This is a genomic window from Streptomyces guryensis, assembly GCF_021261325.1.
GTDB lineage: Bacteria > Actinomycetota > Actinomycetes > Streptomycetales > Streptomycetaceae > Streptomyces > Streptomyces guryensis.
Map to the genome: position 1 here is coordinate 112021 of NZ_JAJSBI010000010.1, position 57671 is coordinate 169691.

Annotated in this window: 51 protein-coding genes, 1 pseudogene and 1 riboswitch (2 of these 53 only partly in view); of the genes and pseudogenes, 33 read left to right on the forward strand and 19 right to left on the reverse strand. The window is 70.2% G+C overall.

All coding sequences use genetic code 11. The features are described from left to right. Window positions 1-1012, reverse strand: the 5' portion of a protein-coding gene (locus LJ657_RS21145) for a sigma-70 family RNA polymerase sigma factor (RefSeq protein ID WP_232650332.1). 788 nt of this gene lie to the left of the window's left edge; 1012 of the gene's 1800 nt are visible here — the first part of the coding sequence; its start codon is at window positions 1010-1012; its stop codon lies off the left edge, out of view. A gap of 195 nt (window positions 1013-1207) precedes the next feature. Here LJ657_RS21145 and LJ657_RS21150 point away from each other — a divergent pair, with 195 nt between their 5' ends. From LJ657_RS21150 to LJ657_RS21170, 5 genes are all read left to right on the forward strand, one after another. Next, window positions 1208-1663 (forward strand): SsgA family sporulation/cell division regulator, encoded by a 456-nt coding sequence (locus LJ657_RS21150; protein WP_232650333.1) that lies wholly within the window; start codon window positions 1208-1210, stop codon window positions 1661-1663. A 32-nt stretch (window positions 1664-1695) separates the two neighbouring features. Continuing rightward, complete coding sequence (locus tag LJ657_RS21155) at window positions 1696-2472, forward strand: prepilin peptidase (RefSeq protein WP_232650334.1); 777 nt, start codon at window positions 1696-1698, stop codon at window positions 2470-2472. A 49-nt stretch (window positions 2473-2521) separates the two neighbouring features. Then, window positions 2522-3736: a cyclic dehypoxanthinyl futalosine synthase gene (gene mqnC / locus LJ657_RS21160; protein WP_232650335.1), complete on the forward strand. Its 1215-nt coding sequence runs from the start codon at window positions 2522-2524 to the stop codon at window positions 3734-3736. Window positions 3737-3743: 7 nt separating this feature from the next. Next, the gene (locus tag LJ657_RS21165) at window positions 3744-4190 is read left to right on the forward strand and encodes an imidazolonepropionase-like domain-containing protein (RefSeq protein ID WP_232650336.1); all 447 of its coding nucleotides are present in this window, start codon (window positions 3744-3746) and stop codon (window positions 4188-4190) included. 286 nt (window positions 4191-4476) lie between these two features. Further along, entirely contained in the window at window positions 4477-5169 is a 693-nt protein-coding gene (locus LJ657_RS21170) for a demethylmenaquinone methyltransferase (protein WP_232650337.1), read from the forward strand. 3 nt (window positions 5170-5172) lie between these two features. Here the strand turns inward: LJ657_RS21170 and LJ657_RS21175 are convergent, their stop codons facing one another. Both LJ657_RS21175 and LJ657_RS21180 read right to left on the reverse strand, forming a co-directional pair. Further along, complete coding sequence (locus LJ657_RS21175; RefSeq protein WP_232650338.1) at window positions 5173-5454, reverse strand: PASTA domain-containing protein; 282 nt, start codon at window positions 5452-5454, stop codon at window positions 5173-5175. Window positions 5455-5591: 137 nt separating this feature from the next. After that, complete coding sequence (locus LJ657_RS21180) at window positions 5592-6116, reverse strand: GNAT family N-acetyltransferase (protein ID WP_232650339.1); 525 nt, start codon at window positions 6114-6116, stop codon at window positions 5592-5594. Window positions 6117-6216: 100 nt separating this feature from the next. On the opposite strand from LJ657_RS21180, the gene LJ657_RS21185 reads away from it, so the two are divergent. Further along, entirely contained in the window at window positions 6217-7533 is a 1317-nt protein-coding gene (locus LJ657_RS21185; RefSeq protein WP_232650340.1) for a geranylgeranyl reductase family protein, read from the forward strand. Between the two features lie 53 nt (window positions 7534-7586). Here LJ657_RS21185 and def read toward each other — a convergent pair whose 3' ends face one another. Further along, a complete protein-coding gene (def, locus tag LJ657_RS21190; protein WP_232650341.1) occupies window positions 7587-8213 on the reverse strand; it encodes a peptide deformylase in 627 nt (208 codons plus the stop codon). An 89-nt stretch (window positions 8214-8302) separates the two neighbouring features. Here def and LJ657_RS21195 point away from each other — a divergent pair, with 89 nt between their 5' ends. After that, window positions 8303-10117 carry a hydroxysqualene dehydroxylase gene (locus LJ657_RS21195; protein WP_232650342.1) on the forward strand — a complete coding sequence of 605 codons (1815 nt, stop codon included), beginning with the start codon at window positions 8303-8305 and terminating at the stop codon, window positions 10115-10117. A 105-nt stretch (window positions 10118-10222) separates the two neighbouring features. On the opposite strand, the gene LJ657_RS21200 is transcribed toward LJ657_RS21195, so the two are convergent. Next, window positions 10223-11020, reverse strand: a complete 798-nt coding sequence (locus LJ657_RS21200; RefSeq protein ID WP_232650343.1) for a C40 family peptidase — start codon at window positions 11018-11020, stop codon at window positions 10223-10225. Between the two features lie 769 nt (window positions 11021-11789). Here LJ657_RS21200 and LJ657_RS21205 point away from each other — a divergent pair. The 15 genes from LJ657_RS21205 to recQ all read left to right on the forward strand — a co-directional run bounded on the left by LJ657_RS21205 (window position 11790) and on the right by recQ (window position 30063). After that, a complete protein-coding gene (locus LJ657_RS21205) occupies window positions 11790-12149 on the forward strand; it encodes an NADH-quinone oxidoreductase subunit A (protein ID WP_003992243.1) in 360 nt (119 codons plus the stop codon). Between the two features lie 14 nt (window positions 12150-12163). Beyond that, a complete protein-coding gene (locus LJ657_RS21210) occupies window positions 12164-12718 on the forward strand; it encodes a NuoB/complex I 20 kDa subunit family protein (protein ID WP_007383964.1) in 555 nt (184 codons plus the stop codon). Next, window positions 12715-13470, forward strand: a complete 756-nt coding sequence (locus LJ657_RS21215) for an NADH-quinone oxidoreductase subunit C (protein ID WP_030945324.1) — start codon at window positions 12715-12717, stop codon at window positions 13468-13470. The genes LJ657_RS21210 and LJ657_RS21215 overlap by 4 nt, the downstream gene beginning before the upstream one ends. Then, entirely contained in the window at window positions 13467-14789 is a 1323-nt protein-coding gene (locus tag LJ657_RS21220) for an NADH-quinone oxidoreductase subunit D (RefSeq protein ID WP_099930701.1), read from the forward strand. Before LJ657_RS21215 ends, LJ657_RS21220 begins: the two co-directional genes overlap by 4 nt. After that, a complete protein-coding gene (gene nuoE, locus LJ657_RS21225; RefSeq protein WP_232650344.1) occupies window positions 14786-15661 on the forward strand; it encodes an NADH-quinone oxidoreductase subunit NuoE in 876 nt (291 codons plus the stop codon). The genes LJ657_RS21220 and nuoE overlap by 4 nt, the downstream gene beginning before the upstream one ends. Continuing rightward, window positions 15658-17007, forward strand: coding sequence for an NADH-quinone oxidoreductase subunit NuoF (nuoF, locus tag LJ657_RS21230; RefSeq protein ID WP_232650345.1), 1350 nt, complete (start codon window positions 15658-15660; stop codon window positions 17005-17007). The genes nuoE and nuoF overlap by 4 nt, the downstream gene beginning before the upstream one ends. Further along, on the forward strand, window positions 17004-19508 hold the full coding sequence (locus tag LJ657_RS21235; RefSeq protein ID WP_232650346.1) for an NADH-quinone oxidoreductase subunit G: 2505 nt from the start codon (window positions 17004-17006) through the stop codon (window positions 19506-19508). The genes nuoF and LJ657_RS21235 overlap by 4 nt, the downstream gene beginning before the upstream one ends. Continuing rightward, window positions 19505-20869: an NADH-quinone oxidoreductase subunit NuoH gene (gene nuoH / locus LJ657_RS21240; RefSeq protein ID WP_232650347.1), complete on the forward strand. Its 1365-nt coding sequence runs from the start codon at window positions 19505-19507 to the stop codon at window positions 20867-20869. Before LJ657_RS21235 ends, nuoH begins: the two co-directional genes overlap by 4 nt. After that, window positions 20862-21503 (forward strand): NADH-quinone oxidoreductase subunit NuoI, encoded by a 642-nt coding sequence (nuoI, locus tag LJ657_RS21245; protein WP_099930706.1) that lies wholly within the window; start codon window positions 20862-20864, stop codon window positions 21501-21503. The genes nuoH and nuoI overlap by 8 nt, the downstream gene beginning before the upstream one ends. After that, window positions 21500-22342: an NADH-quinone oxidoreductase subunit J gene (locus tag LJ657_RS21250; RefSeq protein WP_232650348.1), complete on the forward strand. Its 843-nt coding sequence runs from the start codon at window positions 21500-21502 to the stop codon at window positions 22340-22342. Before nuoI ends, LJ657_RS21250 begins: the two co-directional genes overlap by 4 nt. Beyond that, window positions 22339-22638, forward strand: coding sequence for an NADH-quinone oxidoreductase subunit NuoK (gene nuoK / locus LJ657_RS21255; protein WP_020130147.1), 300 nt, complete (start codon window positions 22339-22341; stop codon window positions 22636-22638). Before LJ657_RS21250 ends, nuoK begins: the two co-directional genes overlap by 4 nt. 14 nt (window positions 22639-22652) lie before the next feature. Then, on the forward strand, window positions 22653-24599 hold the full coding sequence (gene nuoL, locus LJ657_RS21260) for an NADH-quinone oxidoreductase subunit L (protein ID WP_232650349.1): 1947 nt from the start codon (window positions 22653-22655) through the stop codon (window positions 24597-24599). 5 nt (window positions 24600-24604) lie between these two features. Then, complete coding sequence (locus tag LJ657_RS21265) at window positions 24605-26179, forward strand: NADH-quinone oxidoreductase subunit M (protein WP_232650350.1); 1575 nt, start codon at window positions 24605-24607, stop codon at window positions 26177-26179. Further along, on the forward strand, window positions 26176-27834 hold the full coding sequence (gene nuoN / locus LJ657_RS21270) for an NADH-quinone oxidoreductase subunit NuoN (protein WP_232650351.1): 1659 nt from the start codon (window positions 26176-26178) through the stop codon (window positions 27832-27834). The genes LJ657_RS21265 and nuoN overlap by 4 nt, the downstream gene beginning before the upstream one ends. A 216-nt stretch (window positions 27835-28050) precedes the next feature. Next, window positions 28051-30063: a DNA helicase RecQ gene (gene recQ, locus LJ657_RS21275; protein WP_232650482.1), complete on the forward strand. Its 2013-nt coding sequence runs from the start codon at window positions 28051-28053 to the stop codon at window positions 30061-30063. 72 nt (window positions 30064-30135) lie between these two features. Here recQ and LJ657_RS21280 read toward each other — a convergent pair whose 3' ends face one another. The 8 genes from LJ657_RS21280 to fahA form a co-directional block, all read right to left on the reverse strand. Continuing rightward, a complete protein-coding gene (locus LJ657_RS21280; protein WP_232650352.1) occupies window positions 30136-33000 on the reverse strand; it encodes a fumarate reductase/succinate dehydrogenase flavoprotein subunit in 2865 nt (954 codons plus the stop codon). A gap of 12 nt (window positions 33001-33012) precedes the next feature. Next, complete coding sequence (locus tag LJ657_RS21285) at window positions 33013-33780, reverse strand: ABC transporter ATP-binding protein (protein ID WP_232650353.1); 768 nt, start codon at window positions 33778-33780, stop codon at window positions 33013-33015. After that, entirely contained in the window at window positions 33764-34675 is a 912-nt protein-coding gene (locus LJ657_RS21290; protein WP_232650354.1) for an ABC transporter permease, read from the reverse strand. Before LJ657_RS21290 ends, LJ657_RS21285 begins: the two co-directional genes overlap by 17 nt. Further along, window positions 34672-36015 (reverse strand): ABC transporter substrate-binding protein, encoded by a 1344-nt coding sequence (locus LJ657_RS21295; protein WP_232650355.1) that lies wholly within the window; start codon window positions 36013-36015, stop codon window positions 34672-34674. The genes LJ657_RS21290 and LJ657_RS21295 overlap by 4 nt, the downstream gene beginning before the upstream one ends. Window positions 36016-36031: 16 nt before the next feature. After that, complete coding sequence (locus tag LJ657_RS21300) at window positions 36032-36259, reverse strand: 4Fe-4S dicluster domain-containing protein (protein ID WP_010986276.1); 228 nt, start codon at window positions 36257-36259, stop codon at window positions 36032-36034. Window positions 36260-36290: 31 nt separating this feature from the next. Then, on the reverse strand, window positions 36291-37079 hold the full coding sequence (locus tag LJ657_RS21305; RefSeq protein ID WP_232650356.1) for a GntR family transcriptional regulator: 789 nt from the start codon (window positions 37077-37079) through the stop codon (window positions 36291-36293). Window positions 37080-37449: 370 nt separating this feature from the next. Beyond that, window positions 37450-38391, reverse strand: a complete 942-nt coding sequence (locus tag LJ657_RS21310) for a M56 family metallopeptidase (RefSeq protein ID WP_232650357.1) — start codon at window positions 38389-38391, stop codon at window positions 37450-37452. Window positions 38392-38610: 219 nt separating this feature from the next. Further along, a complete protein-coding gene (gene fahA / locus LJ657_RS21315; RefSeq protein ID WP_232650358.1) occupies window positions 38611-39831 on the reverse strand; it encodes a fumarylacetoacetase in 1221 nt (406 codons plus the stop codon). Between the two features lie 242 nt (window positions 39832-40073). Here fahA and LJ657_RS21320 point away from each other — a divergent pair, with 242 nt between their 5' ends. From LJ657_RS21320 to LJ657_RS21330, 3 genes and pseudogenes are all read left to right on the forward strand, one after another. Beyond that, window positions 40074-41342 (forward strand): carboxylate--amine ligase, encoded by a 1269-nt coding sequence (locus LJ657_RS21320; RefSeq protein WP_232650359.1) that lies wholly within the window; start codon window positions 40074-40076, stop codon window positions 41340-41342. 67 nt (window positions 41343-41409) lie between these two features. Then, on the forward strand, window positions 41410-42654 hold the full coding sequence (locus LJ657_RS21325; RefSeq protein WP_232650360.1) for an FAD-dependent oxidoreductase: 1245 nt from the start codon (window positions 41410-41412) through the stop codon (window positions 42652-42654). A 92-nt stretch (window positions 42655-42746) separates the two neighbouring features. Beyond that, window positions 42747-43547, forward strand: a pseudogene (locus tag LJ657_RS21330) (HAD family hydrolase); the annotation flags it as partial. 170 nt (window positions 43548-43717) lie between these two features. Here LJ657_RS21330 and LJ657_RS21335 read toward each other — a convergent pair. Continuing rightward, window positions 43718-44200, reverse strand: coding sequence for a transglycosylase SLT domain-containing protein (locus tag LJ657_RS21335; RefSeq protein WP_232650361.1), 483 nt, complete (start codon window positions 44198-44200; stop codon window positions 43718-43720). Between the two features lie 4 nt (window positions 44201-44204). Next, a riboswitch (cyclic di-AMP (ydaO/yuaA leader) is annotated at window positions 44205-44376 on the reverse strand. A 727-nt stretch (window positions 44377-45103) separates the two neighbouring features. Here LJ657_RS21335 and LJ657_RS21340 point away from each other — a divergent pair. From LJ657_RS21340 to LJ657_RS21360, 5 genes are all read left to right on the forward strand, one after another. Beyond that, a complete protein-coding gene (locus LJ657_RS21340; protein WP_232650362.1) occupies window positions 45104-46114 on the forward strand; it encodes a polyprenyl synthetase family protein in 1011 nt (336 codons plus the stop codon). A gap of 151 nt (window positions 46115-46265) precedes the next feature. Continuing rightward, entirely contained in the window at window positions 46266-47219 is a 954-nt protein-coding gene (locus LJ657_RS21345) for a CHRD domain-containing protein (RefSeq protein ID WP_232650363.1), read from the forward strand. A 282-nt stretch (window positions 47220-47501) separates the two neighbouring features. Beyond that, window positions 47502-48749, forward strand: a complete 1248-nt coding sequence (locus LJ657_RS21350) for a LolA family protein (protein WP_232650364.1) — start codon at window positions 47502-47504, stop codon at window positions 48747-48749. 236 nt (window positions 48750-48985) lie between these two features. Continuing rightward, window positions 48986-49960, forward strand: coding sequence for an ABC transporter ATP-binding protein (locus LJ657_RS21355; protein WP_232650483.1), 975 nt, complete (start codon window positions 48986-48988; stop codon window positions 49958-49960). Then, a complete protein-coding gene (locus LJ657_RS21360; protein WP_232650365.1) occupies window positions 49947-50831 on the forward strand; it encodes an ABC transporter permease in 885 nt (294 codons plus the stop codon). The genes LJ657_RS21355 and LJ657_RS21360 overlap by 14 nt, the downstream gene beginning before the upstream one ends. Here LJ657_RS21360 and LJ657_RS21365 read toward each other — a convergent pair. Next, window positions 50821-51318 carry a DUF6668 family protein gene (locus tag LJ657_RS21365; RefSeq protein ID WP_232650366.1) on the reverse strand — a complete coding sequence of 166 codons (498 nt, stop codon included), beginning with the start codon at window positions 51316-51318 and terminating at the stop codon, window positions 50821-50823. The genes LJ657_RS21360 and LJ657_RS21365 overlap by 11 nt on opposite strands. 262 nt (window positions 51319-51580) lie before the next feature. Between LJ657_RS21365 and LJ657_RS21370 the strand changes: the two genes are divergently transcribed. Then, a complete protein-coding gene (locus LJ657_RS21370; RefSeq protein WP_232650367.1) occupies window positions 51581-52852 on the forward strand; it encodes a tetratricopeptide repeat protein in 1272 nt (423 codons plus the stop codon). A 13-nt stretch (window positions 52853-52865) separates the two neighbouring features. Here LJ657_RS21370 and LJ657_RS21375 read toward each other — a convergent pair whose 3' ends face one another. From LJ657_RS21375 to LJ657_RS21390, 4 genes are all read right to left on the reverse strand, one after another. Beyond that, window positions 52866-53810 (reverse strand): M28 family metallopeptidase, encoded by a 945-nt coding sequence (locus tag LJ657_RS21375; RefSeq protein ID WP_232650368.1) that lies wholly within the window; start codon window positions 53808-53810, stop codon window positions 52866-52868. Between the two features lie 136 nt (window positions 53811-53946). Continuing rightward, complete coding sequence (locus LJ657_RS21380; RefSeq protein WP_232650369.1) at window positions 53947-54435, reverse strand: VOC family protein; 489 nt, start codon at window positions 54433-54435, stop codon at window positions 53947-53949. Between the two features lie 220 nt (window positions 54436-54655). Then, window positions 54656-55618 carry an EamA family transporter RarD gene (gene rarD / locus LJ657_RS21385; RefSeq protein ID WP_232650370.1) on the reverse strand — a complete coding sequence of 321 codons (963 nt, stop codon included), beginning with the start codon at window positions 55616-55618 and terminating at the stop codon, window positions 54656-54658. Window positions 55619-55791: 173 nt separating this feature from the next. Further along, the gene (locus LJ657_RS21390; protein ID WP_232650371.1) at window positions 55792-56646 is read right to left on the reverse strand and encodes an SDR family oxidoreductase; all 855 of its coding nucleotides are present in this window, start codon (window positions 56644-56646) and stop codon (window positions 55792-55794) included. Window positions 56647-56738: 92 nt separating this feature from the next. Between LJ657_RS21390 and LJ657_RS21395 the strand changes: the two genes are divergently transcribed. After that, window positions 56739-57158, forward strand: coding sequence for a winged helix-turn-helix transcriptional regulator (locus tag LJ657_RS21395; protein WP_372487943.1), 420 nt, complete (start codon window positions 56739-56741; stop codon window positions 57156-57158). Window positions 57159-57439: 281 nt separating this feature from the next. Beyond that, a protein-coding gene (locus tag LJ657_RS21400) for a DUF6082 family protein (protein ID WP_232650372.1) crosses the window boundary here: on the forward strand, window positions 57440-57671 show its 5' portion. The gene runs 332 nt beyond the window's last position; the window shows 232 of its 564 coding nt (coding positions 1-232); the start codon lies at window positions 57440-57442; its stop codon lies off the right edge, out of view.

A 57671-nucleotide genomic window follows, 5' to 3' on the forward strand; every position in this document is an offset into this window, starting at 1 on the left:
CCACCGGGACCTGAGCCGCGGGCGCGTCGGCCACCGGTGTGCGCTGCGCCGGAATCCGGCCGGCGTCGGCCGGGCCGAGGACGAGCAGGAGCGCGGCGGCGCCCGCCACGACCGCCCCGGCAGCAGCCGCCACCTGCGTCTTCGAACCGCCGACCGCCACCTGGCGCACTCCGTGCAGCAGCCCGCCGTGCCCGCCGGCCGCGGTCGCCGCACCGGCCGATCCGGCGGTGAAGGCGAGCAGGAACTTGCCCGCACCGCCCACCACGAACACCAGCAGCGCGGGACCGACGAGCGCGGGCAACCGGTCGTTGGCGCTCATCAGGGCGGCCAGCCGCGACCGGCAGTCGTCGCACGCCTCCACATGCCCGAGCAGCCGCTCGGACTGCTTCGCGGTCGCCGCACCCCGCACATACGCGGGCATACGCGCCCAGTACACCTGGCACGCGGGATCGTCGGGCGCACCGGTCTGCGTCCGCAGGAACGCCTGCCGCATACCCTCCCGGGCCCGGTGCAACAGCACAGCCGTGGCACCCTCCTTGGTCCCGAGCTGCGGACCGATCGCGGCCAGCGGCTGCCCCTCCGCCTCGGCCAGCCACAGCGCCTTCACCCACCGCTCGGGCAACTGCCCCAGCACCCTCACCACCAGGTCGACGGAGGACACCCGCTCGGCGGGGTCGTCCGCGTGCGGGTGAGTGTCCGTCTCGACCCGCTCCTCACCGTGCGGATCCCGTGGCGTCTCGCGCACCGCGCTTCCGGCGGCGATCGCGAGATGCCGCACCGTCGTCATCAGATACGCCGGCACGTTGTCGATCTCGTGCCCCGCGGCCAGCCGCCGCCACACCCGGAAGTGCGCCTCGGCGACGAGGTCTTCGGCGGTCCAGGCGTTCCGGGTGAGCGAGCGGGCGTAGGCGACGAGTCGCGGCTGCTGTTCCTCATAGATCCGGGCGTACGCGGCCGTGGCGGCATGGGACGCGGAAGCCGGTGCGGACACTGCAGTGGAACCGTCGGACATGGCGGAACGCTCCAGTTGCCTACTGAGGGCGGGGAAAGGTTTTGTAAGCCTAGATGGCAAAAGTTTCAATCAAAGTTGCGGCGTATCGCCGATGTGGCGCACGTCACGAAAGTTCTCTTCTGTTGCGGCGTAATACCCACGCCCCCAAGGCGCTCATGAGCTGCACAGGCCCAACTGGCCGCCGCGGAAACCGACATGCTCGAAATGCTCTACATGCCCGAAAAGGGAGCCCCCCTCGTGTACATAGCCCTGGAGCAGCCCACCGGCGCGCACCTGCTCGCCCCCGACCACGACGAACTGGCGGTGCCCGTCACCCTCCGCTACCTCTCCGAGGACCCCCTGGCGGTCCATTTCGTCTTCCCCGCCTGGGCCTCGCTCGACGAGGAGGAGGTGACCTGGACCTTCGCCCGCAGCCTTCTGGAGGAGGGACTGGGCGGCCCCGCGGGTCTCGGCACGGTACGGCTGCGCCCGCACGGCCCGTCCCACACCGTCGTGGAACTCCACGCCCCGCAGGGCATCGCGGCGGTCCGCTTCGGGACGGCCGCCCTCCACCGTTTCCTGCTCCGCTCCTACACGGTCACCGAGCCGGGCGGCGAGCCCCTGGAGCCGGCCCTCGACCGCGGGCTCGCCTCGCTGTTCGGCGCTGTGTGAGGCTGGGCCCGGAACCGAACGGTTGGGTGGGGATGACTACCGGGTTGCTGATCGCCGTCGCCCTCCTCTGGGGCGCCGTGGCAGGAGCGCTGCTGCCGAGGGCCGCCTACCGGTTCTCCGTGCCGTCCGACGAGCCCTGGCGGGAGCTGTGTCCCGACGGGCATCCGATCGGCGGCTGGATCGGGTCGGCCCGGTGCGGGGAGTGCGCCGACAACTCCCCGGCGGGGACTGCGCGAAGAGGCGATGACGGCGTGGGAAAGCGGTCGTACGGTCCTGGCACCCCTGCCCTCTCCCTGACCACCGCTCTCGTCTGCGCTGCCCTCGCCGCCGCGACCGGCACGCGCCCCGAGCTCGGGGTCTGGCTGCTGCTCGGGCCTGTCGGCGTGCTGCTCGCGGCCGTCGACCTCCGGGTGCGGCGGCTGCCCGACGTGCTGACGCTGCCGCTCGCGGGCGCCGTCCTCGTGCTGCTCGGCGTGGTGGCACTGCTGCCCGAGCACGCCGGTGACTGGACCACGGCACTGTACGGAGCCCTTGCGCTGGGCGCGTTCTTCCTGTTGCTGTTCCTCATCAACCCGGGCGGCATGGGCTTCGGGGACGTCAAGCTGGCGCTCGGACCGGGCGCCGCCCTGGGGTGGTACGGCTGGCCGACGCTCATGCTCGGCACCCTCGCCGCGTTCCTGCTCGGGGCGCTGTACGGGGGAGCGCTCGTCGTCGCGCGGCGGGCCGGACGCAGGACGGCCATCGCGTTCGGGCCGTTCCTGATCGGCGGGGCGTTTCTCGGGCTGCTGGTCGGGGCGTACACGGCCTGACGTAGGCTGGGCAGGTCTGTCCACAACCCTTGACGAAAGGGACGCCCCGGTGACCGAGAAGGCCGACCTCACATCTTTTGATGTCACAGCCGTCCTCGACCGCGCCGCGGCCGGTGGTCGGATCACCCCCGAAGAGGCGCTCGACCTCTACCGCGACGCTCCGCTGCACGCGCTGGGCGCTGCCGCTGACGCCGTACGCCGCCGTAAGTACGCCGGTACCGAGCACATCGCGACGTACATCATCGAGCGCAACATCAACTACACGAACGTGTGTGTCACGGCATGCAAGTTCTGTGCCTTCTACGCCGCTCCCAAGGACACGGCGAAGGGCTGGACGCGGGATCTGGACGACATCCTGCGGCGGTGCGCGGAGACCGTCGAACTCGGCGGCACCCAGATCATGTTCCAGGGCGGACACCACCCGGACTACGGCGTCGAGTACTACGAGACGCACTTCGCCGCCATCAAGAAGGAGTTCCCGCAGCTCGTCATCCACAGCCTGGGGGCGAGCGAGGTCGAGCACATGGCCCGGATCTCCAAGGTGAGCGTGGAGGAGGCGATCTCGCGGATCCACGCCGCCGGGCTCGACTCCTTCGCGGGCGCCGGCGCCGAACTGCTGCCGGAGCGGCCCCGCAAGGCCATCGCGCCCCTCAAGGAGAGCGGCGAGCGCTGGCTGGAGATCATGGAGACCGCGCACGGCCTGGGCGTCGAGTCGACGTCCACCATGCTCATGGGCACCGGCGAGACCAACGCCGAGCGCATCGAGCACCTGCGGATGATCCGTGACGTACAGGACCGGACGGGCGGCTTCCGCGCCTTCATCCCGTACACCTACCAGCCCGAGAACAACCACCTGAAGGGCCGCACCCAGGCCACGCTCTTCGAGTACCTGCGGATGATCTCCATCGCGCGGCTGTTCATGGACAACGTCCAGCACATCCAGGGGTCCTGGCTGACCACCGGCAAGGAGGTCGGGCAGCTGTCCCTGCACTACGGCGCCGACGACCTCGGCTCGATCATGCTGGAGGAGAACGTCGTCTCCTCGGCCGGCGCCAAGCACCGCTCCAACCGGCTCGAGATCATCGACCTGATCAGGAAGGCCGGGCGGGTGCCCGCCCAGCGGACCACGACGTACGAGCACATCGTCGTCCACGACGACCCGGCGAACGACCCGGTCGACGAGCGGGTGATGTCGCACATCTCGTCCACGGCGATCGCGGGCGGCACCGCGCATCCCGAGCTGAAGCTGCTGGCCTCCAACTGACGTACCGGTGCTGACGATTCACGCGGCGGACGAGGTCCGCACCGGCCGGGACGCCGAACCGATCGAGGGCGGCGCCGTGGCGGTCGAGGGGAACTCGATCGCCGCGGTGGGTCCGCTGGCTCAGGTGCGGGAGCGGTTTCCGCAGGCGCGGGTGCGGAGTTGGCCGGGCGTGCTGGAGCCCGGGCGCCTCCACGAGGGCCCGCTTCCCGACGCCCCGAGCCCGCGCGAACGCGTTCATGCCGTGCTGAAGTCGGGCGCCGTGGCGATCCTCGCGCAGTACGCCGACTCACCCGGACTGCGGGCGGCGGCCGACCGGAACGACGTCCTCGTCCTGTCCGGTGCGCGGCCTCCGGCTCTGGCCGAGTCCGGCCGGGCCGACCTCGCCGTGTTCGACGACACCGGCGCGTGCGTCGCGACGGTGTGCGCGGGGCGCCTCGTACACAGGCGTCGTTAGCCCGCAGAGGCCTTTGCGGACGCTCCCGGACTCCGAGACCCGGGCACCCCTTTCTCCTCGGCGAACGTCCGCACATGCCCGGCATCGGACGAGGAGCCCCCTTCACGTTGTTCGCCCCGATCGTCGAGGTCGACGTTCGGCGTCGGCTGGATTCCTGATCGCCGTGTTCGTCGTGCTGTGCGGCTGGGTGGAGGACGTGGAGGACGTGGAGGACGTGGCGGCGACGAAGAGACCCAGGCTCCTCCCCTGAGCGGGAGCCGCGGGCCGTGCTGCAACAATGGCCGACGTGACCCGCGCTTCCCTGAACAAGCAGCCGCACGAAGTCGCCTCGATGTTCGACGACGTGGCGGAACGGTACGACCTGACGAACGACGTGCTGTCGCTCGGCCAGGACCGGGTGTGGCGCAAGGAGGTGGCCCGGGCGGTCGACGCCCGGCCCGCGCAGAAGATCCTGGACCTGGCCGCGGGCACGGCCACGTCCTCGCTGCCCTTCGCCCGTACGGGCGCGTACGTCGTCCCCTGCGACTTCTCCCTCGGCATGCTCCAGGTCGGCAAGAAGAAGCACCCGTGGCTGCCGCTGACAGCGGGCGACGCGACGAGGCTGCCGTTCAGGGACGACGTCTTCGACGCGGTCACGATCTCCTTCGGGCTGCGCAACGTGCAGGACTTCGACGCCGCCCTGCGCGAGCTGTACCGGGTGACCAAGCCCGGCGGCCGGGTGGTGATCTGCGAGTTCTCGCACCCGACCTGGGCGCCCTTCCGCACGGCCTACACCGAGTACCTGATGCGCGCCCTGCCGCCGGTCGCCCGCGCGGTCTCCTCGAACCCCGAGGCCTACGTCTACCTCGCCGAGTCCATCCGCGCCTGGCCGGACCAGCCCGCGCTGGCCGAGCGCCTGCAGAAGGCCGGCTGGTCGAAGGTGGCGTGGCGGAACCTGACGGGCGGGGTCGTGGCCCTGCACCGCGGGTTCAAGGGCTGAGATTCAGGCGGAGCTGACGATGTACGGGTCGCCCGGCTCGTCCAGCTCGCGCTGCAGCCCGCCGGTCGGGGGCCTCGGAATGCGTGGCTCGCGGACGCCTCCGCCGCCTTCTCCCTCGCCGAACTCGAACCACACGTAGATCACGGAGTCCCGCGGCACCTCGGCATTGGGCTGCGGGTACTGCCGTACGACGTACTCGACCACGGTCTGGTGGAAGTCGGGCCGGTCCGGCGCGTTCAGGAAGAGGCCCGTCGCCTCCGCCGTCCTGCGCGCGTCCATGGCCATCAGTCCGACCAGCCTTGGTACGCGTACCTCGGGTGTTTTGGGTGTTATTCGCACAGATGTCACCCCCAGCGGTACTGGAAGGGTAACCGCACGGGGGTGCCGACCGGAAGCGCCAAGTGTCTTTCTGTAGCAGTCGGTTACTGTGCGTGACCGTTTTGGAGTTGGAGCCGGAAGCAGAGGGCGTCCTCCTGGAGCCGTGGGTGCGGGAAGCTCTCCGCCTGCTCCATGCCCAGGCGCCGGGTGACCGCGATGGACCGCTCGTTCCCGGGCCTGACCATCGCCACCACGCTCGGCACGCCCGCCGCCCTGAGCCGCTCCAGCGTCATCTGCGCGGCCGCGGTGGCGTACCCCTCGCCCCAGAACGCCCGCCCGAGCCGCCACCCGATCTCGATCTCGCCCTTGGGTCCCCAGTCCTGCGGCCACGGCTGGGCGCCCGTGAAGCCCATGACCTGACCGGACTCGCCCACCAGGGTCCACAGACAGAAGCCGAGCTCCGCGTCGTGTCTGCGCTGCCGGGCGGTGAGCTCCTCGTAGACGGAGAGGCCGGCGGACCTGCCGCCGTGGAACTCCATTACGTCCGGGTCGTCGAAGACCCGGTGCCAGGCGACCGCGTCCTCGTCGGTGGGGACACGCAGCCGTACTACGGGGAGAGCTCGGTTCACGAGGGCAGCCCTTCAACCAGGTGATCAATTCTGCTGAATAGACTGCCTGTGTCCAGTGCCGCTCGGCACAGAGATTTGTCGAACTTGGGGAGATCCCGCCGTGACCGTCGTGACCGAGCCCCACTCCGAGCCGTCGCCCGAGCCCTTCACCGAGAACACCGCCGATGTGATCGTCGTGGGCGCGGGCCCGGCCGGCTCCACCACGGCGTACCACCTCGCCAAGTCGGGTCTCGACGTGCTCCTGCTGGAGAAGACCGAATTCCCCCGCGAGAAGGTCTGCGGCGACGGCCTGACGCCGCGTGCCACCAAGCAGCTCGTGGCCATGGGCATCGACATCTCCGAGGAGGCCGGCTGGCTGCGCAACAAGGGGCTGCGCATCATCGGCGGCGGCGTCCGCCTCCAGCTGGACTGGCCGGATCTCGCCTCCTTCCCGGACTACGGCCTGGTCCGCAAGCGCGACGACTTCGACGAGCAGCTCGCCCGCAACGCCCAGAAGGCGGGCGCCCGGCTCTTCGAGCGCTGCAACGTCGGCGCGCCGATCGTCGACGACCGCACGGGCCGCATCACCGGCGTCCACGCCAAGCTCGGTGAGGAGAAGCGCGAAGTCACCTTCCACGCCCCGCTCGTGGTCGCCGCCGACGGCAACTCCACCCGTCTCTCCCTCGCGATGGGCCTGCACCGCCGCGAGGACCGCCCGATGGGCGTCGCGGTCCGTACCTACTTCGAGTCGCCCCGCCACGAGGACGACTACCTGGAGTCCTGGCTGGAACTCTGGGACCGCCGCGGCCCGCAGGACCGCCTGCTCCCCGGCTACGGCTGGATCTTCGGCATGGGCGACGGCACGTCCAACGTCGGCCTGGGTGTCCTGAACACCTCCGACTCCTTCAAGGAACTGGACTGGCGCGAGGTCCTCAAGGCATGGTGCGCCTCCATGCCGGAGGACTGGGGCTACACGCCGGACAACATGACCGGGCCGATCCGCGGCGCCGCCCTCCCGATGGCCTTCAACCGCCAGCCCCACTACACCAAGGGCCTGCTCCTGGTCGGCGACGCCGGCGGCCTGGTCAACCCCTTCAACGGCGAGGGCATCGCCTACGCCATGGAATCCGGCCAGATCGCCGCCGACGTCATCGTCCAGGCCCACGCCCGCCCGACGCCCGCGAGCCGTGAACTCGCCCTGCAGCGCTACCCGCGCGTCCTCAAGGACACCTACGGCGGCTACTACACACTGGGCCGCGCCTTCGTGAAGCTCATCGGCAACCCGAAGGTCATGAAGATCGCGGCCCAGCGCGGCCTGACCCACCCCATGCTGATGAAGTTCACCCTGAAGCTGCTGGCGAACCTGACGGACCCGACCGGCGGCGACGCGATGGACCGGATCATCAACGGGCTGAGCAAGGTGGCCCCGAAAGCCTGATCATGCGGGACCACCTCGGACTCGGTCCTACCAGGGTGACCCCGAAGGCGTGACTAGCCCTTGAGGGCTTCCACGTTGGCGGCCCGGCGCGCGAACACCTCGTCGCGCCGGTCCGCCACCTGCCGGAGCGCGTCCTTCCGCTCCCGCCCGGAGAGCCGGTCCAGATAGACCTGGCCGTCGCAGTGGTCGGTCTCGTGCGCCAGGCAGCGTGCGAAGTAGCCCGTGCCCTCGATGGTCAGGGGCTCGCCGTCCTTGTCGAATCCGCGCACCACCGCCCGGTCCGGACGCGGTACGTCCATCACGGCGCCCGGCACCGACAGACACCCCTCGCTCTCGTCGAGCAGCCGGCGCCCGGCGGGGCCGAGGGTGTCGAGCACCGGGTTGACGACGTGCCCGACGTGCCGGCCCCCTTCGTCGTCCGGGCAGTCGTACACGAACAGCCGCAGGCCGACGCCGACCTGGTTCGCAGCGAGCCCGGCCCCTTCGGCGACGTACATCGTCAGGAACATGTCGTCGATGAGCGCGGCGAGATCGGGCCCGAACTCCGTCACGTCCCGGCACGGCCGGTGCAGAACCTCTTCCCCGACCTCGGTCACGCGCCGCACCTTCCCGCGTCGGGCCTCGGGCGCGAGCGGCGGATACGAGTCGACGGGCCTGCCCTGCACGAACACACGTGGCATGTCTGTGTCTCCCTGTGATTGTGAGGATGCCGTGAGTGGCGGGGAAACGGGTTCCGGCGCGCGGGACCCCTCCCTACCCTCCGTTGTTCATGACAACAGAACACGCGCGGCAGCCGCAGGAGAACACCGGCCACACCCGCAGACGCTTCCTCACCGGTGCCGGGGGAGCGGCGGGCGCGCTCGCCTTATGGCCCGCCGGACGCGCGCACGCGGCCTCCGCCGGCAAACGCGTAGCCGTCCTCGGCGGCGGAGTCTCCGGCCTCAGCGCCGCCCACGAACTCGCCGAACGCGGCTACGCCGTCACCGTGTACGAGTACTACGACGTCCTCGGCGGCAAGGCCCGCTCGATGCCCGTCCCGGGCACCGGAACCGGCGGCCGGCGGCCGCTCCCGGGCGAGCACGGCTTCCGCTTCTTCCCCGGCTTCTACCGGAACCTGCCGGACACGATGCGCCGCATCCCCTTCCCCGGCAACGCGACCGGCGTCCACGGCAACCTGCGAGGCGCCACCGAGGAACTGTTCGCCCGCAGTTCCGGCCGCGCGGACCTGCACTTCCCCCTGCGCCGCGTCACCACGCCGCCCGCACCCGGCGACATCACCTCGTCCTGGATCCGCGACCAGATCCTCTCCGCCCTGGACCTGGGCACCCGCCTGCCCGCCCACGAGGCCGCCTACTTCGCCGACCGCCTCCTCGTCCACCTCACCAGCTGCGACGCCCGCCGCGAGGACCAGTGGGAGAAGACCGCCTGGTGGGACTTCATCCGCGCCGAGGAGATGAGCGAGGAGTACCGGACCCTCCTGGGCATCGGCCAGACCCGCAACCTCGTCGCCACACGCGCGGAGGTGGCCTCCACCCGCACCGTCGGCCGCGTCATCATCGAGGCCCTGATCCTCTGGGGCCTGCTCGGCCGCGGCCTGGACGGCGACGCCGACATCGACCGCGTCCTCAACGCCCCCACCAGCGAGGCATGGATCGACCCCTGGGAGACCCACCTTCGCTCCCGGGGCGTCGAGTTCGTGCTCGGGACGCAGGTCCGGGAGGTCGTGTACGAGGGCGGCCGGGTGACCGGCGTACGCCTCGCGGCCCGCGACGGCAGCCAGGAGCGCACCGTCACCGCCGACCACTACGTCTCCGCCATGCCCGTCGAGCACGCGCGCGGGACGTGGGGCAGGGCGCTGCGGGCGGCGGATCCGCAACTGGCGCGCTGCGACGCCCTGCGGACCGACTGGATGACCGGCGTGATGTTCTACCTGCGCACGCCCACCCCCGTCGTGCACGGCCACATCAACTGCCTCGACTCACCGTGGTCGGTGACGGGCATCGGGCAGGCCCAGTTCTGGGACGTGAGGGACTTCTCGCGCGACTACGGCGACGGACAGGCCCACGACTGCCTGTCCGCGATCATCTCGGAGTGGGACAAGCCCGGCATCCTGTACGGCAAGACGGCCAAGGAGTGCACCAAGGACGAGATCGTCGCCGAGCTCTGGGCCCAGCTGAAAGACGGCCTCAACGACTCCGGCAAGACGACCCTCACGGACGACGACCGCCTCGGCTGGTTCATGGACCCGGCGGTGACGGGCCTCGGCGGCCCCGCCCCGCACAACCGCGAGCAGCTCCTCATCCACCCCACGGGCACGCTCTACAACCGCCCCTCGGCCCGCACGACGGTCCCGAACTTCTTCCTCGCCGGCGACTACGTCCACACCGATGTCGACCTGGCGACGATGGAAGGCGCCAACGAGTCCGCGCGACGGGCGGTCAACGCCCTCCTGGACGCGGACAATTCGGACGCCGAGCCGTGTGAGATCTGGGAGCTGTACCGGCCGCCGGAGATGGAGCCCCTGAAGCGGGCCGACGAACTGCGCTACAAGCTCGGCCTGCCCAACACCTTCGACCTGGGATAGGGCCGTCCGGCACAGGCCCGGCGGAAAGGACGGAAAGGCCGCTGCCCCCGAGCGGCTGCGGCCCTTCCGTGCGTCCGTGCCGCACGTGTTGCGCTGTGGAGTGCGTCAGAGCACCCGCACCGCTCCGGTCGGCGGGTCGTAGGAGAGCGGCCTCTCGACCACACCGGTCGACGGGTTCTGCGCGCCGACGAACATGCCGTCGCCGACGTACACCGCCACGTGGTACGCGCTGCCCGCGCTGCCCCAGTACAGGATGTCGCCCGGCTGCAGGTTGCTCAGAGACACCGGGGTGCCGGCGGTCGACTGGTCCTGCGAGACCCGCGGCAGGCTGATGCCGATCTGCTTGAAGGTGGTCTGCACCAGGCCCGAGCAGTCATAGGCGGATGAACCGGTCGCACCGGACACATAGGCCTTACCGACCTGAGCCTTGAGGAAGTTGACGATCGCGGCAGCCGAACCGGTGGCCGTGGACGAACTCGTCGAGAGGGTCGACGTGGTGGCGGCGAGGGTGGTCCGCTCCGCACTGCGGGACGCGGCCCGCTCGGCGGCGGCCTTGCGGGCGGCCTCGGCCTTCTTCCTGGCCTCGGCCTTCTTCTTCGCCTCCGCGAGGTCCGCCTTGGCCTGCTTCGCGGCGTTTGCGGCGGCCGTGTCACGCTCGGCCTGCAGCTCGTAGTTCGCGGCTGCCTGCTGTGTGGCGGCCGCGGACTGGGCGACCTGGTTGGCCAGATCGGCCGTCAGGGTGGGCAGTTGCAGGGTCTGCGTCGTCTCGGCTGCGTTCGCCGAGGCCGCGCCCGCCGCCGCCATGCTGAGAACGCCACCGGCAACTCCGGCGCGCACGGCGATGTTCGTCGTCGCGCTGCGGCGGGGCTTCCGGTGGCTGCGTATGTGAGCGGTGTGGGACATGAGAACAACGGGTATCAGGGGCTCCTCCATACCTTCAAGAAATGTGTGCTGCGCCACAGTTGTTCAGTCGGCGCCCCGAATTCCGGGTCTCTCACTCTTTATTGACGCCGTAACGGACATTGCGGGCACGGCCCATCAGGCCCGTGATCACGGTCTTTCATGATTACGCCCGGATTGCCCCGCACCTACCACTGGTTGGGACAGGTGGCCAAGCCCCGCTCTCAGGCACCTCTCACGGTGTGGCGGAGGTCACGCAACGGTCACGGCAATGTGTGCGTCTCGCGCGAAGATCACGACCCGATTGCGCTCGGGTCACGACCGGACCCCGCTCGTGAATGTGTGCACGCGTCCACACCGCACAGCGCACCTCCCTCTGATGTGTGAACGCGGGTCACTATCAGGACATCTCGTCCAACACCAATTTGCATGCAAGGGAAGTCTCTTGATATTGAGACGCCCCTCGCGAGCTGCGCCGACGAGCGAAAATGCCACGTCTGGTGATCACTCGGACACTTCAGGTAGGAAGATCACTGCTCATCCGACTTCATGATCCTTCGTCAGGTGGTGGAGATCACAAAGCTTGTGTAATACCCCGTGTCGCAGATCACAGAGCGGCGGGCATAAGATGCGAGGCAGTTGGGCTTGTGACCTGCTTCACATGTTCTCGATCTTCGCCCGGGACGGGCGGGGTTGGGGAGGCGTATGAGGTCGGTGTGAGTCCGATGTGCCATCGCCAGCAGTCAGTGCCGACTGAGAGGAGCGAGGAGCGGTGAACGCGTATGCGCCCATCCTCGTACTGGGAGCCCTCGGGGCAGGCTTTGCGATCTTCTCCGTGGTCATGGCCACGTTGATCGGTCCGAAGCGGTACAACCGGGCCAAGCTCGAGGCCTACGAGTGCGGGATCGAGCCGACCCCCACGCCGGCCGGCGGCGGGCGCTTCCCCATCAAGTACTACCTGACGGCGATGCTCTTCATCGTCTTCGACATCGAGATCGTCTTCCTCTACCCCTGGGCCGTCACGTTCGACGCCCTGGGGATCTTCGGGCTCGTGGAGATGCTGCTCTTCGTGCTCACCGTCTTCGTCGCGTACGCGTACGTATGGCGGCGCGGCGGCCTGGAATGGGACTGAGGGGCCTTTAGAACATGGGACTCGAAGAAAAGCTGCCGAGCGGATTCCTGCTGACCACCGTCGAGCAGGCCGCGGGCTGGGTGCGCAAGGCGTCCGTCTTCCCGGCCACGTTCGGCCTCGCCTGCTGCGCCATCGAAATGATGACCACCGGCGCCGGCCGCTACGACCTGGCGCGCTTCGGCATGGAGGTCTTCCGAGGTTCTCCCCGCCAGGCGGACCTGATGATCGTGGCCGGCCGGGTGAGCCAGAAGATGGCGCCGGTGCTGCGCCAGGTCTACGACCAGATGCCGAACCCGAAGTGGGTGATCTCCATGGGGGTCTGCGCCTCCTCGGGCGGCATGTTCAACAACTACGCGATCGTCCAGGGCGTCGACCACATCGTCCCGGTCGACATCTATCTGCCCGGCTGCCCGCCACGGCCCGAGATGCTGATGGACGCCATCCTCAAACTGCACCAGAAGATCCAGAGCTCCAAGCTCGGCGTGAACGCCGAGGAAGCGGCACGCGAGGCGGAGGAAGCGGCGCTCAAGGCCCTGCCCACGATCGAGATGAAGGGGCTGCTGCGGTGAGCGACGCGAACGGCACCAACGGAGCGTCGAACGGGGTGAACCCCGAAAAGGACCTCGGCGCATCCAACCTCCCCGGCCAGCGCGGCGAGGGCGGCGAGGAGATCCGCGTCCAGCGCGGCATGTTCGGCGCCAACAACGGTGGCGACACCTCCGGCTACGGCGGCCTGGTCCGCTCGGTCCGCCTCCCGGGACCCGCGGCCCGCCCCTACGGCGGCTGGTTCGACGAGGTCGCCGACGAACTCGAGGGCGCGCTGGAGGAGCAGGGCCTGCTCCCGGACAACGCGATCGAGAAGACGGTCGTCGACCGCGGCGAACTCACCTTCCACATCGAGCGGGAGCATCTGCTGCGGGTCGCCCGGACCCTGCGCGACGACCCCGCGCTGCGCTTCGAGCTCTGTACCGGCGTCAGCGGCGTCCACTACCCGCACGACAAGGGCCGCGAGCTGCACGCCGTCTACCACCTGCGCTCGATCACCCACAACCGGCTGATCCGCCTCGAAGTCAGCGCCCCGGACGCCGACCCGAAGATCCCGTCCCTGGTCTCCGTCTATCCCACCAACGACTGGCACGAGCGCGAGACCTACGACTTCTTCGGGATCGTCTTCGACGGTCACCCGGCCCTGACGCGGATCATGATGCCGGACGACTGGCAGGGCCATCCGCAGCGCAAGGACTACCCCCTCGGCGGCATCCCCGTCGAGTACAAGGGCGCCCAGATCCCGGCTCCGGACCAGCGGAGGTCGTACTCGTGAGCACTTCGCAAGCCTCTCCTCGCGAGACCACTGAAGGCACCGTCTACACGGTCACCGGTGGCGACTGGGACGAGGTCGTCCAGTCCGCGGCCCGGGCCGACGACGAGCGCATCGTCGTCAACATGGGGCCCCAGCACCCCTCCACCCACGGAGTGCTCCGCCTGATCCTGGAGATCGACGGCGAGACGGTCACCGAGGCCCGCTGCGGCATCGGCTACCTGCACACCGGCATCGAGAAGAACCTCGAGTTCCGCACCTGGACGCAGGGCACCACGTTCGTGACGCGGATGGACTACCTGACGTCCTTCTTCAACGAGACCGCCTACTGCCTCGCCGTCGAGAAACTCCTCGGCATCGAGGACCAGATCACCGAGCGCGCCAAGATCATCCGGGTGCTCCTGATGGAGCTGAACCGGCTCTCCTCGCACCTGGTGTGCATCGCCACCGGCGGCATGGAACTCGGCGCCACCACGATCATGATCTATGGATTCCGTGATCGTGAAATGATTCTCGACATCTACGAGCTCATCACGGGCCTCAGGATGAACCACGCGTACATCCGCCCCGGCGGACTCGCGCAGGACCTGCCGCCCGGCGCGGTGGACCACATCCGCGAGTTCGTGAAGAAGATGAAGAAGAACCTCCCGGAGTACGACAAGCTCGCCACCGGGAACCCCATCTTCAAGGCCCGTATGCAGGACGTCGGCTATCTCGACCTGGCCGGCTGCATGGCCCTCGGCGCCACCGGCCCGATCCTGCGCTCCACCGGCCTTCCGCACGACCTGCGCAAGACGCAGCCGTACTGCGACTACGAGACGTACGACTTCGACGTCCCGACCGCCGACACCTGCGACTCCTACGGCCGCTTCCTGATCCGCCTCGAGGAGATGCGCCAGTCGCTGCGGATCGTCGAGCAGTGCCTGGACCGGCTGCAGCCCGGCCCGGTCATGGTCGCCGACAAGAAGATCGCCTGGCCCGCCCAGCTCGCCCTGGGACCGGACGGGCTCGGCAACTCCCTCGACCACATCAAGAAGATCATGGGCACCTCCATGGAGGCCCTGATCCACCACTTCAAGCTGGTCACCGAGGGCTTCCGCGTGCCGCCGGGACAGGCGTACGCGGCCGTCGAGTCGCCCAAGGGCGAACTCGGGGTGCACGCCGTGTCCGACGGCGGCACCCGCCCCTTCCGGGTCCACTTCCGGGACCCGTCCTTCACCAACCTGCAGGCCATGGCGGCGATGTGCGAGGGCGGCCAGGTCGCCGACGTCATCGTCGCCGTCGCGTCCATCGACCCCGTGATGGGAGGCGTCGACCGGTGACCACCAGTTCTTCCGAGCGGGGCGTCAGCCTGGGCATGCCCGAACTGCCCGCGCCCGCCTACCCGGACGACATCCGGGCCCGGCTCGAGGCGGACGCGCGCGAGCTGATCGCCCGCTACCCCGACTCCCGGTCCGCACTCCTGCCGTTGCTGCATCTCGTGCAGGCGGAGGAGGGCCATGTCACGCGCACCGGGATGCAGTTCTGCGCGGACATGCTGAACCTGACCACGGCCGAGGTCACCGCGGTCGCCACCTTTTACACCATGTACCGGCGCAAGCCGTCCGGTGACTACCAGGTGGGCGTCTGCACCAACACCCTCTGCGCGGTGATGGGCGGTGACGCGATCTTCGAGGAGCTCCAGGAGCACCTCGGCGTCGGCAACGGCGAGACCACCGGCGACGGCAAGGTCACCCTGGAGCACATCGAGTGCAACGCGGCCTGCGACTTCGCGCCGGTGGTGATGGTCAACTGGGAGTTCTTCGACAACCAGACCCCGGCCAGCGCCAAGCGCCTCGTCGACGACCTGCGCGCGGGACGCGACGTCGAGCCCACGCGCGGGGCGCGCCTGTGCACCTTCAAGGAGACCGCGCGGATTCTGGCCGGCTTCCCCGACGAGCGGCCAGGGGCCGTCGAGGAGAGCGGCAGTGCGGGACCGGCGTCGCTGGTGGGCCTCCGCCTGGCAAGGGGAGAGACCGCACCCGCGCGCGTGGTCCATCCGCGGGACGGCGGCCCGCACGAGGACGAGCCGCAGGACAGGGCAGTGCACGAACCGTCGCCGACCGAGCACCTGAGCTCACACGATGCGCCGCACGACACGTCGGCCTCCGACCCGGCCCACCCGGCAGGGCCTGCCGCCGAGGAGGGGGAGTGATGACCTTGGCACCCGAACTCAGGAACAACAGCCCCGAGAAGCTGCTCGCACCCGTGCTGTCGGCCTTCTGGGACGAGGACCGGTCCTGGACGCTGGACGTCTACCGAAGGCACGAAGGATACGAGGGGCTCCGCAAGGCGCTCGCGATGTCCCCGGACGACCTGATCGCGTACGTCAAGGACTCCGGGCTGCGCGGCCGTGGCGGCGCGGGATTCCCGACCGGAATGAAATGGCAGTTCATTCCCCAGGGAGATGGAAAGCCACACTATCTAGTTGTCAACGCCGACGAATCGGAGCCCGGGACGTGCAAGGACATCCCGCTCCTCTTCGCGAACCCGCACAGCCTCATCGAGGGCATCGTCATCGCGTGTTACGCCATCAGGTCTTCGCATGCCTTCATCTATCTGCGTGGTGAAGTAGTCCCCGTACTGCGGCGGTTGCACGAGGCCGTGCGCGAGGCCTACGAGGCCGGCTACCTCGGCGAGAACATCCTGGGCAGCGGGCTGGACCTCCAGCTCACCGTGCACGCGGGCGCCGGCGCGTACATCTGCGGTGAGGAGACCGCACTGCTCGACTCGCTCGAAGGCCGCCGGGGTCAACCGCGGCTCCGTCCCCCCTTCCCTGCGGTGGCGGGCCTCTACGCGTGCCCGACTGTTGTGAACAACGTCGAGTCGATCGCGTCGGTTCCCGCAATCCTGCATCGGGGCAAAGAATGGTTCCGGTCGATGGGCAGCGAGAAGTCCCCCGGCTTCACGCTCTACTCGCTCAGCGGCCACGTCGCCAGCCCCGGCCAGTACGAGGCCCCGCTCGGCATCACACTGCGCCAGCTCCTCGAAATGAGCGGCGGCATGCGGCCGGGCCACCGCCTCAAGTTCTGGACGCCGGGCGGCTCCTCGACGCCGATGTTCACCGACGAGCACCTCGACGTACCCCTCGACTACGAGGGAGTCGGCGCCGCCGGATCCATGCTCGGCACCAAGGCCCTGCAGTGCTTCGACGAGACGACCTGCGTCGTGCGCGCCGTCACCCGCTGGACCGAGTTCTACGCCCACGAGTCCTGCGGCAAGTGCACGCCGTGCCGCGAAGGGACGTACTGGCTCGTGCAGTTGCTGCGCGACATCGAGGCGGGCAAGGGCGTCATGTCCGACCTCGACAAGCTGAACGACATCGCCGACAACATCAACGGCAAGTCGTTCTGCGCCCTCGGCGACGGCGCCGCCTCGCCGATCTTCTCCTCGCTGAAGTACTTCCGCGAGGAGTACGAGCAGCACATCACGGGCCGCGGGTGCCCCTTCGACCCTGCCAATTCGACGGCCTGGGCCGACCGCACGGAGGTGAACGCATGACCGTGACCACCAGCGCTCCCGCAGGTGGGGGAGAGGCGGCGGTCCCGCCGGAGGATCTCGTCTCGCTGACGATCGACGGCGCCGAGATCAGCGTGCCCAAGGGCACCCTGGTCATCCGGGCCGCCGAGCAACTCGGCATCGAGATCCCCCGGTTCTGCGACCACCCTCTGCTCGACCCGGCCGGCGCCTGCCGGCAGTGCATCGTCGAGGTCGAGGGCCAGCGCAAGCCGATGGCGTCCTGCACCATCACCTGCACGGACGGCATGGTCGTGAAGACCCACCTCACCTCGCCGGTCGCCGAGAAGGCCCAGCACGGTGTGATGGAGCTCCTCCTCATCAACCACCCGCTGGACTGCCCGGTCTGCGACAAGGGCGGCGAGTGCCCCCTGCAGAACCAGGCCATGTCCCACGGGCAGGCCGAGTCCCGCTTCGAGGGCAAGAAGCGGACGTACGAGAAGCCCGTCCCCATCTCCACACAGGTGCTGCTCGACCGTGAGCGGTGCGTGCTGTGCGCCCGCTGCACCCGGTTCTCCAACCAGATCGCGGGCGACCCGATGATCGAACTGCTGGAGCGGGGCGCGCTGCAGCAGGTCGGCACCGGCGAGGGCGACCCCTTCGAGTCGTACTTCTCCGGCAACACCATCCAGATCTGCCCCGTCGGCGCCCTGACCTCGGCGGCGTACCGATTCCGCTCCCGGCCCTTCGACCTCGTGTCCTCGCCGAGCGTGTGCGAGCACTGCTCCGGCGGCTGCGCCACCCGCACCGACCACCGGCGCGGCAAGGTCATGCGGCGGCTCGCCGCCAACGACCCCGAGGTCAACGAGGAATGGATCTGCGACAAGGGGCGGTTCGGGTTCCGGTACGCGCAGCAGCGGGACCGGCTCCAGACGCCGCTCGTACGGAACGCGGAGGGTGACCTCGAACCGGCCTCCTGGCCGGAGGCGCTGCAGATCGCCGCTCAGGGACTGCTCGCCTCGCGCGGCAGGACCGGCGTCCTGACCGGCGGCCGCCTCACCGTCGAGGACGCCTACGCGTACAGCAAGTTCGCGCGCGTGGCCCTCGACACCAACGACATCGACTTCCGCGCGCGCGTGCACGGCGCCGAGGAGGCCGACTTCCTCGCCGCGAAGATCGCCGGACGCGGACGTGATCTCGACGGTACGGGCCTCACGTACACCTCCTTGGAGAAGGCGCCCGCCGTTCTGCTGGTCGGGTTCGAGGCCGAGGAGGAGGCGCCCGGCGTCTTCCTGCGGCTGCGCAAGGCCTGGCGGGGGCACGGGCAGAAGGTGTTCTCGCTCGCCACGCACACCACGCGCGGCCTGGAGAAGGCCGGCGGCACGCTGCTGCCCGCCGCTCCGGGCACCGAGACCGAGTGGCTGGACGCACTCGCCAGCGGGGTCGGACTGGAGGACGGCGGGGCGAAGGCGGCCGAGGCGCTGCGGGCCGAGGGCGCGGCGATCGTCGTCGGCGAGCGGCTGGCCGCTGTGGCAGGCGCTCTCACCGCCGCCGTACGGGCCGCCGCCGCAACCGGCGCCCAGCTGGTGTGGATCCCGCGGCGGGCCGGTGAGCGTGGCGCCCTTGAGGCGGGCGCGCTGCCCTCGCTGCTGCCGGGCGGACGCCCTGCCACCGATCCACGCGCGCGTGAGGAGGTCGCCGCGGCCTGGGGCCTCGCCGAACTCCCGCACCGCTACGGCCGCGACACCAGCCAGATCGTCGAGGCCGCCGCAACGGGCGAACTGCAGGCACTGCTGGTCGCGGGCGTCGAGGTCGCCGACCTGCCGGATCCGGCACGCGCGCGTGAAGCACTGCAGGAGGCAGGCTTCGTGGTGTCGCTGGAGCTACGCCCCAGTGAGGTCACCGAACGCGCCGACGTCGTACTTCCCGTCGCCGCGGTCGCCGAGAAGGCCGGCACCTTCCTCAACTGGGAGGGCCGGGTGCGCTTCTTCGAGGCCGCGCTCAAGCCGGACCAGATGGCCCGCCGCCTCGCGCCCTCCGACGCGCGCGTGCTGCAGATGCTGGCCGACGCCATGGACGTCCACCTGGGTCTGCCGGATCTGCGCACCGTACGCGCGGAGATCGACCGGCTCGGTCCCTGGGACGGGCCCCGCGCCACCGAACCCCTGGAGACCGCGGCCCAGCTGCCGCGGCCGGCCGCCGGGGAAGCCGTACTGGCCGGGCACCGTCTGCTGCTCGACCAGGGACTCCTCCAGGAGGGCGACGAAGCGCTCGCCGGAACCCGGCACGCCGCTCACGCGCGCGTGTCGGCCGCGACCGCCGCCGAGGCAGGCGTCAAGGACGGCGACACCATCGCCGTGACCGGTCCCTCCGGAGCGGTCGAACTGCCGCTGCGGATCACGGAGATGCCCGACCGGGTGGTCTGGCTCCCGCTGAACTCCGCAGGCGGGGGCGTCGCCTCCGACACCGGGGCGCTGCCCGGCGCTCTCGTCCGCATCGGCCCGGCGACGCTCGTCGGCGAGGCCCCCGAGGAGGTGGAGGCATGAGCCCGTACCTCGCCGCTGAAGACCTCTCGATGTTCGGCCACGACCCCTGGTGGCTGGTCGTCGTCAAGGCCGTCTTCTGCTTCGCCTTCCTGATGGTGACCGTGCTGTTCTCCATCGTCTGGGAGCGCAAGGTCGTCGCCTGGATGCAGCTGCGCATCGGCCCCAACCGGCACGGCCCCTGGGGCATGCTCCAGTCGCTCGCCGACGGCATCAAGCTGATGCTCAAGGAAGACGTCATCGTCAAACGCGCGGACAAGGTCGTCTACGTCCTCGCACCGATCGTCGCGGCCATCCCGGCCTTCATGGCGATCGCGGTGATCCCCTTCGGCCCGGCCGACAACGAGATCTCCGTCTTCGGCACCCGCACCACGATGCAGCTGACCGACCTGCCGATCGCGATGCTGTTCATCCTCGCGGTCGCCTCGGTCGGCATCTACGGCATCGTGCTGGCGGGTTGGAGTTCCGGATCCACCTATCCGCTCCTCGGCGGCCTGCGCTCCTGCGCGCAGATGATCTCGTACGAGATCGCGATGGGCGCCGCCTTCGCCTCCGTGTTCCTCTACTCGGGGTCGATGTCGACGTCGACGATCGTCGCGCAGCAGCACGACCGCTGGTACATCGTCCTGCTGCCGGTCTCCTTCATCCTCTACATCGTCACGATGGTCGGCGAGACCAACCGCGCCCCCTTCGACATGCCGGAGTCCGAGGGCGACCTGGTCGGCGGCTTCAACACCGAGTACTCGTCGATCAAGTTCGCGATGTTCATGCTCGCCGAGTACGTGAACATGGTGACGGTCTCGGCCGTGGCGACCACGCTCTTCCTCGGCGGCTGGCGCGCCCCCTGGCCGATCAGCACCTTCTGGGAGGGCGCGAACCACGGCTGGTGGCCGCTGCTCTGGTTCGTGATCAAGGTCCAGCTGCTGCTGTTCGGCTTCATCTGGCTGCGCGGCACGCTCCCGCGGGTCCGCTACGACCAGCTGATGAAGCTTGGGTGGAAGGTCCTCATCCCGGTCTCCGTGGTCTGGCTGATGCTGGTCGCGACCGTCCGGGCCCTCAGGAACGAGAACTACGACTTCGCCGACATCGCCCTCTACATCGGCGGCGGCGTCCTCGCCCTGCTGCTTCTGTCCTTCGTCGCCGACATCTTCCGCGACAAGGCGGGGAAGGCCGAGCAGCCTGCCGAACAGGCCGCCGGATTCGACCCCATGGCGGGCGGATTCCCCGTGCCGCCGCTGCCGGGACAGGAGCTGCCGGCGGTGCCGAGGCGCAGCCCGCGCCGCGAGCGAGAGCTGATTGTCAGTGGCGGGCCGGATACTGCCAGTGACGGATCTTCGGATGGAAAGGAGGCGTCCGATGGCTGAGGAACCCAAGGAGACCAAGCCCGGTTTCATGAACCCCGTCGCAGGCTTCGGCGTGACCTTCAAGGCCATGTTCAAGAAGCGGCTGACCGAGCAGTACCCCGAGCAGCAGAAGACCACCGCCCCCCGGTTCCACGGACGGCACCAGCTCAACCGCCATCCGGACGGCCTGGAGAAGTGCGTCGGCTGCGAGCTGTGCGCGTGGGCCTGCCCCGCCGACGCCATCTACGTGGAGGGCGCCGACAACACGGACGAGGAGCGCTACTCGCCGGGCGAGCGGTACGGGCGGGTGTACCAGATCAACTACGCCCGCTGCATCCTGTGCGGCCTGTGCATCGAGGCGTGTCCCACGCGCGCGCTGACGATGACCAACGAGTTCGAACTCGCCGACTCCAGCCGCGCCAACCTCATCTACACCAAGGAGCAGCTGCTCGCGGGCCTCGAAGAGGGCATGGTCGACAGCCCGCACGCCATCTACCCGGGGATGGACGAACAGGACTACTACCGGGGGCTCGTCACCGAGGCCGCGCCAGGCACCGAGCGCCAGGTGGCACTCTCCAAGGGCGAGGTCGTCCAGGAGGCCGCCTCCACCTTCGGTGAGGACGAGCCCGCCTCGGAGAAGGTGATCGGCCGATGAGCGCGCAACTCGCCGCCTACTCCACCTCCACCGGAGAGGCCTTCCAGTTCTGGGTCCTCGGCACCGTCGCCGTGATCGGCGCCCTGGCCACCGTCTTCATGAAGAGGGCCGTGCACAGCGCGCTCTCACTCGCCGGCACCATGATCATCCTGGCGATCTTCTACCTCGCCAACGGCGCCTACTTCCTGGGCATCGTGCAGATCGTCGTCTACACCGGCGCGATCATGATGCTGTTCCTGTTCGTGGTGATGCTCGTCGGCGTGACGGCCGCGGACTCCCTGAAGGAGACCATCAAGGGCCAGCGCTGGCTGGCCCTTCTCTGCGGGCTCGGCTTCGGCGTCCTGCTGCTCGCCGGAATCGGCAACGCCTCCCTCAAGGACTTCAACGGCCTGGGCGAGGCCAACGCGAACGGCAACGTGGAGGGCCTCGCGGCCCTCATCTTCACCAAGTACGTCTTCGCCTTCGAAATCACCGGCGCCCTGCTGATCACCGCCGCCGTCGGCGCCATGGTGCTCACCCACCGCGAGCGCACCGAGCGCGCCAAGACCCAGCGCGAGCTGTCCGAACAGCGCGTCCGGGAAGGCAAGCACATGCCGCCGCTGCCGGCGCCCGGCGTGTACGCCCGGCACAACGCGGTGGACATCGCAGGCCTGCTGCCCGACGGCACCCCGTCCGAGCTCACGGTCAGCAAGACGCTGCGTGAACGCGGCCAGATCCGTGACGTGTCGGCCGAGGCGCTCAACGACCTGCGGGCGCTGGAGCAGCGCGCGGAGGAACGCCTGGAGCGGACCCCGATCGATCCGGCGAACCTCAAGCGGGCCGAGGAGGCGTCGAAGTGAACCCGGTCAACTACCTGTATCTCGCCGCCCTGTTGTTCACGATCGGCGCCACCGGCGTACTGATCAGGCGCAACGCGATCGTCGTGTTCATGTGCATCGAGCTGATGCTCAACGCCTGCAACCTCGCGTTCGTCACCTTCTCCCGGATGCACGGCAACCTCGACGGCCAGATCATCGCCTTCTTCACGATGGTCGTCGCCGCCGCGGAGGTCGTGGTCGGGCTCGCGATCATCGTGTCCCTGTTCCGTTCCCGCCACTCGGCCTCGGTCGACGACGCCAGCCTGATGAAGCTCTGAGGGGTCGCTGAATCGTGGAGAACCTGATTGCGCTGCTGGTGGCGGCGCCACTGCTCGGAGCGGCCGTACTGCTGTGCGGCGGCCGGCGGCTCGACGCCGTCGGCCAGTGGATCGGCACGGTCCTCGCCGGCGCCTCCTTCGTCATCGGCGTCGTCCTCTTCGCCGACATGCTCGGCAAGGACGCCGAACACCGGATCCTGATCCAGCACCTGTGGACGTGGATCCCGGTCGAGAGCTTCCAGGCGGACGTCACCTTCCGTCTCGACCAGCTGTCGATGACGTTCGTCCTGCTGATCACCGGCGTCGGCTCGCTGATCCATCTGTACTCCGTCGGGTACATGGAGCACGACGAGCGCCGCCGCCGCTTCTTCGGCTATCTGAACCTGTTCCTCGCGGCGATGCTGCTGCTCGTCCTCGCCGACAACTACCTGCTGCTGTACGTCGGCTGGGAAGGCGTCGGTCTCGCCTCCTACCTGCTGATCGGCTTCTGGCAGCACAAGCCCAGCGCGGCGACGGCGGCGAAGAAGGCCTTCCTGGTCAACCGCGTCGGCGACATGGGCCTGTCCATCGCCATCATGCTGATGTTCACGACGTTCGGGACCTTTGCCTTCGGGCCGGTGTTCAGCCACGTCGGGGAAACCGGCGAGGGCAAGCTCACCGCCATCGGCCTGATGCTCCTGCTCGCCGCCTGCGGCAAGTCCGCCCAGGTCCCGCTGCAGTCCTGGCTCGGGGACGCGATGGAGGGCCCGACCCCGGTCTCGGCCCTGATCCACGCCGCGACCATGGTGACCGCCGGCGTGTACCTGATCGTACGCTCCGGAGCCATCTTCAACGCCGCGCCCGACGCCCAGCTCGCCGTCACCGTGGTCGGTGCGGTCACGCTCCTGTTCGGTGCGATCGTCGGTTGCGCGAAGGACGACATCAAGAAGGCCCTGGCCGGCTCGACCATGTCGCAGATCGGCTACATGGTGCTCGCGGCGGGCCTCGGCCCCATCGGCTACGTCTTCGCGATCATGCACCTGGTGACGCACGGCTTCTTCAAGGCCGGGCTGTTCCTCGGCGCCGGATCGGTCATGCACGGCATGAACGACGAGGTGGACATGAGGAAGTACGGCGGACTCAGGAAGTACATGCCGGTCACCTTCATCACCTTCGGCCTCGGCTACCTCGCCATCATCGGCTTCCCCGGCCTGTCCGGCTTCTTCTCCAAGGACAAGATCATCGAGGCTGCCTTCGCAAAGGGCGGCACCGAAGGCTGGATCCTCGGCGGCGCCGCCCTCCTGGGAGCGGCCATCACCGCCTTCTACATGACCCGCGTGATGCTGATGACGTTCTTCGGCGAGGAGCGCTGGCGCAACCAGCCCACCCGCTCCCCGGAGGCAGCGAGCGCCGAGCCCGCCGCCGAGCACCACGGCGAGCACGCGGAGCCGCACCCGCACGAGTCCCCGAAGGTCATGACGATCCCCATGATCGTGCTGGCCGTCGGATCGGTCTTCGGCGGCGCGTTCTTCAGCATCGGCGACCGCTTCCTGCACTGGCTGGAGCCGATCACCGGCCACAGCGAGGGCAACTCCCCGCTCAGCGCGGCGACGGTCACCGGCGGGACGATGGTCTGCCTGCTCATCGGCGTCGGCATCGCGTACGCCATGTACGGCCGCCGCCCGGTCCCGTCCGTCGCCCCCCGCGGATCGCTGCTCACCCGTGCCGCCCGGCGCGACCTGCTGCAGGACGACTTCAACCACGTCGTCCTCGTCCGCGGCGGCGAACACCTCACACGCTCCCTGGTGTACGTCGACCACACCCTGGTCGACGGCGTCGTCAACGGCACGGCGGCCTCGGTCGGCGGCCTGTCCGGGCGCATGCGCAAGCTCCAGAACGGCTTCGCGCGGTCGTACGCGGTCTCGATGTTCGGCGGTGCGGCGATCCTCGTCGCCGCGACCCTGCTGATGAGGGCGGTCTGATACCGATGTCCTTTCCTCTGCTGACAGCGACGGCGGTGCTCCCGGCGATCGGGGCGGTCGCCACGGCCGCCGTGCCGGCCGCGCGGCGCACCGCCGCCAAATCGCTCGCGCTGCTCGTCTCGCTCGCCACACTCGCCCTCGCGATCACGATCCTGGTGCGCTTCGACCCGGACGGCGGCCGCTACCAACTCACCGAATCCCACGCCTGGATCGCGGACTTCGGCGTCAGGTACGAGCTGGGAGTGGACGGCATCGCGGTGGCGCTGATCGCGCTGACCGCCCTGCTGATGCCGTTCATCATCCTCGCGGGCTGGCACGACGCCGACCCGCTGGAGACCGGAAGCAAGCGGTGGCGGCCCACACAGGGTTTCTTCGCTCTGATCCTGGGCGTCGAAGCGATGGTGATCATCTCCTTCGAGGCCACCGACGTCTTCCTCTTCTACATCTTCTTCGAAGCCATGCTCATCCCGATGTACTTCCTCATCGGCGGCTTCGGGGACCGTGCCCACGAGCACGGCGAGGAGGCGGCCTCGACCCAACGGTCCTACGCGGCCGTCAAGTTCCTCCTCTACAACCTGGTCGGCGGTCTGATCATGCTGGCCGCCGTGATCGGCCTGTACGTGGTCGCCGGGAACTTCAGCCTCCAGGAGATCGCGCAGGCCCGCGCCAACGGCTCGCTGCACATGGCGACGAACACCGAACGCTGGCTGTTCCTCGGCTTCTTCTTCGCCTTCGCGGTGAAGGCGCCGCTGTGGCCGCTGCACACCTGGCTGCCCAACGCCATGCAGGAGTCCACCGCCCCGGTCGCCGTCCTCATCACGGCGGTCGTCGACAAGGTGGGCACCTTCGCGATGCTCCGCTTCTGCCTCCAGCTGTTCCCGGAAGCCTCGAAGTGGGCGACGCCCGCCATCCTCGTCCTCGCCCTGATCAGCATCATCTACGGGGCGCTGCTCGCCGTCGGGCAGCGGGACATCAAGCGGCTGGTGGCGTACGCGTCCATCTCGCACTTCGGGTTCATCATCCTGGGCATCTTCGCGATGACCAGCCAGGGGCAGTCCGGCGCTACGCTGTACATGGTCAACCACGGCATTTCCACCGCCGCGTTGATGCTGGTGGCGGGCTTCCTGATCTCCCGGCGCGGTTCGCGGCTCATCGCCGACTACGGCGGTGTGCAGAAGGTCGCCCCGGTGCTCGCCGGCACCTTCCTGATCGGCGGCCTGGCAACCCTGTCGCTGCCCGGTCTGGCACCGTTCGTGAGTGAGTTCCTGGTCCTGGTCGGCACGTTCACCCGCTATCCGGCGATCGGGATCATCGCCACCTTCGGCATCGTGCTCGCCGCGCTCTACACCCTCGTCCTCTACCAGCGGACGATGACCGGCCCGGTGAAACAGGAGGTCTCCGCGATGCCGGACCTCAGGGCCCGAGAACTCGTGGTCGTCGCCCCCCTGATCGTGTTGCTGATCTTCCTGGGCGTCTACCCCAAGCCGGTCACCGACATCGTCAACCCGGCGGTGAAGTCGACCTTGTCCGACGTACACAAGAAGGACCCCAAGCCTGAGGTGGAGGCGGTGGCCAAGTGAGCGCATCAGCCGTCCACAGCCTGTGGACAACGGCGGCGACCGCGGCGGATCCGATTTCGAAGATCCCCGCGCCCAAGATCGAATACGGGCAATTGTCGCCCACCCTGATCGTCGTGGGCGCGGCGATCGTCGGAGTGCTGATCGAGGCCTTCGTGCCGCGCAAGTCCCGTTACTACGCCCAGGTGTTCGTGTCCGCCGTCGCGCTCGTCGCCGCCTTCGCGGCGGTCGTGGCGCTCGCGGCCGGCGGCTACGGCACCACCAAGGCGCACATCGCGGCGATGGGCGCCATCGCGGTCGACGGTCCGTCCCTGTTCCTGCAGGGCACGATCCTGCTGTCCGGCCTGGTCGGCCTGTTCACCTTCGCCGAGCGGCGTCTCGACCCGGAGACGCACGGCAACCGTGTCGACTCGTTCGCCGCGCAGGCCGCGTCCGTGCCGGGCAGCGACAGCGAAAAGGCGGCAGTGAAGGCCGGGTTCACCACCACCGAGGTCTTCCCGCTGCTGCTCTTCGCGATCGCCGGCATGCTGGTCTTCCCGTCCGCCAACGACCTGCTGACCCTGTTCGTGGCCCTGGAAGTCTTCTCGCTGCCGCTGTACCTGCTGTGCGCCCTGGCCCGCCGCAAGCGGCTCATGTCGCAGGAGGCCGCGGTCAAGTACTTCCTGCTCGGAGCGTTCGCCTCCGCGTTCACACTGTTCGGCATCGCCCTGCTCTACGGCTACGCGGGCTCCGTGTCGTACGCGACGATCGCACATGTCGTCGACGGCTCGGTCACGAACGTCGACCCGGCGCTCGCCAACACCATGGGCAACGACGCGCTGCTGCTCGTCGGCGGCGCGATGATCGTCATGGGCCTGCTGTTCAAGGTCGGCGCCATCCCGTTCCACATGTGGACGCCGGACGTCTACCAGGGCGCACCGACCCCGGTGACAGGCTTCATGGCGGCGGCGACGAAGGTGGCGGCGTTCGGTGCGCTGCTCCGGCTGCTCTATGTCGTCCTGCCCGGACTGCGCTGGGACTGGCGGCCGGTCATGTGGGCCGTCGCGATCGTCACCATGCTCGGCGGCGCGATCGTCGCGATCACGCAGACCGACATCAAGCGCCTCCTGGCGTACTCCTCGATCGCACACGCCGGATTCATCCTCGCGGGTGTCATCGCCACGTCGAAGGACGGCGTCTCCTCCGTCCTCTTCTACCTGGGCGCGTACTCCTTCGTGACCATCGGCGCCTTCGCCGTGGTGACACTGGTGCGCGACGCGGGCGGCGAGGCGACGCATCTGTCCAAGTGGGCCGGGCTCGGCCGCCGTTCACCGCTGGTGGCGGCCGTGTTCGCGGTGTTCCTGCTGGCCTTCGCCGGTATCCCGCTGACCTCCGGCTTCGCCGGCAAGTTCGCCGTGTTCAAGGCGGCCGCCGAGGGCGGGGCGGCCCCGCTGGTCGTGGTCGGTGTGATCTCGTCCGCGGTCGCTGCCTTCTTCTACATCCGTGTGATCGTGCTGATGTTCTTCAGCGAGCCGCGACCCGACGGCCCGACGGTCGCCGTGCCGTCACCGCTGACGATGGCCGCGATCGGGCTCGGCGTCGCGGTCACCCTGGTGCTCGGTGTGGCGCCGCAGTACTTCCTGGACCTGGCCGCCCAGGCAGGAGTTTTCGTGCGCTGATCCACCTGCGGTGCGGGTGGGGGGAGGGCTCCGGCTCCCTTTCGGGACCCGGAGCCCTCCGCCGTGCACGGGCAGGCCTGCCGACCTGCCGGCCTTCGGACAGACGGCTGTGCGCAGAGAGTCACCGATACGAGCCTGTGGACAACTCCTGGGCTGTCAGTGCGGACCCCTATCGTGGAGGCAGTGGTCGAAGGACGACGTACGGGGGACGGAACTATGGGTGGGATGGGCGGGATCAGCGAGATGCCAGGGGTGACCGAGAACGAGGCGCTGGCCACGCTGCACCGGGTCTTCGGCTACGAGGCCTTCCGCGGCGAGCAGGAAGCGGTCATCGAGCACGTGGTGGCCGGCGGCGACGCCGTGGTCCTCATGCCGACCGGCGGCGGCAAGTCGCTGTGCTACCAGATCCCCGCCCTGGTCAGACCCGGTACAGGCATCGTGGTCTCACCCCTCATCGCGCTGATGCAGGACCAGGTGGACGCCCTGCGGGCACTCGGCGTGCGCGCCGGGTTCATGAACTCCACGCAGGACTTCGACGAGCGCAGGGTCGTCGAGGCCGAGTACCTGGCCGGCGAGCTGGACCTTCTCTACCTCGCGCCGGAGCGGCTGCGGCTCGACTCGACACTGGACCTCCTCTCCCGCGGCAAGATCGCCGTCTTCGCGATCGACGAGGCGCACTGCGTGTCCCAGTGGGGCCACGACTTCCGCCCCGACTATCTCGCCCTCTCCCTGCTCGGCGAGCGCTGGCCCGACGTCCCACGGATCGCGCTCACCGCCACGGCCACGCACGCGACGCACCAGGAGATCACCCAGCGGCTGCACATGCCGACGGCCCGGCACTTCGTGGCGAGCTTCGACCGGCCCAACATCCAGTACCGGATCGTGCCCAAGGCCGACCCCAAGAAACAGCTGCTGGGCTTCCTGCGCGAGGAACACACCGGGGACGCCGGCATCGTCTACTGCCTGTCACGCAGGTCGGTGGACACCACGGCGGAGTTCCTGAGCCGCAACGGCATCGAGGCCGTCCCGTACCACGCGGGCCTGGACGCGGGCACCCGCGCGGCACACCAGTCCCGGTTCCTGCGAGAGGAAGGCCTGGTCGTGGTCGCGACCATCGCCTTCGGAATGGGCATCGACAAGCCGGACGTGCGGTTCGTCGCCCACCTCGACCTGCCGAAGTCGGTCGAGGGCTACTACCAGGAGACGGGCCGCGCCGGCCGGGACGGACTGCCGTCGACCGCGTGGATGGCGTACGGCCTCAACGACGTCATACAGCAGCGCAAGCTGATCCAGTCGGGCGAGGGCGACGAGGCGTTCCGGCGCAGGGCCGCCGCCCACCTGGACTCGATGCTGGCGCTGTGCGAGACCGCCCAGTGCCGGCGCGGCCAGCTGCTCGCCTACTTCGGCCAGGACCCCGACCCGGCGGGCTGCGGCAACTGCGACACCTGCCTTGTCCCGCCGGAGACCTGGGACGGGACCGTCGCCGCCCAGAAGGTGCTGTCGACGGTGGTGCGGTTGCAGCGGGAGCGGGGGCAGAAGTTCGGCGCCATCCAGATCGTCGACATCCTGCTCGGCAAACGCACGGCCAAGGTGATCCAGTTCGACCACGACCAGCTGTCCGTGTTCGGCATCGGCGAGGAGCTCGAAGAGGGCGAATGGCGGGGTGTGGTACGGCAGTTGCTGGCCCAGGGGCTGCTCGCGGTCGAGGGGGAGTACGGCACGCTGGTGCTGACCGAGGCCAGCGGGTCGGTGCTCCGGCGCGAGCGGGAGGTACCGCTGCGCAAGGAGCCCAAGAAGCCGGCGACCGCGCGGTCGACCTCGGGATCCTCCAGCCGGGGCGAGCGCAAGGCCAAGGCCGCGGCGGCCGAGCTGCCCGAGGAACTGCAGCCCGCCTTCGAGGCGCTGCGCACCTGGCGCGCCGAGCAGGCCCGGGAACAGGGCGTCCCGGCATACGTCATCTTCCACGACGCCACGCTTCGGGAGATCGCCACGGCCTGGCCGACGTCGGTGACGCAGCTCGGCGGCATCGGCGGGGTCGGGGAGAAGAAGCTCGCGACCTACGGCGAGGGTGTGCTGGAGGTGCTGGCCTCACTGGGCGGCGCACCCGGCTCGGCGTCGGCGAGTGGTCCGGCCACCGCGAATGGTCCGGCTCCGGCGGCCGAGGACGGCCTGGGTGACGACGACTGGCCCGAGATGGACGCGGAGCCGGAGCCGGAGGACTGGATATAGGCGAGGGCCGGGCGCCGTTCCGGTACTGGAACGGCGCCCGCCCCGCAGCGGATGGCATCGCGAAAGCCACCATCACATTGCGCGTGCCGCGTACGCCCTGACGTCCGCGTCCGAGTCCGCCGTGGCCGTGGCGAGGGCTGCGCGGGCGTCCTCGGTGCCGTTGTGCCGGGTCAGGGCCAGTACGGCTGCCTTGCGCACGTCGGCGTTCTGGTCCGCGAGGGCTTTCGCAAGGGCGGGGACGGCCACCTCCGGCTCGGCGGAGGACAGCGCGGTCGCGGCTCCCGACCTCACCTGCCAGGCCGACGCGGACAGAGCGGCCACGGCGCGTACGGCGAGCGGTGCCGGGCAGCCGGTGGTGCCCAGCGCCCCATATGCGGCGCCCTGCACCAGGGCGTCGGGGTCGCCGGTCAGGTCGGCCAGGGCGGCGAGGATGACGTCGAGACCGGCGCCGGACGGTCCCGCACCTTCCACGTCCCCTGCCTGCTCAGTCTGCCCCGCCCACACCGTCGCCAGGGCCTTGGCGAGGGCGACGCGGACCTCGCGGGACGGGTCGGTGGTCGCCGCGCGGGCCAGTTCGGTGGCGGCGTCGACCGAGACGAGGGCACGTACGGCCTCGATGCGGACGGAGATGACGGAGTCGGTCAGGGGGCCTGCGAACAGCGCCGCGTCACCCAGGCGCAGGGCGCGCAGGACGTCGAGGGCGGCGGCGCGGGCGACCGGGTCGGGTTCGGCCAGGGCGGCGACGAGGCCGTCACGCAGGGCGGGTTCCGGTGGCAGCGTCTCGACGAGTTCGCGCAGGGACGCAGCTGCCGCGGCCCGCACCTCGGTGGCGGCGTCGCGCAGAGCCTCGGCGAGGGCGGGACCGGTGCCCGGCGGCACCGTCTCGGTCAGCACGGCGACGGCCTCGCGGCGCACGGTGGGTGCCGGGTCGGTCAAGTAGGGACGCAGGGCGTCGAGTTCGGGCTCCTCGTCGGCGAGGGCCACGAGTTCGAGGAGGCGGGCGGAGGAGGTGGCGGGGGTGGGGTGGGAGGGGAGGGGGAGGCCCCCCCCCCCCCACGCCGCCGCCCCCCCGCCCCCCGCCCCCTCATCCCAAGCCCCCGAGCCCCCCGAGCCCCCCGACGCCCCCGACCCCACCGGCGCCACATCCCGAGACCCCGCCGTCGCCACATCCTCGGCGTGGACCTCGCCCAAGCTCCTGGATGGGCCGCCCACGGGCGTGAACTCGTCGACAGGCACCAGATAGGGAGCCACCGGACGGGCCGTGAACTCCATCGAACCGGAGGGGGACTTGTGCAGGTCGAGGTGGTGGAACCAGGAGGCGTCGTCGCGCTGGGGGTGGTCGATGCGGTCGTGGTACAGCCCCCACCGCGACTCCGTGCGGGCCAGGGAGGCGCGGGCGGCCATTTCCGCGCAGTCGCGGATGAAGGAGACCTCGGCGCAGCGCATCAGTTCGTGCGGGGTGCGCGCACCCATTTCCGCGATGTCGTCGTGCATCCGCTCGAAGGCCTCCAGGGCCAGCGACAGTCGTGCACCGGACTTGGGCGGGGCCACGTAGTCGTTCACGAAGCGGCGCAGTTTGTACTCGACCTGGGGCTGGGGCGGGCCGTCCGGATTGCGCAGTGGGCGGTAGATCAGCTCGTGCGCGTCCCGGAGCTGATCGGGGGGCAACTCGCCTTGGTACGGCGTGTACTGGGAGGCGTCCGCGCCCGCCAGGTCGCCGAAGACGAACGCGCCGATCATGTAGTTGTGCGGCACGCAGGCCAGGTCGCCGGCGGCGTACAGACGCGGGACGGTCGTACGGGCGTGGTCGTCCACTCGTACGCCCGAGGCCGAATGGCCGCCGCACAGGCCGATCTCGGAGATGTGCATCTCGACGTCGTGGGTGCGGTAGTCGTGGCCGCGGCCGGAGTGAAAGGTCCCTCTGGTCGGCCGCTCCGTCGAGTGCAGGATCGATTCCAGCGCGGAGATCGACTCCTCCGGAAGGTGGCTCAGCTTCAGGTAGACAGGTCCCCGGTCGCTTGCGACCTCCGCCGCGAACTCGGCCATCATCTGCCCCGACCAGTAGTCGGAGTCGACGAAGCGTTCGCCGTGCCGGTTGACCTGGTAGCCGCCGAACGGGTTGGCGACGTAGGCGCAGGCGGGGCCGTTGTAGTCCTTGATCAGCGGGTTGATCTGGAAGCACTCGATGCCGGTGAGTTCGGCGCCCGCGTGGTAGGCCATGGCGTAGCCGTCACCGGCGTTGGTCGGGTTCTCGTACGTGCCGTAGAGGTAGCCGGAGGCCGGGAGCCCCAGTCGGCCGCATGCGCCGGTTGCGAGGATCACTGCGCCCGCGCGCACCACGACGAACGCGCCGGTGCGTGTGTTGAAGCCGACCGCCCCTACCGCGCGCCCTTCCGCGGTGAGCACTCGCACCGGCATCAGGCGGTTCTCGATGCGGATCCGCTCCCGCATCTCGCGGCGCCGCAGCTGCCGGTACAGGACCTTCTTGACGTCCTTGCCCTCGGGCATCGGCAGCACGTAGGAACCCGACCTGTGCACCTGGCGGACCGCGTAGTCGCCGTGCTCGTCCTTCTCGAACTTCACGCCGTACGACTCCAGGCGCTGCACCATGCCGTAGCCGCGGGTGGCGGTCTGGCGGACGGTGGACTGGTCGACGATGCCGTCGTTGGCGCGGGTGATCTCGGCGACGTAGTCGTCGGGCTCGGCGCGGCCGGGGATGACCGCGTTGTTGACGCCGTCCATGCCCATGGCGAGCGCTCCGGAGTGGCGGACGTGGGCCTTCTCCAGGAGGAGGACGTTCGCGCCGTGCTCGGCGGCGGTCAGCGCGGCCATGGTGCCGGCGGTGCCGCCGCCGATGACGAGGACGTCGCAGCTGATCTCCTCGGCGTCCGTCAGGGCGGGGATCTCCAGGGGCGTGTTCACGGAGGGGGTGGTCACCGGGGGGGCCTTTCAGGTACCGAGCGAGGTGAGGACGTCGCGCCGCAGTGCCACGCGCGCGGGGTCGTCGTGCGCTGTACGGTCGCGGGGGCGCGGCACATCGCGTACGGCGGTCAGCCGGCCGTTGCCGAGGAGGGCCACGCGGTCGCCGAGGAAGAGCGCCTCGTCGACGTCGTGGGTGACGAAGACGACGGTCGCGCCTGTGCCGCGCAGCACCTCCACCAGCAGGTCCTGCATGCCGGCGCGGGTCTGGGCGTCGAGGGCGCCGAAGGGTTCGTCCATGAGGACGGCGCGGGGCGCTGCCGCGAGGGCGCGGGCCAGCTGGGCGCGCCCGCGTTGTCCGCCGGAGACGCGGTGCGGCAGCTTGCCGGACTGTTCGGTGAGGCCGACGCGTTCCAGCCAGGTCTCCGCCTGGCTCCTGCGTTCCGCGCGCGGCAACCCCTTGATGGCGAGGGGCAGTTCGACGTTCGCGCGCAGGGTGCGCCAGGGCAGGAGGGCGTCCTCCTGGAAGATCAGGGCGCGGTCGGCGGCGGGGCCGGTCAGCGGCCGTCCGTCCTGGCCGGCCTCTCCGGAGAGGGGAGCGAGCAGTCCGGCCAGGGTGCGCAGCAGGGTGGACTTGCCGCAGCCGGAGGGGCCGACGAGGGTGAGGATCTCGCCGGGGGCGACGTCGAGGTCCACGTCGTCGAGCACGGGTGCGCCGGGCCGTCCGAGTGCGGCGTTCCGCAGGGTGAGTCCGGCACCGGTGCGGGTGGGCGAACGCAGGTCAGACGAGCTGGTCATGGGGCACTTCCTCCATGGTCGTGGGGCTCGCGGGGGCGGCGGCACCGCGCGCCGCAGGCGGAGGCTGTCTGCCGGGGACGTACGACGTGCGGGGCAGCCAGCGGGTCAGGCGGCGGCCGAGGAGTTCCACGGCGGTGGACGTGACCCAGCCGAGCACGCCGATCGTGAGCATGCCGACGAACACGCCCGCGTAGTTGACGACGGTGTAGTCCTGCCAGGTGCGGTAGCCGACGCCGTACTGGCCGGAGATCATCTCGGCGGAGATGACACAGATCCATGAGACGCCGATGCCGACCGACAGGCCGCCGAAGATGCCGGGCAGCGCGCCCGGCAGGACGACCGAGCCGAGGATCCGCCACCGGCTGCCGCCCATGGTGAGCACCGCTTCCTCCCACACGGGTGTCAGCGCGCGGACCGCGTGCCGGGTGGAGACGAGGACGGGGAAGAAGGCGGCGGTGCAGGTGATGAAGACGATGCCCTGTTCGTTGGAGGGGAAGAGCAGGATCGCGACGGGCACCAGGGCGATCGCGGGAATCGGGCGGATGACCTCCAGCACCGGTCCGAGCAGGTCCTCGGCGAGGCGGGAGCGAGCCACGAGCACGCCCGTCGCGACGCCGAGCACGGCGGCGAGCAGGAACCCGGTGAGGATGCGGGTGACGCTGTCGGTGAGGTCCGTCCAGTAGTCGGGGCCGGCCAGTCGGTCGGCGAAGGCGCGGGCCACGTCGGTGACGGTGGGGAACTGGGAGAAGCGCAGCCACAGGTCGATCTTCAGGCCGGCCAGCAGCTGCCAGGCGCCCAGGAAGGCGGCCAGCGAGGCGAGCCGCAGGGCGAAGCGGCCCGCGCGCCGCGGGTAACGGCGCGCGAACCTGCCCCCCGGCCGCGGTTGACCGGTCACGACGCCTGCCCCAGCGCGTCGGCGTAGGTGATGACGCGGGCGTCCCCGTGTGCGGCGACGTAGGCCTTCGCGGTGGCCGGGGCGACGAAGGGGAGGAGCTGGTCGCCGTCGGCCACCCAGACCGCCTTGTCGGCGAACCACAGGGTGCCGGTGGTGGCGTCGGGGACGTAGGCCGCGCGGATGCCGTCCTTGTGCTTCTTCACGTAACTCAGCAGTTCGGCGGGTGTCTTGAAGGCGGTCGTCTGCTCGGCGCCCTTGGGCCACACCTCGCTCGCTGCTGCCGGGGGCGTCGCGGCGAGCCGCTGGGTGTATTCGGCGCCGAGGGCCTTCTTGAGGTACTGGTCGTCGACGAAGGAGTCCACGTCGATGTCGCCGGTCAGCTTGGCCGACTTCAGGACCGAGACGTCCTTCTCCAGCGCGGAGATCAGTTGCGGTTTGACGGCGGGGTCGAAGGTGGAGATGCCGTGGGCGCCGTTGTAGAGGTAGACGACCTCGGCGGGCAGGCCGGTGGCCTTGGCGACCGACTCGGCGGCGGCGACCGGGTGGGTGTTCAGGTAGTCCGTGGCCTCCGACTGGGCCTTGAGGAAGGCTTCCAGGACGGCGGGCCGCTGCCCCGCGAAGTCCTCGCGGGCGGTGACGCCGTGGAAGGTGGGGAGGTTCAGCTGGGCGCCGTCGTACAGCGCCTTCGCCTTGCCCTGGAAGGCGAGCAGGCCGGGCCAGGCGACGAACTGGGACAGGGCGTCCGCGCTGCCGGCCGTCAGGGCCGAAGCGCCCACCGCGGGCTGCTGGTTGAGCTTCTCGACGCCCTTGTCGGGGTCGATGCCGGCGCGTTGCAGGGCCCGTACGAGGGTGCCGTCGGCGGCGGAGCCGATGCTCGTGGAGACCTTCTTGCCCTTGAGGTCGGTGAGGGAGGCCAGTTTCGAGTCCGGGGAGGTGACGATGGTGTTGAGACCGCCGCGCAGGTTGTAGCCGGTGATGGAGACCAGGTGGGTCGGCTTGCCGAGCTGTTTGCCCCGGGCCGCGTTGATGAGCAGCGGGAAGTCGCCCATCGAGCCGATGTCGATCTTCCCTGCGGTCATCTGGGCGGTGATGGGGGCGCCCGTGGCGTAGTCCTGCCAGTCGACCTTGTAGGTGTGGCCGTCGTGCAGGGCGTTGAGGTCTCTCTCGAAGTAGCCGAGGGAGCGCAGGAGGGTGCCCGCGGTGACGGTGTTGATGGTCTTGGACTGGTAGCCGACCGTGATGGTGACGTTCTTGCCGTCACCGGCCTCGGCGCTGCCGCCGCATGCGGTCAGGGGGAGGAGGAGAAGGGCGGCGGGTGCGGCAAGTGCGGTGCGTTTCATGGGAGTTCGGGGCCTCTCACCGGAGCAGATAGGGCATGTTGACCGTCACGGCTCCGGTGGGACAGCGGGCCGCGCACGGGCCGCAGTACCAGCACTCGTCGACGTGCATGTAGGCCTTGCCGTTGCTCTCGTCGATGGCGAGGGAGTCCAGCGGGCACATGTCCACGCAGAGGGTGCAGCCGTCGATGCACTTGGACTCGTCGATGGTCACGGGCACGTCGGCCCGCTGGGGCGCCAAGGGCATGGCTGTCTCCAGGAAACGGGTCAGGAAGAGGTCAGAGGGAGCGGTGCAGCAGACCGCTCATGGTGATGCGGTCGCCGCGGAAGCGGATGAACTCCAGGTCGACCGGGCGGCCGTCGGCGAGGTGCGTGAGCCGTTCCAGCATGAGGACGGCGGCGCCGCGCGGGGCTTCGAGTACGGCGGCGGAGTGGGTGTCCGCGTTGACCGCCTCCAGGGTGATCTCGGCGTGCCCGAGACGCTGGCCGGTGATCGTCTCCAGGAGGCGGAAGACGTCGGTGTTCTCCAGGTCGGCGCCGAGCAGGGCGGTGCCGATGTCGAGCGGGATGTAGGTGAGGTCGAGGGAGAGGGGGAGGCCGTTCAGACGGCGCAGGCGTTCGATGTAGAGGACCTCGTCGCCGGCGGGGACGCGGAGGCGTTCGGCGACCGGGGCGGGTGCGGGGGCGGGGCCCATGGTGCGGACCTCGTTGGTGACCCGGCCGTGCTCGTGGAGGGTTTCCGCGAGGCCCCTCAGATGGTCGAGGCCGTGTGGGTACTTCTCGGCGACGACGACGGTGCCCACTCCGGGGAGCCGTTCCACGAGGCCCTCGGCCCTGAGCAGGTCCAGGGCCTGGCGGACGGTGTTGCGGGTGGCGCGGTACTCCGTGGCGAGGGTCGTCTCGTGCGGGAGTGTGCCGTTCGGGAAGCCGCCGGCCAGGAGCTGGTGCCGCAGCAGGTCGGCGAGCTGCCGAGCCTGGTCGGCCCGCAGCCGACGCCGCGCGCGGTGGGCGGCGACGGTGGTCGCGCCCTGTCCGGCGTGGTCTCGGAGGCGGTCGGCGGGAGGCATGTCTGAACCATAGCGAGCTGGTAGGGAATGAAGTGTTGCAGCAGTGTTGCGCCACTTGCCGGTGCGTCAGGTAGGGCTCTGACCTGGCATTACGTCCGCTGCCTGGCAAGATCTGCCACGCCCTTCCAGCCCGTCCGCCATGCGGGGAGGACCAGCTCAGCCACTTCCAGCCCGTCCGGCGTGCACGGGCGAGACCGGCTCAGCCACTTCCAGTCCGCGGGGCGTGCACGGGCGAGACCGGCTCAGCGATCCAGTCCGCGGGGCGTGCACGGGCGAGACCGGCTCAGCGATTTCAGCCCGTCCGGCGTTTGAGGACGAGGCCGTTCAGGCCGAAGCGGGGGTCTGGGGGCGGCAGCCCCCAGAACAAGGGTCACCCCAGTGCCGTCAGCCCCGGCGCGAACGCGATCAGCAGCGGCAGCAACGGCACCAGCGCCGCCACCGTGGTCGTCAGCGCCCGGTGCCGACGGCCCAGACGCGGGGGCGGCTCGAGGAGCCGGTCGACGCGTTCGCCGAGGAGGCGGTGACTGGAGGCACAGGACAGGACCCCGCGGTGCTGGTTCAGCTCGATCAGGGCGAGCGCGGTGGTCAGATGACCGCAGCGGCGGGACGCCGTGTCGTCCGCGGCCAGCTCCACCAGGCGGTGGGTCTGCTCGCAGAAGTGGTCGAAGAGAGGGACCCGGGGAAAGCCGGTGGCCAGCGCGCTCGACAGGTGCAGCAGCCAGTCGTGGTGCGCCCGCGCATGATCGCGTTCATGCGTCAGGACCGCGTCGAGCTGATGGTCGGTGAGACGGTGCAGGGCGCCCGTCGTGACGACCAGCTGGGGTGGGCTGCCGGGCATCCACCAGGCGTCCGGGTACTCGTCCTCCAGCACCAGCAGCGGGCCGCGCGCCGCCTCCTCCAGTCCGGCGGGCAGCTCGGGGGCGCGTTCGCGCAGGTGCGCCCGGGTCTGTCCGCGGCGCCTGCGCGCCTCGAAGAGCTCGCGGGCGAGCATCGCCGTCGTCCAGGCGGCTCCGCAGGCCAGCAGCAGGGTGAGGGTCACGGACCAGGCCGGGGCGGCGGTCAGGTCGTACGCCGCGGTCACGCCCGGCGGCGCCGGCGCGAAGACATGGTCGCGGAAGGTGTGGAAGACGGCGGCCGCGCCGAGCACGAGCGCCGTCAGACAGCACAGCAGGACGGTGGCGACCAGGCACTGCCACACCCACAGCGCGACCACGGGCTCCCGCTCGGGCCACGCCGACCGCACCAGCGCACGCGGAACCGGCACTGCGGCCGTCAGGGCGACGACGCTCAGCAGGAGCAGACAGACGGTCATGCCACGGTCTCCGGATCCTGGTCGGAGGAAGGGGCGGGGCGGTGGCGCGGTGGGGTGGTGCGGCTCGGCGCACAAGGCGCCCGCCGCCAGTATGACGGCGAACGGCGCGGGAGTCAGGGGACGACGGCCATCCCGTACGACACATCTCGTACGTCCCGCACGTCTCGTACGACCGTCCGCACGACCCGTGCAGCCGTCGTCACGCCCCGCAACCTCCGCTCACACCACCGCGCTTGCCGTGATCCGGCCGCTCACCTCGCCCAGTCCCACGCGGGTCCCGCCCGGTCCGGGCGCCCACGCCGACAACGTCACCACGTCCCCGTCCTGAAGGAACGTCCGCTTGCCCTCGGGAAGTTCCAGCGGATCCCGCCCGTTCCAGCTCAGCTCCAGCAGCGACCCGCGTTGCCAGGGCTCCGGACCGCTCACCGTGCCCGACCCGTACAGGTCGCCGGTCCGCAGCGAGGCGCCGTTCACCGTCATGTGGGCCAGCTGTTGCGCGGCCGTCCAGTACATGGTGGAGAAGGGCGGCTCGGAGACGACGGAGCCGTTGATCGCGACGGAGATCCGCAGGTCGTACCCGCCGGGTTCGTCCTGGGCATCGTCCAGATACGGCAGCAGCGGGTGGGTCCGGTCCGGCGGCGCCACGCGCGCGTCCTCCAGTGCGTCCAGCGGGGTGATCCACGCCGACACCGACGTGGCGAAGGACTTGCCGAGGAACGGGCCGAGGGGGACGTACTCCCAGGCCTGGATGTCGCGCGCGGACCAGTCGTTGAGCAGGCACAGCCCGAAGACGTGCTCCCGGAAGTCGCCGAGCGCCACCGGCCGCCCGCGCTCCGAGGGCACACCCACCACGAAACCGACCTCGGCCTCGATGTCCAGGCGGACGGACGGCCCGAAGACGGGAGCCGGATCGGCCGGAGCCTTGCGCTGCCCGGACGGGCGTACGACGTCCGTGCCCGACACCACGACCGTGCCGGACCGCCCGTGGTACCCGATCGGCAGGTGCTTCCAGTTCGGCGTCAGCGAGTCCGCGGCGTCCGGGCGGAACATCTGGCCGACGTTGCGGGCGTGGTTCTCGGAGGCGTAGAAGTCGACGTAGTCCGCGACCTCGAACGGGAGGTGGAGCGTCACCGACGCCAGCGGATGGAGGAAGGCCCCGACGGCCTCCTGGTGCGCCGGCACGGTCACCCACGCCGTCAGCGCGCGCCGCACGTCCGACCAGGTGGTGCGCCCTGCGGCGAGCAGCGGGTTCAGCGAGGGCCGCGCGAGCAGGGAGGCGTACGGCGAGCCGAGCGCGCGCGCCGCCGCGCCCGCGTCGAGGACGTGGTCGCCGAGCCGGACGCCGACGGTCCGCTCCGTCGAGCCGGCAGGGGAGAAGACGCCGTACGGAAGGTTGTGCGGGCCGAAGGGATCGCCCTCGGGGACATCGAAGGGGGGCATGGGGTGCTGCCTCACTCTCACTGCGTCGCGAACCGTCTGTCGTGTGCCACCTGCGCGAACCGTTACAGGGCCGCTGGGTGGCCGCGCCACACGTTACGGCCGGGTCGGCCGTCTTGGGCAGTGTCTAAAGAGTTTGCAATGTCCGAATTGGGCTTGTCGGACGTGCCAATTCCGGCTTAGCGTCCTTTGGGGGACACGGACGGGGTGGGTCCGGTCCGTAGGGGGGACGCGTGGGGGGACCCGTGGCCAGCAGCACGCGCAGTGTGCCTTTCGCCGCCGACCGTGATGTGCCCGGACTGATCGTCAAGTTCGGCGACTACCCGCTGCACCACGGTGGTGTCGGCGCGATCCGCAGCCTGGGCCGCCTCGGTGTGCCGATGTACGCGATCACGGAGGACCGTTACACACCCGCCGCCTCCTCCCGCTACCTCAGGAAAGCCTTCGTCTGGCCGACCACGGGCACGGAGGACCCCGCCCACCTGGTGGAGGGCCTGCTGCGCGTCGGGCGCCGCATCGGCCGCCCGGCCGTCCTCGTCCCCACCGACGAGGAGGCCGCCGTCCTGATCGCCGAGCACCAGGACGAACTCGCCGGCCGCTTCCTCTTCCCGCGCGTCGAGCGCGACCTGCCCCGCCGCCTCGCGAGCAAGCAGGGCCTGCACGAACTGTGCGTGGAACACGGCATCCCGAGCCCGGCGGCCGCGTTCCCGCAGTCGTACGACGACATCGTCACGTTCGCCGAGAAGGCCCGCTTCCCGGTGGTGGCCAAGAACCGTGAGGCGTTCGTACGGCGCAAACGACCGGCGGTGAACGGCACGACGCGGATCGCCACCCGCGAGGGCCTGCTCGGTCTCGCCCGCGACTGGGGCGAGCACCCCGGGGTGATCCTCCAGGAGTACCTGCCGAGGGAGGACGCCGAGGACTGGATCGTGCACGCCTACTTCGACCAGGACTCGACCCCGCTCGCCATGTTCACCGGCGTGAAGGTGCGCTCCTGGCCGCCGCACGCGGGCATGACGGCCAACGCGTACGTCGTCGACAATCCGGAACTCGCGGACATCGCCGCGCGTTTCATCAAACAGATCGGCTTCACCGGCATCATCGACCTCGACCTGCGCTTCGACCGGCGCGACGGACAGTACAAACTCCTCGACTTCAACCCACGCATGGGCGCCCAGTTCCGCCTCTTCGAGAACGAGTCGGGGGTGGACGTCGTCCGCGCCATGCATCTGAACCTGACCGGCCGCACCGTCCCGGAGGGGGAACAGCGCGCCGGCCACCGGTACATCGTGGAGAACATCGACCTGCCCGCCCTGCTCGCCTACCGCCGCAGCGGCTATACGACGCCGCACGCACCGGCGCGGGCGAGCGGGACGGAGCTGGCCTGGTTCGCGGGTGACGACCCGCTGCCGTTCCTCACGATGCTCGCGCGCTTCGTGCGGCCGGGCGCGAAGCACCTCTATCAGCTGTGGCGGACCAACCGCCGCGGCAGCACCACCAGTTCGGGCGGCTAGCCGGCCGGTCAGCCACCCTAACCGAACCACACGAAGTGACGAAGTGAGCGTCCTGGGGAGGGACTTCGTGATTCAACCGGTTGCAGTCATCGGCGCCGGGCCCTTCGGCCTGTCGACCGCCGCCCATCTCCGAGCCCGCGGCCTCCCGGTCCGCGTCTTCGGCGAGCCCATGGTCAGCTGGCGCGACCACATGCCCGCCGGAATGCTCCTCAAGTCGACACCTGTCGCCTCCAGCCTGGACGCGCCGCAGCAGGGTCACACACTCGCCGACTACTGCGACGCCGCCGGCATCAGGCGGCTGGTGACGGACGAGGACATCATCCCCGTCGAGACCTTCATCGCCTACGGCGAGTGGTTCCAGCAGAAGCTGGTGCCCGAGCTGGAGCAGGTGCGGGTGGTGTCGGTGGACCGGCACAAGGGCGGCGGCTTCGAACTGAAGCTGGACTCGGGGGAGTTGTTCACCGCCCGTGCGGTCGTGGTGGCGACCGGTCTGTCCGGCCTCGCGTACCTGCCGGCCGAACTGGCCACCGCCGCGGCGGACGGACCCACCCCCACGGGCCCGGTCTCCCACAGCTCCCAGCAGCACGACCTCACGCGCTACGCCGGCAAGGACCTGATCGTCGTCGGCGCCGGACAGTCCGCGCTGGAGACCGCGGCGCTGGCGGCGGAGGCGGGCGCACAGGTGCGGGTGGTCTCCCGCGGCCGCGGCAGGGTCGCCTTCGGCGCACCGCCGTGGAAGCAGCCGAGGCTGCGCCCCGAGTCGCCCTTCGGCCGCGCCTGGTCCCTGTGGGCCCTCAGCTACTACCCGCACCCCTACCGCTACCTGCCGGCCGAGGCCCGCCACTACCTGGTGCGCCGCGTCCTCGGCCCGCTCGGCGCATGGTGGCTGCGCGACCGCTTCGAGGGGAAGGTGCAGGTCAGCGAGGTCGAGCGGATCGTGCGCGCGGACGCCGCCGACGGCAGCCCGAAGCTGACGGTCCGCACCAACGCGGGCCGCACCGAGGACCTGGCCGCGGACCACGTCATCGCGGCCACGGGATACCGGGTGGACATCGCGGCGATGGACTTCCTCGGCCACGAGCTGCGCACGAGTCTGGCGGTGAGCCGCGGCACCCCCAAACTGGGCGCGGGATACGTCTCCTCGGTCCCCGGCCTGTACTTCACGGGCCTGCCGGCCGCGGCGTCGTACGGCCCGGTGATGCGCTTCGTGTGCGGCACCGAGTTCGCCTCTCCGAGGCTGGCCGGACACCTGGCCGCAGCGCACGGCCAGACCGGGCCCCGGGGCTCTCGCCTGGTGACGAAGAGCCCATAAGGATAAGGGAGTTGAACAAGGGACGGCGGTGCACTTTGCCGTCGTCCGGTTCACGATGAGTCGGTGGGGCGTCCTGTCCGTATTCTCTGATCATGGCCGCACCCACCGCATATGCACTCATCGCCACCGACCTGGACGGCACGCTGCTCCGAGGCGACGACACGCTCTCCGACCGGTCACTCGCCGCGCTCGCGCGGGTGGCCGGGGCCGGCGCCCGCCACCTGGTCGTGACGGGCCGGCCGGCCCCCAGGGTGCGTCCGCTCTTCGACCAACTGGGCAGCAGGGGGCTCGCGGTGTGCGGGCAGGGCGCGCAGGTGTACGACGTGGGCGCGGACCGTCTGCTGTGGTCCGTCACGCTGGACCGGGAGCTGGCCGAGACCGCCCTCGGCAAGATCGAGGCCGAGGTGGGCCAGGTGTACGCGGCCGTCGACCAGGACGGTGTGGAGGGGCTCACGCTCATCGAACCGGGCTATCTGATGCCGCATCCGACGCTGCCGGCCGTACGGGTCGACCGGCGCGACGACCTGTGGTGCGAACCCATCAGCAAGGTGCTGCTGCGCCATCCCGACCTGTCCGACGACGAGTTGGCGGCGACGGCGCGGTCGGTGGTCGGTTCGCTGGCCACCGTCACCATGTCGGGGCCGGGGACCGTCGAACTCCAGCCATGCGGCATCACCAAGGCGACGGGCCTCGCGCTGGCCGCCGCACACCTGGGACTCGGTCCCGAGCAGACGATCGCCTTCGGGGACATGCCCAACGACATCCCCATGTTCGACTGGGCCGCTCACGGCGTCGCCATGGCCAACGCCCATCCCGAACTCAAGGCGGTGGCCGACGAGATCACCCTGTCGAACGAGGACGACGGCATCGCCGTCGTCCTCGAGCGACTGTTCTTCGAGTTCATGGAACTCGATGAGTTCCATGGACTGGGGGCACTCCAAGGGGCCTCGGCGAAGTCCGGAGCGGTTCGGCAGCGCCCCAAAGGGGCGCGGGGAACTGCGCGACCGGCCATGACGACGCCGCAGACGAAAGACGGCACATCGCCGCACATCCCGCAGAGCGCTCAGTAAGCACCGAACACGTTGTCGATCGACCCGTACCGCGCGGCCGCGTACTTGCAGGCGGCCGTGATGTTCGCGATCGGATCGAAGGGATTGAGCGCCGTGCCGGGCACGTGGTAAGCGAGAAACGTCGGGTCGATGACCTGCAGCAGGCCCTTGGACGGGGTGCCGGCCACCGCGTTCGAGTCCCAGTTGTTGATGGCGGCCGGGTCGCCCGAGGACTCGCGGATGATGTTGCGGTAAATGCCGTTGTACGTCCCGGGAATGCCGTTCTGCTTCATGACCTGGAGGGCGCCCCGGATCCAGCCGTCGAGGTTGTCGGTGTAGCCCATCGACTTCACGTTGGCCACGGTCGGAGTGGCCGCGGACGCGTTGGTCGCCCCGACGAGCGGGAGGGCGAGCACGGCGGCGCCCGTACCGGCGACGGCGAGCTTGCGGGCGAGGCGGGTGTTTCTGGGGCGGCGGTGCTGACCTGTTGCAGGCATGGCGGGTTCCTCTCCGTCGCCTGCGAGGTGAGCTGTCGGGTTCGGGCGGGGAGATGCCCGGCCGCGCGGCCGAACGGCGACGCGGCTTCACCCCTAGCCGGCCCGGGGATGTCCGGTCCGGCGGCCTACCTGGTTCCCCCGCTCCTGCCGTGCGAGTGAGTTGGTCGATGGTTGTGCCCGGGCGGCGGCAGGATTCGGCGTCCACCCGACAGGCCGGGAACGTATGCGAGAGCACACGCCCGGAACAAGTGTCGGATTCACGGATCGGCCTGTTGACCATGGTCTGAGGCTTATGAGGCACTTGATCCTTTGCGGTTGCCAAGCGTCAACTCGCTTGCCGGGAAAGGGGGAGCGGGGAGAGCGGGGGCATTGCCGTTCGACTCTGCCGTGTGAGTCAAGTCACCGGTGTCCGCAAGAGCGGCAAATCGGGCAATGGCCCCAACTGGTGGTCAACCAGTCGTTCGTGGGGTTCGCTTCCCTCATTGGGGGACGAAAACGGAACCTGCCGTGTGGTGCGCGTCGTTGTCACGGTGGTCGTCCGATCGGGCGCCGGCTCGTGCGGACGTGCCGGCCCGGGCGCCGCGGCCGACGCGACCGGGCCTCGGGTCATCGCGACAGACATCCGAGGGGTGCGTCGAGGGGCACGCGGAGGGCATACGGAGAGACACGCCGAGGAGCGTGCCGACAGGCGCGTCGGCCGAGACCCCGATAGACAAGTCGATAGATATCCGTTCGTATCGGTTGATCAAAAACATACCGGTCGTGATCTGATACCGCCCGGGCTGGACGGGCGGGCGGCATCGGTGATCGAAAGGTGACCGGATACGCTGACTTGAGTGATGTCAGCGACCTATCGACAAACCGTGTAACCGCCAGTAGACACCAGCAGACAGGAGACCCCTCGTGACCGTCGTCGGGCCGTTCGGGCTGAGCGTGCGGGACCAGGCTCTGGAAGCCGATGTCCAGGCCGGATTGGCGGCCGTCGAGGAAGGTTTGCTCGAAGCCACCAAGAGTGAGGTGCCCTTCATCACGGAGGCCGCCCAGCACCTGGTGCGGGCGGGCGGGAAACGGTTCCGTCCACTGCTCGTGATGCTCGCCGCCCAGTTCGGCGATCCGTACGCCCCGGGGATCGTGCCGTCGGCCGTGGTGGTGGAGCTGACCCACCTGGCGACGCTGTACCACGACGACGTGATGGACGAGGCTGCCGTGCGGCGCGGCGTCGACAGTGCCAACACCCGCTGGGGCAACTCGGTCGCGGTGCTCACCGGCGACTTCCTGTTCGCGCGCGCCTCGCACATCCTGGCCGACCTCGGGCCCGAGGCGGTCCGGGTGCAGGCCGAGGCGTTCGAGCGGCTGGTCACCGGGCAGATCCTGGAGACGGCAGGACCGCAGGACGGACGGGACCCGGTCGACCACTACCTGGACGTGCTCGGCGGCAAGACGGGCTCGCTGGTGGCCGTGTCGTGCCGCTTCGGGGCGATGATGTCGGGCGCCGACGAGACGGTCGTGGACGTGCTGACGCAGTACGGGGAGCGGCTCGGGGTCGCCTTCCAGCTGGCGGACGACGTGCTGGACATCGCCTCCGACTCGCGCGAGTCCGGGAAGACGCCGGGGACCGACCTCCGCGAGGGAGTCCCCACACTTCCGGTGCTACGGCTGCGGGAGCGGGCGGCGCGGCTGGGCCTGGCCGAGGACATCGCCCTGTGCGAGCTGCTGGACTCCGACCTGAGCGACGACGCGCGGCACGCCGAGGCGCTCGCCGGGTTGCGGGCGCATCCCGCGCTGGAGCAGGCGCGCAGGGACACCGTGCGGTACGCGCAGGACGCGCGAGCAGCGCTGGCCCCGCTGCCGGAGTGCGACGCGAAGCTCTCGCTGATGGAGATGTGCGACGCCGTGGTGCACCGGGCCGGCTGAGCCGCCGGTGGCGCCGCGCTCGACCTGCGCCTGAAGTGGTGTGATGCACGTCACGGGACTGGACTGAGTCCAGAATGAGATCGCTTCCGTAGTCATGCGCAGAAGGCCGACGCAGGGCGTGTCGGCCGGTCCGCGGGGAGAAAACAGAATCATGGGCAAGAACGCGACGTTCTCGAAGCGCCGTAAGAGCCTGATGGTGACGGCTGTCGCGGTGGCCGCCGCCGGGGGGATCGCTGCCGCGGTCATCCCGGCCCACGCCGCCGCGGGGACCGTGTCCGGCGGCACCGGGGGGACCCTTCTGGCCGCCAGTCTGCGGGGGGCCAACGAGGTTCCCGTGGCGGGCGGCCCGGCCGTCGGCGACAAGGACGGCGCCGCTGTCGAGTTCATCAAGGTGCAGGACGACAAGGTGTCCGTCGCAGTGACCTGGCGCGGCACCGGCAAACCGACGATGCTCCACATCCACCAGGGCGCCAAGGGCAGCAACGGCGGCGTCAAGGTCGACTTCACCGACCTGCTGAAGAACAGCAGGCGGCACAGCGTCACCGGCACGGTCAGGGTCAAGGACCCCGGACTGCTGGCCGCCCTCAGGTCCGACCCCGGTTCGTTCTACGCCAACCTGCACACCACCGAGTTCTCCGGTGGAGCCGTCCGCGGCCAGCTCCACAAGGTCACCGTCGCCGACTTCGACTTCCGTGACGCCCTGCACAACTTCCAGGCGTCCGTGGTCAAGGGCAGGCAGATCTACGAGTGCAAGCCGGCCGAAGGCGGCGGCGCCGCCTTCGCCCAGCGGGACGTCGCCGCCCTGCTCGGCGGCGGCATCCGGCACTCGTTCGTCGCGCCCGACTCCGGTACACCGCAGTGGGTCGCGCCGGACGGAAGCGCGGTGACCGGCGCCGTCCTGTCCAAGACGCCGAACGGGGACGGCAACATCCCCGAACTCGACCTCAAGGCCACCCGGTCCGGCAAGCACCACGGCCTGCTCGCGGGCACCGCCGAGATCCTGCGGCTCAACACCGTGGGCGGAGTGGCCCCGGCCGGCTCCTGCACGCCCGGCGTGATCGTCGGCGTCCCGTACCGGGCGGACTACGTCTTCGTGCAGAACTGACCGAACAGAACCGACCGAACAGAACTGACGGGAGCTCATCCCGGGCGGCGCCTTCCCCCTACGACCCCTACGGGTCGGGGTAGGCGCCGCCCCCTCGTGTCATACCCCAGGTGTACACGGAGTTGGCCCCCGGGGCTGACGCTTCCTCCTGGCCGGTTTGGTGAGATGGAAACCACGGAAATCACCACTCCTCACCGATTCGGGTGAGAATGGCGGCTCGGGGTGGACAACAGAAACACACGAGTTGGACAGGCCGCCGCCGACGACGGAGGTAGCGCACACATGGCACCGTACGAATCCGACGACAGTACGACCGCCGGGGAGGCCGACGACCTGCGCGCGGGCCGGCGCAAGGCCGCGCGGTACGTCGTCCCGGTCGCGGTGGTGGGGGTGGCGGCGGCGACCATCGGGCTCGTCCCGGCGCTCGCCGACTCCGGCGACCCGAACCTGCCGAAGATCAGCGCACAGCAACTCATCGACAAAATCGCCAAGTCGGACGTGCAGCAGATGTCCGGCACGGTGAAGATCACCACGGATCTGGGGCTGCCGAACCTCGGCGGCCTGGAGAGCAGCCTGACGTCCGGCGCCGGCAAGTCGGGCGACGGCTCGTCCGCCGACCCGACCTCCAAGCTCACGGAGCTCGCCACCGGCACGCACACCCTGCGAGTCGCCGCCGACGGCCAGGACAGGCAGAAACTGTCGCTGCTGGAGAACGCGGCCGAATACAGCATCATCCACAACGGCAAGGACGTCTGGGGCTACGACAGCCAGTCGAACGAGGTCTACCACTCGACCGGCCCCGCCGGCGCGGCGAAGCAGCGGAAGGAAGACGTCCCCGCCACGCCCCAGGGCCTCACCAAGGACGCCCTGAAGTCGGTCGACGACACCACCTCGGTGACCGTCGAGGGGACCGCCCAGGTCGCGGGCCGTGACGCGTACCGGCTGGTCATCAAGCCGAAGCAGTCCGGTTCGACGGTCGGTCAGATCACCGTGGCCGTCGACTCGAAGACCGGGCTGCCGCTGAAGTTCACGCTGACCCCGGCGAGCGGCGGCGCCGCAGTGATCGACGCCGGCTTCACACAGGTCAGCTTCGCCGCGCCGAGCGCCTCGACGTTCCACTTCACCCCGCCCAAGGGAGCGAAGGTCACCGAGGACAAGCAGGGCGACCACGCGAAGGGTCACTTCGAGGGCGGCCCGAAGGCCGACCACAAGGCCGGCAAGTTCCCCGGCAGGCCCGGCAAGTCCGACGAGGGCCCCGGCAAGGGCCTCGACGGGCTGAACGTCCTGGGCAAGGGCTGGAGCTCGATCGCCACCTTCGACACCGGCGGCAAGGGCATCCCGTCCGGCTCCAAGGCCGGCGGCCAGTTCGGTGGCTTCCTCGACTCGCTCGGCGACAAGGTCTCCGGCAAGTTCGGCTCGGGCACGGTCTTCAAGACCCGCCTGATCAACGCCCTGATCACCGACAAGGGCAAGGTCTACGTCGGCGCGGTGACCAAGGACGCACTGGTCAAGGCGGCGAACGCGGGTTGAGCGGCCTGGGCGAGGCAGGCAGCGGTTCGGCAGCGCCCCGAAAGGGGCGCGAGGCTGTCACATCAGCGGCTCCGCCGCGGGGCGCGACCGGCCACGACGGGCCCGCTGACGATCGACGGCCCATCGCGGCACGGCCGTCGAGCGCTCACCCGGGAACCTTGCGCGACGCTCGTACGTAGTCACTCTACGTAGCCTCCCGCCGCGAGAGGCAGCACATGTACGAATCGAGGAAGCCGATGGACGAGGAGTCCGCCACGGAGCCGGGGCAGAGCGAGCCGGGTGACAGCGTCATCGCCACCCACGGGCTCACCAAGCGCTACCGCGGCGGGCAACTCGCCGTCGACGGCCTGGATCTGACCGTCCCGGCGGGCAGCGTCTTCGGCTTCCTCGGTCCGAACGGCTCGGGCAAGACCACCACCATCCGCATGCTGATGGGCCTGATCGAGCCCACCTCGGGCACGGCGCGCGTGCTCGGGCGGCCCATGCCGCGCGCCTCGCGCACCGTGCTCCCGCACGTCGGCGCCCTCATCGAGGGCCCCGCCCTGTACGGTTTCCTCTCCGGCCGCGACAACCTGCTGCGCTACGACGCCGCCGACCCGACCGCCGATCCGCGCACCCGCCGTACCCGCGTCGCGACCGCGCTGGACCGGGTGGGCCTGACCGCGGCGGCCGGCAAGAAGGCGAAGGCGTACTCGCTGGGCATGAAGCAGCGCCTCGGCCTCGCGGCGGCGCTGCTCCAGCCGCGCAGGCTGCTCGTGCTCGACGAGCCGACCAACGGGCTCGACCCGCAGGGGATGCGTGAAATCCGTTCCCTGGTCAGAGAGCTGGCCTCCGACGGCACGACCGTCTTCCTCTCCTCCCACCTCCTCGACGAGATCGAACAGGTCTGCACCCACGCCGCGGTGATGGCGCAGGGCCGCCTGATCACCCAGGGCGCGGTGGCCGACCTGGCCGCGGGAGTGCGCGGCCGGCTGGTCGTCACCACGCCCGACAGCGGGGACGCGGCCCGGGTGCTGAAGGAGCAGGGCGCCGCCGACGTCGTCGTCACCGACGACCGGGTGACAGCCGAGCCCCCGGACCGCGACCTGGCCGAGGTGAACGCCGCGCTTGTCACGGCCGGCGTCCGCGTCCGCGGCTTCGGCGTGGAACGGGCGTCCCTGGAGGACGCCTTCGTGGCACTGACCGGGGAGGGATTCGATGTCGCAGGCTGAAGCAGCCGGCAGTCTCCGCGCTCCACGGCTGCTGTGGACCTTCGGGCTCCTGCGCAGCGAACTGCTCACCACCTTCCGCCGCTGGCGCACCATCGCGCTGCTTGCCGTGCTGGCGGGCGTGCCGATCCTGGTCGGGATCGCGGTAAAGATCGAGACGAGCGGCGGTTCGTCCGTCGGTGAAGGCCGGGGCGGCGGTGGCGGCCCTGCGTTCATCTCGCAGATCACCAACAACGGCCTGTTCCTGGTCTTCACCGCGCTGGCCGCGACGCTCCCGTTCTTCCTGCCGATGGCGATCGGCGTCATCGCGGGTGACGCCATCGCCGGCGAGGCGAACTCGGGCACCCTCCGCTACCTCCTGGTCGCCCCCGCCGGGCGCACCCGCCTGCTGCTCACCAAGTACGCGACCGTGATGGCCTTCTGCCTGGTCGCCACCCTCGTGGTGGCCGTCTCGGCGCTCACCGTCGGGGCGATTCTCTTCCCGCTCGGCGAACTGACGACGATCTCCGGCACACAGATCAGCTTCACCGAGGGCCTGGGCAGAGCCCTGCTGATCGCCCTGATCGTCGCCGTGTCCCTCATCGGCGTCGCGGCACTCGGCCTGTTCGTCTCCACCCTGACCAGCAGCGGCATCGCGGCCATGGCGACGACCGTCGGCCTGCTGATCACCATCCAGATCCTCGACCAGATACCCCAACTCCATGCGATACAGCCGTACTTCTTCTCCCACTACTGGCTGTCCTTCGCCGACCTGATGCGCGACCCGGTCTACTGGGACGACCTGGTGAAGAACCTGGAGATCCAGGCCCTCTACGCGGCCGTGTTCGGCTCGGCTGCGTGGGCGCGGTTCACGGCGAAGGACATCACCGCGTAGCCGCCCGCGTGAGGCGGGCCAGCGCCCGCGTCTCCCGCGGCGGCGTCCCGCCCAGGTCACCCAGGCGCCAGTCGGACACCCAGGGCACGCGGTAGACGTCGATGAGCGACTCGACCAGCCGCACCTGCCGGTCGAGGGGCCGCGGCAGCCGCCCCGGCGCGTCCGCGACCAGCACGACGGCGTCGAGGTCGAGTCCCGGCGGGGCCTCCCCGAGGCGGAAGACCTCCAGGGTGCGCAGGGCGGCCGCCAGCCCCGACGCATGCGTACGCGCGACGAGCAGGACGGACCGCGGGTCCCCGGGGCCGGGCCAGGCACGGCCGCAGTCGTGACCGCCGTAGACGGCGGCCAGGGTGGACACGCCCGCGCCGCCGTGCGCACCCACCCAGGAGTAGTGCCGGGCGGTGGCGGTGGACGGGGCGGGCTGCCGCGGTCCCGGCTCCGGTACGGTGACCGGGCCGCGGATCCAGATCTCAGGTCCCTGCTGCACGTCCGTCCGCCTGCCCGCTCTGTTCTCTCGTATGCCCACCGGTGCTCCCGGCACAGGGCGGCCACGCGAACGGGGCGAGCTCCTGGGACGAGTCTGTGACGCCATGGTGACCGGAGAACCGGCAGCGACCGGCGAGACTCAACAGTACGTGCACGAACGGATCTTGACGCCGGGGGAGCGGAAACCCGACGGCGGGAGGGAGCACCATGGAACCCGAACGCGCTGTCCGCAGACTCCCCGACGCATCCGAGTGAGGGAACCGATGGCTCGACTCAGCCGTGAGAAGAAGCGGGAACAGAAGCGCGCCGAGGGCTCGGCGGCCTTCGCGGGAGCGCCGATCGACGTCCGCGTACCCGAAGCCGGCGCGGTCGGCGCCTGGGTCGGTGGTGTGCCGGTCACCGCGGCCGCCGGCGAGGAGATCCAGCAGGCCGTCCTGAACCACCTCCACCGCATCGCCCTCGCCACCGGCCACCCCGTGCACGCCACCGTCCACGACGAGCGGATCGGTTACGTCCTGCACGTTCAGGTGGACACGGACGGCGCCAGCAGTTTCACCGGGGAACCCGTAGGGATGACCGCGCAGTCACTGCCGCCCGCACCGCCTCCGCCGCCTGCCGAGCCGCAGGCGCCCGCGGCAGCCGTTGAAGCCCGGCAGCCCGGGCAGCCGCCCCGGGGCGACAAGCCGACGCACGTCCTGCGGGCGTCCGCGGAACCCGCGCGGGAGTCCCCCCCGACGTTTGTGCTGCGTGGCCTGCCCCAGCCGCCCCAGGAGCGGGCCCCCGGCACGGTGGCGGCCCCGACCGGCGAGTTCGGGCCGCCTCCGCTGATGGACGCGGTGCCGCGGCACCGCCCAGAACCGGAGGACGCATCCGTACCCGGCAAGGAATCCGCACCCACCTCCCGCAGGGAACCCGCGGACGCGCCCGCCCCCGACCGCTCGACGACCGGTCCCCTCCTGCTGGTCCCGCCGGACCCGGCCCTCGATCCCGACCCCAGGCCCACCCCCGCCCGCGGCTTCGACGCCGTGGCCGAAGCCGTCCTCGGTGACGAACCGCCGACCGTCCCCGCCTTCCTCGTGGAGCCGATGGCGCAGATCAACGAGGCCGTGAGGGCGGGGCGGACAGAGGCGGCGGCCGGGCTGGCCGAGACCACGGTCAAGAAGGCTTCGGCGGCGCTCGGGCCGGAGCACATCGAAGTGCTCCGGCTGCGCGAACTCACCGCGTACATCGCCTACTTGGCGGGTGACCCGGTCCGTGCCTTCCGGCTCTCGCTCGACCTCGCCCGCATCCACCGCCGCACCCGGGACGCGGAGGCGGCCTACGGCAACATCCAGAGCGCGGCCTCCGCGTGGCGTGCCGTGCGCGATCCGCAGCAGGGCCTGGACCTCGGCGGCGATCTGATCGGCCTGTGGACCGAGCTCACGGCCGAGGGCGGCCCGGCCGCCGAGGACATCGAGCGGCTGGAGTCGGCCCGCACCCGCATGGGCCGGCTCACGGAACGCGCCCGCAAGGCGGGTCGGCAGACGCCGGGTTGACCACCCGGGACGGCTACTTCGACAGCTCCCACACCGCATGGGCGAGGGCGTCGCTGTTGTGGTCCAGGGCGGTGTTGTCGATGTTGGACGCCGTGTCGCAGGACGAGTGGTAGCAGGCGTCGAAGGCCTTCCCCGACGTGCCGCCCCACTTGGCCGCCTGCGCCGCCGTCTTGATGTAGTCGGCGCCGCTGAACAGCCCGCCCACCGGGACACCGGCGTCCTTGAACGGCGCGTGGTCGGAGCGGCCGTCGCCCTCGGTCTCGGGCTCGGTGGCGATGCCGAGGCCGGTGAAGTAGTCCTTGAACGTCTTCTCGATCGCCGGGTCGTCGTCGTAGACGAAGTAGCCGGGATTCGGCGAGCCGATCATGTCGAAGTTCAGATAGCCGCTGATCTTCGAGCGATTCGCGGCGGAGAGGCTGTCGACGTAGTGGCCGGAGCCGACGATGCCCAGCTCCTCCGCGCCCCACCAGGCGAAACGCAGGTGCTTGGTGGGGTGGTAGCCGGTCCGTGACACGGCGAGCGCGGTCTCCAGGACGGCCGCCGAACCGGAGCCGTTGTCGTTGATGCCGGGACCCCTGCTGACGCTGTCCAGGTGGGAACCCGCCATGACGACCTGGTCGGCGTCGCCGCCCGGCCAGTCGGCGAGCAGGTTGTAGCCGGTGCGGCCGGAGGCCGTGAACTGCTGGACGGTGGTGGTGAATCCGGCCGCGTCCAGCTTGGCCTTCACATAGTCGAGCGAGGCCTGGTAACCGGCGCTGCCGTGCGCGCGGTTGCCGCCGTTGGCGCCGGCGATGGACTGCAGCTGGGCGAGGTGGGCCCTGACGTTCGCCACGGAGATGTCGGGCGCGGCTGCCGCCGTGGGGGAGGGCGCCGCACCGGCTATGGAACCACCGGTCAGGAGCATGACAACCGAAACGCCGACGGCTGCCGCCGCACGCCCGGAAACGGAGAAAATCATGTGGGGGCTCCGAATTCCTTGGAGTGAATTGGATCCCCGGATGGTGAATCTTTTACCAACCATGCGTCAAGAGCGTTATCAGGACAGTCGGTTCGCATAACGGAACATCCGGCCCACTGGGGCTGCCCCCTGTGACCTACTGCACGCAGAACTCGTTCCCCTCCGGGTCCGCCATGACCACCCACTCCCCGGCGGGCTCCTTCACCTGCCGCAGCACACTCGCCCCCAGCCCCACCAGCCGCTCGACCTCGCCGTCCCGCAGTCCGTCGCCCGGATGCAGATCGAGATGCAGCCGGTTCTTCACGCCCTTTGCCTCCGGCACCCGCTGGAACAGCAGCCGCCGCCCCAGACCCGTCCCCCGCTCCCTGTCATACGGATCGTCCGGATGCCGTACGGCGATCAGGTCCCGGAAAGCGGGGCGGCCGTGGAACTCGACGGTGGCCGCGACAGGCAGCGCACCGAGCTCCAGCAGCCGCTCGACGCACGCACTGTTGTCCTCGACCTCATATCGCAGCGCGGCGGCCCAGAAATCGGCCTGTGCATGCGGATCGGCAGCGTCGACGACAAGCTTCCAGTGAACGGGGGAGGGCGCGGGAGGGGGCGTGGGCGCGGACACCTGAGTCATGCACCACTTATATGCAGCACCGGCGACCAATGTCTGCCGGTCGGCAACTCCCAGCGCGGGTCACGCACCTCCCGGCGCCGGTCACGCACCTCCCGGCGCCGCTCCGCATCATCCAGCGCGGGCCGCGTCTTTCAGCGCCGGTCGGCATTCTCCAGCCCGTCCGGCGTTCGAGGACGAGGCCGTTCAGGCCGACACGGGGGCCTGGGGGCAGAGCCCCCAGTCAGACGTCCACTGCGGCGGACGCCGCCGCATCGACCTTCGGCACGCCGACCCCGCCCCGCAAACGCCGCGCCCCGCGCCGCGCCCCGCGCCACGCATCCCACGTCAGCAAGCACAAGGCGACCCACACCAGCGCGAACCCGGCCCACCGCTCCACCGGCATCGCCTCATGGAAGTACAGAACCCCGAGCAGGAACTGGAACACCGGCGCCAGATACTGCAGCAACCCCAGCGTCGACAACGGCACCCGGATGGCCGCCGCCCCGAAACAGACCAGCGGCAGCGCCGTCACCACGCCGGTCGCGGCGAGCAACGCCCCGTGTCCCACCCCTTGCGTGGCGAACGTCGACGAGCCCCGCGAGGTCAGCCACAGCAGATAGCCCACCGCGGGCAGGAACTGGATCGCGGTCTCCGCCGCCAGCGACTCGATCCCGCCGAGCCCGACCTTCTTCTTCACCAGCCCGTACGTCGCGAACGAGAAGGCGAGCGTGAGCGAGATCCACGGCGGCTGCCCGTACCCCACGGTGAGCACCACCACCGCGGCGAAGCCGGTCCCGACCGCCACCCACTGCACCGGCCGCAACCGTTCCTTCAGGATCAGCACGCCCATGGCGATGGTGACCAGCGGGTTGATGAAGTACCCGAGCGAGGCCTCGACGACATGCCCGCTGTTCACGGACCAGATGTACACGCCCCAGTTGACGGTGATGACGGCCGCGGCGACCGCGACGAGCCCGAGCCTGCGCGGCTGCCGCAGCAGCTCGCCGGCCCAGGCCCAGCGCCGCATCACCACGAGCGCGGCGCCCACGAAGACAAGGGACCAGGCCATCCGGTGGGCGAGGATCTCGATCGCGCCGGCGGGCTTCAGCAGGGGCCAGAACAGGGGGACGAGCCCCCACATCCCGTATGCCGCGAAGCCGTTCAGCAGTCCTATCTGCCGCTCGCCCCTCGACTTCCCGGTCACGGGCCTTCTCCTCGCCTAGTCGCGCACACCTACCAGGCAGAAGGTAACGCCGAGCACCCCCGCCTGTCATGCCCGTATCGCCATACGGTCATGACAGGCGGGGGTGGTGGCCCGCGGCCCCGGCGGGGGAGTCCGGGGCCCCAGATGTCGGGGGCTCGTCGTGAGCGGGGGCCTCAGCCCTTGACCGCCACCGCGATCGCGTCGGCGAGCGGCGTGGTCGGACGGCCGGCCAGGCGGGACAGGTCGCCGGTGGAGACGACCAGCTCGCCCTTCTCGATGGAGGCGTCCACGCCCGCGAAGACGGCGGCGAGCGGACCCGGCAGTCCGGCGCCGGTCAGCATCCCGGTGAAGGCCTCGACCGAGACGGGGCTGTATACGATCTCCTTGCCGGTCTGCTTGCTGAGCTCGGCCGCGTACTCGGCGAAGCTCCACGCCTCGTCGCCGCCCAGTTCGTACGTCTGGTTCTCGTGCCCCTCGCCGGTCAGGACGGCGACCGCGGCGGCCGCGTAGTCGGCGCGCGAGGCGGAGGAGACCCGACCCTCACCGGCGGCGGCGACGACGGCGTTGTGCTCCAGCACGGGGGCCAGGTTCTCGGTGTAGTTCTCGTGGTACCAGCCGTTGCGCAGCAGCACGTACGGAACACCGGAGGCGACCAGGGCCTCCTCGGTGCCGCGGTGGTCGTCGACGAGCGCGGCCTTCAGGCTGCCGGGGGCGCTGGTGTAGGCGAGCAGGGCGACGCCGGCGGCCTGCGCGGCCTCGATGACCACCTTGTGCTGGCCGACCCGGCCCTTGTCGAACTCGTTGCCGGAGATGAGCAGCACCTTGTCGCCGGCGGCGAAGAGGCTGCCGAAGGTCTCCGGCGCGTTGTAGTCGGCGACCGCGAGCTTCACACCGCGCGCGGCGAAGTCGGCGCCCTTCGCCTCGTCGCGTACGACGGCGGTGATCTGCTCTGCCGGGACCTTCTCCAGCAGCTGCTCCACGACATGACGGCCGAGTTGTCCGGTGGCTCCGGTGACGACGATGCTCATGATCTGCGATCTCCTTGTGGGGTGCGGATGTCACTTACCCTAGGAGGTGCGCTAACTCTTGGAAAGTACCCACTTTGAAGTAAGGTACTGGCATGGCAGTAAGTAGCCCGGAAGTCGCCGTCGAGCCGGACCTCGTCACCAAGGTCACCAAGTACGACACGGGCGAGGGGATGTGTCCCTACCGCCTCGTCCTGGAGCACCTCACCAGCCGCTGGGGCGTCCTGGTCCTGATCGAACTCCTGGAGCGCGACTACCGCTTCAGCGAACTGCGCCGGGCCATCGGCCGTGTCAGCGAGAAGATGCTCACCCAGACCCTCCAGACCCTGGAGCGCGACGGGCTGGTGCACCGCGACGCCAAGCCGGTGATCCCGCCGAGGGTCGACTACTCCCTGACCGACCTCGGGCGCGAGGCGGCGCAGCAGGTACGGGCCCTGGCGGTGTGGACCGAGCAGCGGATGGACGCCGTACAGCAGGCGCGGGACGCGTACGACGCGGCGAAGCGTCACCACTGAGTTCCCCCCTCGGCTGCGCTCGGCCGGAGGTGCCCCGGGCTGAGCAGGGCTGACACGTCCGTCGGTAGCTGTCGGGCGCATGCGGCGGGCGCTCGCCGGGCACACGAGTGTCAGGGTGCGGTCGGGCGGGAGCGGTACGTCCTTCCATGCGCCCCCTCTCCGCCTTCCGCACCGCCCGAGGGCACCGGGCACGCTGGAGGCGGGATGCCACGCCCTGCTGTGCGCCGGTCCGTGCTTCGGCGGCCGGTGCACGGTCACCTGATCCAGGGGGATTCCTCGAGATGGCTCTACGGCGGAACGCGGCCGCGCGAAGTATCGGTTCTGCACTGGCGGCGGGGCTGGGGCTGATGCGGGTGTCCTTCGCCCGGGGCAGTCGGTGGCGCCAGGAGGAGCTGATGCTGGAGCTGCTGAAACAGCTCGCGCTGATGACCGAGGAGATCCACCGGGCCAACCTCATCCAGCACTACCGCCTCACCACCGATCAGCTGGACCGGGCCAGCGATGACTCCGCGC

Bases quoted from the DNA above. Each gene is read 5' to 3' on its own strand.
- LJ657_RS21150 (WP_232650333.1), top strand. From the start codon at position 1,208: ATGCTCGAAATGCTCTACATGCCCGAAAAGGGAGCCCCCCTCGTGTAC.
- LJ657_RS21155 (WP_232650334.1), top strand. From the start codon at position 1,696: ATGACTACCGGGTTGCTGATCGCCGTCGCCCTCCTCTGGGGCGCCGTG.
- LJ657_RS21175 (WP_232650338.1), bottom strand. From the start codon at position 5,454: ATGGCCATGGACGCGCGCAGGACGGCGGAGGCGACGGGCCTCTTCCTG.
- def (WP_232650341.1), bottom strand. From the start codon at position 8,213: ATGCCACGTGTGTTCGTGCAGGGCAGGCCCGTCGACTCGTATCCGCCG.
- LJ657_RS21195 (WP_232650342.1), top strand. From the start codon at position 8,303: ATGACAACAGAACACGCGCGGCAGCCGCAGGAGAACACCGGCCACACC.
- LJ657_RS21200 (WP_232650343.1), bottom strand. From the start codon at position 11,020: ATGTCCCACACCGCTCACATACGCAGCCACCGGAAGCCCCGCCGCAGC.
- LJ657_RS21210 (WP_007383964.1), top strand. From the start codon at position 12,164: ATGGGACTCGAAGAAAAGCTGCCGAGCGGATTCCTGCTGACCACCGTC.
- LJ657_RS21235 (WP_232650346.1), top strand. From the start codon at position 17,004: ATGACCGTGACCACCAGCGCTCCCGCAGGTGGGGGAGAGGCGGCGGTC.
- nuoH (WP_232650347.1), top strand. From the start codon at position 19,505: ATGAGCCCGTACCTCGCCGCTGAAGACCTCTCGATGTTCGGCCACGAC.
- nuoI (WP_099930706.1), top strand. From the start codon at position 20,862: ATGGCTGAGGAACCCAAGGAGACCAAGCCCGGTTTCATGAACCCCGTC.
- LJ657_RS21250 (WP_232650348.1), top strand. From the start codon at position 21,500: ATGAGCGCGCAACTCGCCGCCTACTCCACCTCCACCGGAGAGGCCTTC.
- LJ657_RS21265 (WP_232650350.1), top strand. From the start codon at position 24,605: ATGTCCTTTCCTCTGCTGACAGCGACGGCGGTGCTCCCGGCGATCGGG.
- recQ (WP_232650482.1), top strand. From the start codon at position 28,051: ATGGGTGGGATGGGCGGGATCAGCGAGATGCCAGGGGTGACCGAGAAC.
- LJ657_RS21285 (WP_232650353.1), bottom strand. From the start codon at position 33,780: ATGACCAGCTCGTCTGACCTGCGTTCGCCCACCCGCACCGGTGCCGGA.
- LJ657_RS21295 (WP_232650355.1), bottom strand. From the start codon at position 36,015: ATGAAACGCACCGCACTTGCCGCACCCGCCGCCCTTCTCCTCCTCCCC.
- LJ657_RS21300 (WP_010986276.1), bottom strand. From the start codon at position 36,259: ATGCCCTTGGCGCCCCAGCGGGCCGACGTGCCCGTGACCATCGACGAG.
- LJ657_RS21305 (WP_232650356.1), bottom strand. From the start codon at position 37,079: ATGCCTCCCGCCGACCGCCTCCGAGACCACGCCGGACAGGGCGCGACC.
- LJ657_RS21310 (WP_232650357.1), bottom strand. From the start codon at position 38,391: ATGACCGTCTGTCTGCTCCTGCTGAGCGTCGTCGCCCTGACGGCCGCA.
- fahA (WP_232650358.1), bottom strand. From the start codon at position 39,831: ATGCCCCCCTTCGATGTCCCCGAGGGCGATCCCTTCGGCCCGCACAAC.
- LJ657_RS21335 (WP_232650361.1), bottom strand. From the start codon at position 44,200: ATGCCTGCAACAGGTCAGCACCGCCGCCCCAGAAACACCCGCCTCGCC.
- LJ657_RS21345 (WP_232650363.1), top strand. From the start codon at position 46,266: ATGGGCAAGAACGCGACGTTCTCGAAGCGCCGTAAGAGCCTGATGGTG.
- LJ657_RS21350 (WP_232650364.1), top strand. From the start codon at position 47,502: ATGGCACCGTACGAATCCGACGACAGTACGACCGCCGGGGAGGCCGAC.
- LJ657_RS21355 (WP_232650483.1), top strand. From the start codon at position 48,986: ATGGACGAGGAGTCCGCCACGGAGCCGGGGCAGAGCGAGCCGGGTGAC.
- LJ657_RS21360 (WP_232650365.1), top strand. From the start codon at position 49,947: ATGTCGCAGGCTGAAGCAGCCGGCAGTCTCCGCGCTCCACGGCTGCTG.
- LJ657_RS21370 (WP_232650367.1), top strand. From the start codon at position 51,581: ATGGCTCGACTCAGCCGTGAGAAGAAGCGGGAACAGAAGCGCGCCGAG.
- LJ657_RS21375 (WP_232650368.1), bottom strand. From the start codon at position 53,810: ATGATTTTCTCCGTTTCCGGGCGTGCGGCGGCAGCCGTCGGCGTTTCG.
- LJ657_RS21380 (WP_232650369.1), bottom strand. From the start codon at position 54,435: ATGACTCAGGTGTCCGCGCCCACGCCCCCTCCCGCGCCCTCCCCCGTT.
- LJ657_RS21390 (WP_232650371.1), bottom strand. From the start codon at position 56,646: ATGAGCATCGTCGTCACCGGAGCCACCGGACAACTCGGCCGTCATGTC.
- LJ657_RS21395 (WP_372487943.1), top strand. From the start codon at position 56,739: ATGGCAGTAAGTAGCCCGGAAGTCGCCGTCGAGCCGGACCTCGTCACC.